Genomic DNA, 57,671 nt, shown 5'->3' with positions numbered 1-57,671 from the left:
TCGGCGCGAACCTTGACCCGAGCCACATGTGGTGGCAAGGGATCGATCCGGTGCAAGCGATCCAAATTCTTGGACGCGCTGGCGCCATTCACCACTTCCACGCGAAGGATACATCGATCGATCCCGTGAATATCAACCACCATGGTGTGACGGATATGCAATCCTATGCGCTGATGCTTGACCGCGCATGGCAGTTCCGTACCGTTGGCTATGGACATGACATGAAGGTATGGGCGGATATCATGAGCGCGCTCCGTCTTGTCGGTTACGACTATGTCGTCAGCATTGAGCATGAGGACGGCCTCATGTCAGTGGACGAAGGCTTCACCAAAGCGGTCCAAAACCTTCAGCAGGTGCTCATTAACGAGCCGCTGGGAGAAATGTGGTGGGTATAAGCTTCGGCTTGTCTGACCGTATATAAACCACAAACACAAAACAGTCCAACACTTGCTAACGTGTTGGACTGTTTTTACGTTGAACGTTCTGCGAGCGGATCTTAACATAGTCAGGCTGCTGAAAAGTGAGACAATTTGCAAAACCGATTAACCTTATGCAATAGACGACACTGTAATTATTGCATAATTACACATAATAAATATCTGTGTTTTCCTTCTCGAACACTATTGATAGTTATATAAATTCAGATCAAAAAAACCTATATAATAATTCGATTTAATTGCATATTAACAACTATCGAACTCAATTCCTCCATCTTCAAAAACCACGTGAAATTGGAGCATTAATTCCGGCCATCCTCATCCACTTCCAGCAACGAAAAAAGCCGCCAGAGTCTTGTCGCACAAGACCCCAGCGGCTTATTATGCTTTCACACGGGATTTCCCGTTTGAATTAGCCCATCCACACTTTTACAACCATCACATAGTTAGCAAACAGGAATACGAGGAGTGCAACGGTCGTAAATCCGATTGCAAAGATGTTCTTCTTCGGACGTGCCATCAAAAGACGCACCCAGCCGATGAAGATGACCAATGTGAACAGCAGCATCATGATATCAAACGGTTCGAACGTACTTGCCGCTTGCGCAGCTTCTTCTGCGAGAAACATGGGGGGGACCTCCTTCTTATCACACGTTACCTATCTTAGTTTATGTTATCCGTAACTGGGCTTTGTTGCAAGTCCGAAATGCGAATCGTAACAACTTTGTCACCATTTATTTTCTTTTCCTTCATTATAACCTGTATCAATATTTCGTATCATAAAAACTTATATAGATGAAGCACACCGTTATTGTCGCTTTATGTAAAATATGATACCATTTCTGAAGAATATTCATACCAGAAATGTCGGATTTGAATGAAGGATGATATTGCAACTAGGAGGAATCACCCCATGACTTATGAGCCTATATGGATGAAGGACCCATCCAAACTGAATAAATTCGAATTGATCAAAATGGAAAAGGACGGCTTGGACGTCATCCGCACCATTATTGATCAGTATGCCAAGGAAGGCTACGACGCCATTCCAGAGGACGACATGAATCGGTTCAAATGGGCTGGTGTTTATGAGCAGAAGCCCCGTGACGGCCATTTCATGATGCGTGTCCGCATCAACACCGGGATCATCACGGCACCGCAAGCACGTGCGCTTGCTTCGATCGCTCGCGATTATGGCCGCAATCTGATCGACGTGACAACACGCCAAGCGATCCAGTATCACTGGCTGCGCGTTGAGAACCTGCCGGACATCTTCAACCGCCTCGAAGAAGTCGGTCTTTACTCCTATGAGGCTTGTGGTGACTGCCCGCGCACAATTGTCGGCAACCCCCTGGCAGGAATCGACAAGGATGAGTTAATCGACACGGTCGACATTGTCGAAGAAGTGAATGAGTTCTTCCTTCTGAACCGCGATTTCTCAAACTTGCCTCGTAAATATAAAATGTCCATCACTGGCAACATTTATAACAATGCGAATGCAGAGATTAATGACCTTGCATTCGTGCCGGCCACTAAAGTAATTGACGGCCAAGAAACGATCGGCTTCCACGCATTTGTTGGCGGCGGCCTTTCAGCTAAACCGCATCTGGCCCAAGAGCTGGATATCTTCATTCACCCGGAAGAAGTATTGAAGGTAGCGATCGGCGTTACCACGATCTTCCGCGATTACGGTTACCGCGAGAAACGTCACCACGCCCGGCTCAAGTTTCTTGTTGCCGATTGGGGCGTAGAGAAATTCAAAGACAAGCTAATTGAGCTGATCGGCGATATGCCTTCCAAGGGCGAGAACAAAACGGTGGGCTGGAATGCTGTGTACTATGATGGCACTTACGAGCAGAAGCAGGATGGTCTCCATTTTATCGGCTTGAATGTACCTGTCGGCCGTACAGAGGCTGCCGAGTTCGAACAACTGGCTGATATCGCTGAGAAATACGGCGACGGTAAGATCCGCACTACGATGTCCCAAAACATCATTCTGAGCGGAATCCCAACCGAGAAGCTCGAGGAAGTGCTGCAATCGCCTGTTCTCGTCCGCCTGTCGCCTCATGCGAAGCCATTCATGAGCCGTACCGTATCGTGCACAGGCAATGAGTTCTGCAACCTCGCCGTTGTCGAGACGAAAGAGCTCGCACGCCATGTTGCCGAATATCTGGATGCTCATGTTGAATTAGATGAAAAAATCCGCATTCACATCATCGGCTGCCCCAACGCTTGCGGACAGAAGCATATTGCTGACATCGGTTTGCAGGGCGCCCTGATCCGTACCCCAGACGGTACGGTCGATGCCTTCGACATCGCAGTCGGCGGCATACTCGGCCCAGGCGCGAAGTTCAACCACACGCTCAAAGGCCGCGTCAAAAGCACCGAAATTGGCAGTGTCCTGGCAAAGCTTGTTCTGTTCTATAAAGAGAATCGCGAAACGGGAGAATCCTTCCATCATTACGTGAATCGGGTCGGCGCTTCGGCTTTCCAAGAAAAGTTGAACGAGCTTCTTGCTGCCAAAACTCAATAGCTCTCATTCGCTTGATCATCTCAAGCAGATACGAACAAAACCTCCACAGGGGCCTTCCGGTACTTGTGGAGGTTTTTTAATACCAACCCCTGCGGCAGAACTGGCGTATGCCCGATAGACTTTATCGAAGTTTGCCCTTCTAACGTGTATTCGCGCGATAATAAACACAAAACCCTCCGGGACAACGCATTACGCGCCGCATCCCGGAGGGCTTTGTTTGGAGAGAGCACGACCATAACTTGCTTAACAAATCTTACAGTTGCTCGCCTTCGCCGTTAATCCGCACGACCCGCGGCTACGCCCTCCGATGCGAGATTCGCATCCTTCGTCCGCTGGCTGTCCCGCTCCAATATCGGCTTCAGGTAACGGCCTGTATAGGATCCATCGACTTTGACTACCTGCTCAGGCGAACCCGTCGCCACGATCGCACCGCCGCCGCTTCCGCCCTCCGGACCCAGGTCGATCAAGTAATCGGCCGTCTTAATGACATCCAGATTATGCTCGATGACCAATACCGTTTCGCCGGAATCAACAAGGCGGTGCAATATGACAAGCAGCCGATCAATATCATCCACGTGCAGTCCTGTCGTAGGCTCATCAAGAATATACATCGTCTTGCCCGTGCTGCGGCGATACAGCTCCGCCGCTAATTTAACCCGCTGTGCTTCACCGCCGGACATCGTGGTCGCCGGTTGACCCAGCGTCATATAGCCCAGACCTACATCCAATAGCGTCTGCAGCTTGCGATGAATACGCGGCACGTTCGTAAAGAAGTCACAGGCATGTTCAATGGTCATCTGCAGCAGGTCTGCGATATTCTTGCCTTTGTATTTAATGTCCAGCGTCTCCCGGTTGTATCGTTTACCCTTACAAATTTCGCAAGGTACATAGACATCCGGAAGGAAATGCATCTCGATCTTAATAATACCGTCCCCGCGGCAAGCTTCACAGCGACCGCCTTTGACGTTAAAGCTGAAGCGTCCCTTCTTATAACCGCGTACTTTAGACTCGGTTGTCGTCGCATACAAATCCCGAATATCATCGAATACACCGGTATACGTGGCCGGATTCGAGCGCGGTGTACGTCCGATCGGAGATTGATCGATTTCAATCACCTTATCAATATGCTCCAGGCCGCGAATTTCTTTATGCTGGCCCGGGCGGACTTTCGCACGGTTCAAGTCTCTTGCCAACGTCTTGTAGAGGATCTCGTTCACAAGCGTGGACTTGCCTGACCCGGAAACACCGGTGACAGCTGTGAATACGCCAAGCGGCACCTTCACATTAATGCCGCGCAGGTTGTTCTCCTTCGCTCCCCGTATCTCCAACCACTTCTCGCCAGTCGGACGGCGTTTCAGAGGAACCGGAATGAACTTGCGGCCGCTTAAATATGCGCCTGTCAGCGACTTCTCGCTTGCCATCACTTCTGTTGGCGTTCCTTGCGCGACAATATTGCCGCCGTGGACACCCGCACCCGGTCCGATATCAATAATGTAATCCGCAGCCAGCATGGTATCCTCGTCGTGCTCGACGACTATGAGCGTATTGCCCAGGTTACGCATATGCTCCAAGGTTCCAATCAGTTTATCGTTATCCCGCTGATGAAGCCCAATGCTCGGCTCATCCAGGATATACAGTACACCCATTAGGCTGGAACCGATTTGAGTCGCCAGACGAATACGCTGTCCTTCACCGCCAGACAGTGTGCCTGCCGCCCGATTGAGCGTCAAATATTCAAGCCCGACGTTGACAAGAAAGCCCAATCGGCTGTTGATTTCTTTCAGAATCAATTGCGCAATGGTGCGCTCTTTCTCACTAAGCTCTAACCCGTCGAAGAACTGCTGCGCATCGCCAATTGAGAGTGAAGTCACATAGGCAATATTCTGCGCACCGATCGTGACAGCCAGGCTTTCCTTGCGTAGACGATTCCCTTTGCAGCCGCCGCAAGGCTTGGCGCTCATATACTGTTCAATATGCTCGCGGATGCCATCAGAGCCTGTTTCCCGATAGCGGCGCTCCAAATTATGCACGATACCTTCAAACGGTACATAAGCTTCCTTGGCGTGGCCAAAATCATTCTCATACCGGAATCGAACACGCTCCCCGCCGGTTCCGTACATCAGCTTCTTCATATGTTCATCCGACAGTTCGCTTACCGGGACATCCATTGGAATGCCATAATGCTGGCTCACGGCTTGAAGGAATTGAGGATAGTAGTTGGATGTGCTTCCCGCCCACGCCTCAAAAGCTCCACCCTCGATAGACTTCCGGTTATCCGGTACGAGCAAGTCGGGATCGACGATCATTTTGGCACCTAAACCGTCGCAATCCGGACAAGCACCGAAGGGGCTGTTGAAGGAAAACATCCGCGGTGCCAGCTCATCGATACTGAAGCCGCACTGCGGGCACGCGAGCTTGGAGCTGAACATCAGCTCTTCCTTATCCATCACGTCAACCAATACTTGGCCGTCGGACAGCTTAAGCGCGGTTTCAATCGAATCGGCAAGGCGGGTATGAATCTCCTCTTTAATAACGATCCGGTCAACCACCACTTCGATATTATGCTTCTTGTTCTTCTCGAGCTCGATCTTCTCACTCAGATCGCGCAGCTCGCCGTTAATCCGGACACGCACGAAGCCCTGCTTCGAGACATCTGCCAGCAGCTTCGTATGCTCCCCCTTTCGGCCCGAGACGATCGGCGCCATGATTTGCAGCCGGGTCCGTTCCGGATATTCCATGATGCGGTCCACAATCTGCTCCACGGTTTGAGCGGTTATCTCAATGCCATGCTCCGGGCAGTGCGGCTTTCCGACCCTGGCAAACAACAGTCGTAGATAATCATAGATCTCCGTCACCGTTCCGACGGTCGAGCGCGGGTTGCGGCTCGTCGTCTTCTGGTCGATCGAAATTGCCGGAGACAAACCGTCGATAGAATCCACATCCGGCTTCTCCATCTGGCCAAGAAACTGACGCGCATAAGCGGATAGCGATTCGACGTATCGCCGCTGCCCTTCCGCATAGATCGTATCGAACGCAAGCGATGATTTACCCGAGCCGCTAAGGCCGGTAAGCACGATGAATTTGTCGCGCGGGATCGTGACGTCGATATTTTTTAAATTGTGGGCTCTAGCCCCTTTAATTACGATAGAATCGCTGGCCACTTACTTTCTCTCCTCCTGTACGTACAACCTTAGGTGCACATCCGTGCGAACCTGGCAGCCGTGTCTTAGGTTCAGTTGAAGTCCGAGCGGCCTAACCGCCCTTCAACGGTGAGATATACAATGCGGCGACGCCGCTAAGGGCGTTCATCGCTGATGTTTCAATATGATTGGCTGTCTCAGCCCACTTCCGCCTTCAGCTCCAGCAGCGCATCGCGCAGCTCAGCCGCACGTTCGAACTGCAGGTTCTTAGCTGCATCTTTCATCTCGGCTTCGAGACGTCCAACAAGCGCTTGACGCTCTTTCTTCGACATTTTGTTGACGCCGACACCGGTCAAGTAATCGCTCTTCTGCTCAGCTACCTTCGTTGCTTCAATAACTTCATGTATTTTCTTGCGAATCGTCTGCGGCGTGATGCCGTGTTTGACATTGTATGAGGTTTGGATCGTTCGGCGGCGTTCCGTCTCCTTGAGTGCTTTCTCCATGGAGTCTGTGATTTTGTCACCATACATGATGACGCGTCCGTCTGAGTTCCTGGCTGCACGTCCGATCGTTTGGATGAGCGAACGCTCCGACCGCAGGAAGCCTTCTTTGTCTGCGTCGAGAATGGCGACGAGTGTCACCTCCGGCAGGTCAAGCCCCTCCCTCAGCAGGTTAATACCGACAAGTACATGGAAGGTACCCATACGTAAATCTCGTAATATAGCAAGCCGCTCCAGCGTCTTAATATCCGAATGGAGGTAACGCACCTTAATGCCGACTTCCTTCATATAATCGGTTAGATCCTCCGACATCTTCTTCGTTAGCGTCGTGACGAGTACGCGCTCGTCTTTGGCGATACGATCGCGGATTTCGACAAGCAGGTCATCGATTTGGCCTTTGGTTGGACGCACTTCGATAATGGGATCGACCAAGCCGGTAGGACGGATGATCTGCTCAACCATCGTCGGACAATGCTCGAGCTCATAAGGACCCGGCGTGGCCGATACGTAGATGATCTGCTTCATCTTCTCCTCGAACTCTTCGAAGCGAAGCGGTCTGTTGTCCATTGCCGACGGCAGCCGGAATCCATGATCGACCAGGACTTCCTTGCGGGCGCGGTCCCCGTTGTACATAGCCCGGATTTGCGGAAGCGTCACATGCGATTCATCGACCACGACGAGCATATCGTCCGGAAAATAATCCATGAGCGTATAAGGCGTCGCCCCCCGCTCGCGGAACGTCAGCGGCCCCGAGTAGTTCTCGATGCCGGAACAGAACCCCATCTCCTGCATCATCTCGATGTCATAACGGGTGCGCTGCTCCAAGCGCTGGGCTTCCAGCAGCTTCCCTTGCTCCCTCATCTCGGCAAGACGCTCTTCGAGCTCTGCTTCGATATTCTTCAATGCCACGCGCATCGTATCCTCATGGGTAACGAAGTGAGATGCCGGGAATATCGCAACATGGTCGCGCTCGCCGACGATCTCGCCGGTCAGAACATCAATCTCGGTAATCCGCTCGATCTCGTCACCGAACAGCTCGATGCGCATGGCCCGCTCGTTGTTCGCAACCGGGAAAATTTCAATAATATCGCCGCGAACGCGGAAGGTTCCGCGAATAAAGTTAATATCGTTGCGCTGATATTGAATGTCGACGAGCTTATGCAGAATCTGATCGCGCGACTTCTCCATGCCTTTGCGCAGACTCAATACAAGCCCGCCATACTCCGTAGGCGAACCGAGACCGTAAATGCAGGATACACTGGCAACGATGATGACGTCGGTACGCTCGAATAAGGAGCTCGTGGCGGAGTGCCGGAGCTTGTCGATCTCGTCATTGATGCTCGAATCCTTCTCGATATACGTATCCGACGATGGAATATACGCTTCCGGCTGAAAGTAATCGTAGTAACTGACGAAGTAAGAAACGGCATTATCCGGAAAAAATTCCTTGAACTCGCTGCACAGCTGCGCAGCCAGTGTCTTGTTATGTGCAATGACCAACGTTGGCCGGTTCAGCTTCGCGATCGTGTTCGCGATGGTGTACGTCTTGCCTGTACCGGTAGCGCCAAGCAGCGTCTGATACCGCTCGCCCGCTTCAACACCCTCCACCAATTTCTGAATGGCTACCGGCTGATCGCCCTGCGGCGTGTATTCCGATTTCAGCTCGAACGGCTTCCTTTGCCGCGTTTCGTGCACGTCCATGCATTCACACCTCGATTCTATGGCTTCTATGAAAAAAGGCCTATTAAAAGGTTACCCATAAATCCCGATAAATTAGACAGCATCCTATTAAAAAAGTGCATAAATTTGTTGCCCGTTTGCCTTGAGGTAAAGGGTTCATTGTGTCTGCACGGTCATTTCGCATATCTCCGAGCTTCTTCCAGTTCTGTAAGCAAGCTCAAAGCCCCGGACAACATAAGAATATGTGTTCCCATTCGTTTATTATACCGATTTTCGTGGTCCGATGCAATCGGTGGATGTTGACAACAAGATAGATAGCGGCCTGTGAACGGTACATTATAAATCATAAGACGGGGCGTGAAAGAGAAAGATGGACATTACAACGATCATTGGTATTATCGCAGGGATTCTGGCATTATTTCTAGGTTTTTTGTGGGAAGGCGGTCACCCGGAAAGTCTTTTTGAAAAAACGGCCTTGCTGATCGTTATCGGGGGCACGTTCGCGGCAGTTGTGGTCAGCTTCCCTTCCTCCAAGCTCAAGCAAATTCCCGATGCGCTCCGGCATGCCTTCCGCAAGACGGATTCCGAGCCGCATGAGATGATCGACAAGCTCGTGGACATGGCTACGATTGCCCGGCGGGAAGGCGTGCTCGCCTTGGAGACCGAAGCCAATGAACTGAAGGACCCTTTCTTACGCAATGGTCTTCTCATGGTGGTAGACGGAACCGACCCGGAGCTCACCAGACAAATTCTGGAGCTTGAGATCGATGCGCTGGAACGCAAACGGGAGCAGCAGGCGAAAATTTTCGAAGCCGCCGGCGGGTATGCGCCTACCATGGGTATCATCGGCACCGTTATGGGTCTGATCCACGTCCTTAGCAATCTATCTGATCCAGGCTCACTCGGCCCTTCGATCGCTGTCGCCTTCACCGCAACCCTATACGGGGTTGCCAGCGCGAATGTCATTTATTTGCCGCTTGCCTCCAAAATCAAAACATCCAGCATGGAGCAGGTGCAAATGCTGGAGCTCAAGCTGGAGGGTATTCTAGCGCTGCAAGCCGGCGAAAACCCGCAATTAATCTGCAAGAAGCTAACCTCCTTCATGCTGCTGGAGCAGGACAATCCCCTAGCGAAGAAGGTGGGAACGAATGCGGCGGAGTAGAAGGCGTTCCGGTCGGAGCGAAGCTCCGGAAAGCCATGATCGTTGGCTGATTACCTATGCGGATCTGATTACGCTGCTGATGATTTTTTTCGTCATTCTGTACGCGATGAGTCAGCTGGATATGAAAAAGTATGAAGTGCTTGCACAATCGCTTACGTTTGAATTCCGCAAGGCGGACTCGATTCTCGAAGAGGGCTCCGGTTTGACTGGAGCGCTCGATAAGGCTCAGCAGCCGAAGCCTGCCGATACGTCCGGGAAGGTCACCGACCCGGATGAGGAACGGCGTAAGGCGGAGAAGGTTCAGATGGAGCGGGAACTGCAGGATCTGCTGCGTGTCATACAAAGCTACATCAAGGATAACCATCTGGAAAGTCTTGTTTTTGTTGCAGATACGCCAAAAGGAATCGCGATTCGGCTCTCCGATCAATTTCTGTTCGATCTAGGCAAAGCCGATTTGAAAACCAATTCCAAGCCTGTGCTCAATAAGCTCGCCAGCTTGTTCAAGCAGCTCGATAATACCATTAGCATCGAAGGCCATACCGATAATTTGCCCATTCAGGAAGGCGGCGAATTCCAGGACAACTGGGGACTATCGGCCGGCCGTTCATTGTCTGTATTGAGGTATTTCGTAGACGGAGCCAAGATCGATCCGACAAAATTTGAAATCGCCGGTTACGGCGATACTCGCCCTGTCGCTCCTAATACGACGGAAGCCAACCGTCAAAAAAACCGCCGCGTGGAAATCACCGTCATGCGGATCGTAGAGTAAAGCCGAATATGCCCCATGGTCAAGTTGACCATGGGGCGTATTCGTTTAAGCGGTATATGTTTTCTGTTGCCGTCCAGCTTACTTATCAAATCGACGTCGTCGTTTCGCGCTGACGCGCCGTTCGCCCTCCACGGAAGAGGTCCAGAAGCGACGCGGCACCTGGAGCGGCATAGAAGTCCGCCTTCTCGTCCGGGGCCAGTATCACGCCGAGCTGATGATGCTCATTCGCATACCGGGCACGCTGTACAAACTTCAATTGGCCTTCCAGATTGAAGACCTCCAGCTTGCAGAAAGCGGAATGGACATGCAGCGCGGCATACAGCTCTTCAATGGTCCGAACCTTCAAGCCATTGACCTTGTGCAAGACTTCGCCCGCTAGAATACCCATCGCCTCCGCAGGCGTGCCCGGAATAACAGCCAGCACGCGAAGTCCCTGCTCATTATGTACATAAAAGGGGCTGTTCGTCGTTTCCCGCAGCCTGCTCATCAGGACGAGCATCTCATGCAGCAGAAGCGCACACAGCGCGGCAACAACGGTGAGCGGCGACCAGAATGCCGCTCCTACGGCAACTGCTCCTACAAGGAGCGCATACAACAGCAGCGCTGACGAAGCCGCCCGCGCCTTTGCCTTAGGCAGCATCGTGCGGGTCATTTCGGTGAAGCCGATCATCATCGGAAACCCGACCATTGTCCAGCCTCCGCTCCCGAGAAAGCTGCTGTCCAGCAGCGTCGTCCAGGGCAGACCGACGTCGACGCCACTTCCGGAAGCTGTACCTGGAACAAGCATAAGCAGCGGTACCGGCCAATAGCCTTGCAGCATATAACCGCCGATCAGCTTGCCCCGCTTGCCCTCAAGGAATAAGGGGTTTGCAAAACGGGCTCCCTGCATACGTACCAGCAGCGCTTCCGCGAGATGCATGAGCGCCACGAGCACGAGCAGGCCCGGAATGTCCAGCCGGCCCAGCGAAGCTGCCGCCGTTCCGATCCAATCCCCTCGCTCCGCCAGCGGTATCCACAACAGCAGCCACTGCAGCACCCCAAGTATCCCCACGCTATAGGCAAAGCATAAATAACGCACAGACGCTGCGGCCAAGACCGCTGCTGTTCCCCACATCCAGAGCACAGCCTCGCCCGTTACAGACACGCCAAGGAACAACCCCGCGCAGGAAATAAAGAATCCGACCACGATACCGGAGAGTACCGTCCTCATGAGCAGCTGGGGCCAAGCATGCAGACGAACATGGAAGAGCTTGCGCATCATTCGAGTTTGGCGCATGTATTGCAGCATAATCAGTAGAATAGCCACGTAATAATACGGTGTCAGCAGCAGCTGCAGCGCCGCCCCTCCAGCTTGCCGGATCACTTCCCAAGCCATGTCCAACGCGTTCACTCCTTCATTATTCCAAGATTCGATATATTCCCTTCCGATCACCAGCCTTACAATCCATTAGACAACGCCGATATTATTCAGTCCCCACTGGACATCTACTTGCTTTGCAATCATCCACTACGGTTCGAATACACGCCCAAGTCCCTGCGCACAGCACGGATATACCAAAAAAAGAAGGCCGACACCGTAAACGTACGGAGCCAACCTTCTACTCATTCGACATTGGAATGAAAAATCCTGCCGCAGAACCCGCCTTAGCCTCTGCACCATCCATCTAACCGGCCGTTTTAGGGCTTTATCTTTTCACGGACAACGCTGACCGCTTTAATGAGCTGCTCATCGCTATCCTGATCGCGTATGCGAACGATAAGCTGTTCCTCGATTTTCTCTGCAGTCGCTTTGTCTACTTTGCCCGTGACCGGAAGCTTTTCCTTGGTCTGGAACGCGCGAACGCTGCTCTCCGTCTTGGCACTGAAATAACCATCTTTCCGATCTACCTCATATCCCAACGCAACCAGCATCACCTGCAAGCTGCGGGTATCCTCGGATATCGTGTCACGCTCAAGCGTCTTCGCCTTCGACAAGCGGGCAACCGTATAATAATCCGGCGGCAGCACTTCAACGTCCGGCTTGAGCCCTTTCTCATGCACCCAATTACCAAGCGGGGTCAACCATTTGGCGATCGTCATCTTGACCAGGCTTCCGTCTCCAGTCACTTTGTCGTAGCTGACCTGAACCGTGCCTTTGCCGAATGTTGTCTCGCCGACCAGTACGGCATGTCCCGCTTCCTTAAGAGCGCCTGCCAGAACTTCCGAAGCGCTCGCGCTTCCTTTATTCATCAGCACAGCAACCGGATATGACTTCCCTTTGCCCTTGGACATCGTTTTTTCTCGCTGTCCCGTCCGGTCTTCAACCTGTACAATCGGCTGCCCTTCTGCAATGAACGGCTGCGCTACGGATACCACAATCGGAAGCACACCTCCCGGATTGTTCCGTACATCGATAACGAGCCCCTTCATCCCCTGCTTCTCCAGCCGCTCAAGCTCTTCAGTGAATCGCTCGCCGGTATTAAGAGAGAATTGGCGGATCTCGATCACGCCGACTCCGTCACTGCGCAAGTTCGCATACACCGTCTCGAAATCAATGTCATCGCGGACAAGCACGAGATGGATCGGGTCGGATACGCCGGCACGTTTAATACTCAGCTTGACCTTCGTCCCCTTGGGCCCGCGTATTTTGGCTACAGCGTCATTAAGGGTGACGCCGTCCAGCTTTTCACCGTTTACCGACAGCAGCACGTCTTTGGCAAGCACGCCCGCTTTTTCTGCCGGAGATCCTTTGATAGGCGAGATAACCGTAATGCTGCCGTTCTGCAGCGTTACCTCGGCACCGATGCCCGTGAACGAGCCTTCGATGGATTCCGAGAAGTGCTTCGCCGTTTCCTTCTCCATATAGACGGAATACGGATCACCCAAGGCAAGCATCATGCCGTTGATCGCCCCGTCTACGACTTTGGAACGGTCCACTTCACGGAAATATTTCGTTTCAATCAACTGAACGATCGCGTTCAGCTTACTTATTTCCCGTGAGCTCAATCCAGCCTTCTCTTTCGTATCCGATGCTACAGCTCCGCTTGTAGTGCCTCCGCTCTCCAGCGCGATCCAGCGGTCGGTCACCATTAGCGTCACTAATACCGAGGCCACGATCGTCAGTGAAATGAAGGCTGCGACAGTACGTCCCTTAAACTGCATGATTATCACCTGCTTTCTATATCAGCACATCCACAACATTCCTAGTATATGACAAGCCGCACCCGATTATTTGTCACGGGTACGGCATCTTGTTTTTTTTGGCAGAAACGACTACTACTTGTCCTGCCCCTATTTAAGATATTGGCTTGGATTGACAGGTTCCTCGTTCTTGCGAACTTCAAAATGAAGGTGAGGACCGGTGGATTGGCCGGTGCTGCCGACTTCAGCAATTTTTTGACCGCGCTTGACGGTCTCGCCTTTCTCGACCTTAATGCCATTATTGCGAATATGGCCGTATATCGTCCACAGACCGTTACCATGATCGATGATGACACAGTTCCCGTACCCGTTCCACCACTGCGCAACCAGAACGGTACCGCCTTCCGCTGCATAAATCGGTGTTCCCGACGGTGCCGCCATGTCGATACCCGCGTGCAGCTTCTTCTTGCCCGAGATCGGATGCGTTCTATAGCCGAACGGCGAGGATAGACGATAGCTATCATGCAGCGGAACTGCGAACTTGCCGCCGGTGTAGTAGGAGGTGACGGCCTTCTTCTTCTTTTTCTTCGCCGCTTCTATCCGCTTCTTCTCTTCCAGAACGGATACTTTCTTCGCTAGGCTCATGAGAAGCTTCTCCTGCTCCTCACTGATTTCCTCCAGCTCCTCGGCCTGCTCGTTAAAGCTAAGCACCATCACTTCCTTCTCTTTCTCCTTCGAGAAGAGAAGCGATTGGTAATTATTGAGCTTGCCGTACATGACCTTCACTTCCGCAAGCGCCTTCTCCACTTCCTGCTTCTTCTGTGCGATGAGCGCACGGTCCTGCTTGTGGCTCGCAAGAATGTCGCGGTCTTGTCCCAGAATGGACTGCAGGGAATCGAACCGGTCGAGGAAATCGCTGAAGCTCGTGGCATTCAACAGCACATCCATATAGGATACGGAGCCGTTGGTATACATGAGGCGAATCCGCGACTGCAGCAGCTCGTCCCGCGAAGCGATCCGCTCTTCCGCTTCCTGCAGCTCTTCGCCGGTCAATAGCAGCTTATCCTTCGTAGCATCGAGCTGAGCTTGAACACCCATCAGCTGCGTGCCTACTTCATCGATTTGCTTCATAATCTCCGCAACGGACTGCGCCGTCACAGTCTTCTGCTGAATGACAGCCTCTCTATCCTTATCCGCTTGATTGCGGTTATGAGCCGCCGCGGCGATCTCTTTCCTGACCTGATCCAGCTCTTTATTAATCTTGTCTACCTGCGATGCAGCTTCCCCGCCGAACGGTTGAAAGATATATACTGCGAGCACGGTTACGGCTAGGATGGCGAGCCATTTTTTCACGTTTCCACCACCTACACTTTCAAGTACTTGCGCACCGACAAGGTGCTGCCCCAAATGCCAATCAACGTGCCGAGTCCAATAATCAGCACTGAGACGAAAAAGCCAATTTCCTTCAACGTGACCAGCTTGATCATCAGCAAGCCAAGTTCAAATTGCGATACATAAATGAGCCTCGAATACCCATAGAGCAGAATTGCCGTCGTAATAACGGATCCAATGATGCCGATTAGAGCGCCTTCAATAAAGAAAGGCCAGCGTATAAAATGATTGGTCGCGCCCACCAGCTTCATGATGCCGATTTCGCGCCGTCGAGCCAGAATGGTGATCTTGATGGTCGTTGAAATAAGAAACATGGCCGTTATTGCAAGACCGGCTACGATGACGAGCCCGATATTGCGCACAGCATTCGTCAGCTTGAACAGCGTCTCGACCTTGCCCTTGCCGTACTTCACGCTTGTGATCGGGTTGGTTTGATCGGCCTTGTTGATCAGCTCGATCTTCTTGGCCGCGAAGGCGATCGTCTGCGGCTCGTACACCTCCACAGTGAAGGAATCCGGCAGCGGATTCTTGTCTTTCTCGTACCCTTGCAGCAAATCCTCGCCGCTCTCACCCAAATTTTTGCGGAGCAGCTCAAGCCCCTCATCCTTCGATACGAACTTCACCTGCTTGACTTCCTTGATGTTGCCGATTTCGTTGCGGAGCTGATCGATCTTCGTTTGATCGGTGTCCAGCTGCAGAAACACCCGTATCTCCACCTGGCTCTCGATCTGATCGGCAAGATTGTTCACGTTCAGCGCCAGCAGCAGAAACCCCCCGAGAATGAAGAGTGAGATCACGATCGAGCTTATGGACGCGAATGACATCCAGCCGTTGCGCAGGACGTTCCTCACGCCTTCGCGCAAATGGCGCAGAATCGTTCTAAGCTTCATAACCGTACTCCCCTCTTGCTTCATCGCGGGCGATGGTGCCGGATTCAATGGCGATGACGCGTTTGCGGAGCGTGTTGACGATTTCCCGGTTATGGGTTGCCATTACAATCGTCGTTCCCCGGAAGTTAATCTCCTCAAGCAGATTCATAATGCCCCATGATGTTTCGGGATCAAGGTTGCCGGTAGGTTCATCTGCAACGATGACGGCCGGGCTGTTGACGATCGCCCGTGCGATCGCGATACGCTGCTGCTCGCCTCCGGACAATTGGGCCGGCAAGCTATTGAATCGATCCTTCAGGCCGACAAGGTCGAGAACCTCCATTGTTCGCTTCTTGATGATGCGGCGGGGAGCTTCAATGACCTCCATCGCGAACGCCACATTCTCGTAAGCCGTCATCTTGGGCAGCAGCCGGAAGTCTTGAAAGATAACGCCGATGTTACGTCGGACATAAGGAATTTTGCGCGGCTTGAGCTTGCCGATATTAAATCCGTTGACCGAAATTTGACCCTTGGTCGGAACTTCTTCACGGTAGATCAGCTTCATGAAAGTGGACTTGCCGGCACCCGACGGTCCAACAAGATATACAAATTCGTTGCGTTCTATTAGAACGGAGACGCCGCTCAAGGCATGAGTGCCGTCCGCGTACGTTTTCCAGACGTCTTGCATTTCAATCACATTATCACATCCTGTAGATAGTCAGCTTTTATGTATTCGACAGGCATTCGATAAATCCTCTACCTAAGACCCGAAATCTGTCATTTTTCATAATTTTCATCTTGCTACATTCCGTCACTTTCGACGAGATTCAGCCTTATTTTCGACATGTTCCCCAAACCACGCTTGTCGAATAAGAACCAAATGATTTCAGGGGCAAATATCCCTCTTCATACGCATATACATGAAGGAATCGCTCTTAGATAAGGTGGTCGAGAATCATGAAACGATTTCATATGGCATGGATCATTCTAATCGCCGCCCTGCTCGCATTCTCTGTTGGCTGGGGACTGTTATGGGTCTATGCACATAGGGATACCGTTCCAGACGGCACAATCGCCGCAGGAGATGGTGGAGGCAAACATGCGGCTGCGGGTGGAGAATATAGGCTAACAAGCAGCACCTCCATCCCCCTTGGCGGCGTCACCGTTGATGCGGCGCTTCAAGAACTGAATCAAAGATCCGATTCTCTCAGAGGCCTTTCCCTCACCCTGGAGGCTAACGGCACCAAGGTTCAGAATAAGACCTGGACGCTCGAACAGCTCGGCTTGCGAATAGACATGAAGAATGCCCGCGATATGATCGCAGGGTTGAAGGTAGGCCGCTTATGGGACAAGGCCAACTACCGCTTGCGCTTTCCTAAGCAGCTTACCGTCAGTATCACTTGGGATTATCGCATTTTTGAAAAGACGGTACGCAGCGAGTGGGGATATCTGGATGCCAGCGAGCCGGTCAACGCGGTCCGGAAGATTACTTCGGAAGACAAAGTCATCTATCAACCGCATCAGGATGCCTACCGGCTGGATACGAAAGCACTGTTCGCCAACGTCGTACAAGCGGTGAAGGCCGAGCTTGACGATGGCTGGGGAATGAATGCCAAGCCGCTCTCGCTGCCGATTGCCATATCCGTCGTCCGCCCGAACGTAACCCTTGAACGGTTAAAGGCGGAAGGCATTGAACGGATGATCATTTCCTTCACAACCGACTTCAAGGCAAGTGGAGCAGGCCGTGTTCACAATGTAACCGTGACGGCCAATACGCTTCAAGACTGGGTGCTGGCACCAGGCGAGGTGTTCGATTACCGTAAAGTCATTGAAGCGACGAGAGTGAAATACGGGTTCCGGGAAGCGCCCGTCATTCTGAACGGGGAGCTCGTACCCGGGATCGGCGGCGGGATCTGCCAAGTATCCAGTACCTTGTACAATGCTGCGCTGCTGATCGGGCTCGACATGACCGAACGGCGCAATCATTCCCTGCCGGTATCCTACTTGCCCAAAGGGCAGGATGCTACTTTCGCGGAAGGGGCTATCAATTTTAAGTTCAAAAACACGACCGGCAAGCATTTGATCATCCGCACCGAGGTCAAGGACCGCAAGCTGACCGTCAAGCTGTTCGGCACCTTGCCCAAAGACGTCCGCTATGCCATCGATTCCAAAACGGTGAAGGTCATCAACCCGCCGGTGAAATTAGTCGCTTCTGCAGCGGTTCAGCCGGGAGGGCGCCTGTTAATGGACGCCGGTAAAGCCGGCTATGTCGTCGAGACTTACCGGACGATGTACCGGGACGGCAAGGTTGCATCACGCAAGCGGATTTCGCGAGATACCTACAAAGCTCAGCCCGTTGTATATGGCGTTGCTCCCGAGAATAGCGGACCTGGTGCAGGTCTGGAAGGTCCCCAAACACAGAAGCAGCTGATCGAGGACGGTGTGAATGAATAGCCCCTGATGCTGCACCCATAAGAAAAAATAAAGAGCCTGCTGCGACCATCCTTCACCGGATGATCACAGCAGGCTCTTCTACTTGGACTATAGTTACAGACTGCTGCGCTTGGCGTACTCTTCCGTCCAAGCTGCCGTCTTCTCGAGCTCCTGTTCCGCACGGGCGATTGCATCGGCCACCTGCGAACGGGCTGTTCCGCCATATACGTTGCGCGCATTAACAACCTGCTCCGGCTGCAGCACCTCGTAGATCCGGTCATCGAACAGCTGTGAGAACTGCTTGAACTCGTCCAGCGACAGGTCAAGCAAATACTTCCCTTGCTGGATGCAGTACAATACGGTCTTGCCGATTACCTCATGCGCTTGTCGGAACGGCAATCCTTTGCCAACGAGGAAGTCGGCGATGTCCGTCGCGTTCGAGAAATCTTGATTGACCGCTTGGCGCATCCGGTCTTTGTTGACCTTCATCGTCGCGATCATCGGCGCAAACAGTTGAAGCGCCCCCTGCAGCGTACGAACGGTATCGAACATACCTTCCTTGTCTTCCTGCATGTCCTTGTTGTACGCGAGCGGCAGTGATTTCAGCACAGTCAACAGGCCGATCAGATTGCCGTATACGCGACCCGTCTTGCCGCGGACCAGCTCAGGCACGTCGGGGTTCTTCTTCTGCGGCATAATGCTGCTGCCCGTACAGAAAGCGTCATCGAGCTCGACAAAATGGAATTCCGTGCTCGACCACAGAATAAGCTCCTCACTCAGACGGGACAGATGCGCCATAATAATGGACGCATGGGACAGAAACTCCAGAATGAAGTCGCGGTCGCTTACCGCATCCAGGCTGTTCTCATAAACGCGGTCGAAATTCAATTGGCTCGCTACAAAATGGCGATCGATCGGGAACGTTGTTCCGGCCAAGGCACCCGCTCCAAGCGGCAGCATATTAATGCGTTTGTAGCTGTCCTGCAGCCGCTCCATATCACGTCCGAACATCGAGACATACGCCATCAAATGATGCGCGAACAGAATCGGCTGCGCCCGCTGCAGGTGCGTGTAGCCCGGCAGAATCGTATCGAGGTTTGCTTTCGCCTGCTCGACGAGTGCGGTTTGCAGCTTCGACAGCAGATCGACGAATTCGACTACCCGTTTGCGAAGGTATAGATGCATGTCCGTCGCCACTTGATCGTTGCGGCTCCGACCCGTATGCAGCTTGCCGCCCACCGGCCCGATTTCGTCGATTAGCGTCTTCTCGATATTCATATGAATATCTTCGTCGGAGACCGAGAATTCGATCTCACCCCGCCTGATTTTCTGCAGAACTTTCAGCAAACCTTCTTTGATCGTATCCACATCGTCCGCAGGCAGAATGCCCTGCTTGCCAAGCATCGTCACATGCGCCAAGCTGCCTTGAATATCTTCCTCGGCCAGCTCTTTATCGAACATGATCGATGCGGTATATTCTTCAACCAGTTGGTCGGTTTTCTTCGTAAATCGGCCGCCCCAAAGTTTACTCACTGTACGTTTCCCGCTCCTTTATAGCCAAAATATACCCCGCGCATCCTACGCGTTCCGGGCCGAACTGCTTGTCTTCACAGGCGGTGGGCCCCGGCGGATAAAGCCGGGGCCCACCTGCCTTTATGATTTCTTGCTTTGCTCCACGCCGGACGATACTTTAAGGCGCAGGGCGTTCAAGCGGATAAAGCCAGTCGCATCGCCTTGATCGTAAGCCTTGGAAGGATCGGCTTCCATCGTCGCGATATCCGGGTTGTACAGGCTTACCGGGCTTTTAACGCCGGCACCGATGATGTTGCCTTTGTACAGCTTCAGACGGACGACGCCAGTTACGTTGTTCTGGCTCTCCTTCACAAGCGCCTGCAGCGCAAGACGTTCTGGTGCGAACCAGAAGCCATTATAAACGAGTGTCGCGTATTTGGAAATGAGCGAGTCACGCAGATGCATCACGTCACGGTCCATCGTGAGCGACTCCATTTTGCGGTGTGCCGTGAACAGCATCGATCCGCCCGGTGTCTCATAGACGCCGCGGCTCTTCATGCCGACGAAACGGTTCTCCACCATATCGACACGGCCGATGCCGTGCTTGCCGCCAAGCTCATTGAGCTTCTCCATGACTTCAAGCGGACTTAGCTTCTCTCCGTTGATCGCCACGCAATCGCCGGCTTCGAATGCCAATTCGACGTATTCCGCCTGATCCGGCGCATCTTCAGGAGATACGCTGAGGACGTACATTCCCTTGTTCTCGTCCGCGCTTGGATCGAACCAAGGGTCTTCCAGCATGCCGCTCTCGAAGCTGATGTGCAGCAGGTTCCGGTCCATCGAATACGGCTTGGCCGCTGATGCTTGAACCGGAATGTTGTGCTTCTCCGCATAGGCGATCATCTCCGCGCGGCCTGGGAACTGCTCGCGGAACTCCTCGCTGCGCCATGGGGCGATGACGGCAATATCCGGTGCCAGCGCAGCAGCTGTCAGCTCGAAGCGCACTTGGTCATTGCCTTTGCCGGTTGCGCCATGTGCAATTGCCGTAGCGCCCTCGGCGCGTGCAATGTCAACCATACGCTTCGCGATGAGCGGACGGGCAATCGACGTACCGAGCAAATACTGCCCTTCATACAGCGCTCCCGCTTGGAACATCGGATAGATGAAGTCCTTCGCGAATTCATCCCGCAGATCATCAATGTACACCTTCGAAGCGCCAGTGGCCAGCGCCTTGGCTTCCAGGCCGTCAAGCTCATCCTTCTGCCCGATATCCGCCGTGAATGCAATGATTTCTGCGTCATAAGTTTCTTTCAGCCATTTCAAAATAACGGACGTATCCAGACCGCCCGAGTAGGCCAGTACGATTTTTTCCTTCGCCATGGTTTCTCAATCGCTCCTCATCTATGATCGTCGGCCCTCGTATGGACCGGCTACTTACATAATTGCTGCCATAATCGCTTTCTGAGCATGCAGACGGTTCTCCGCCTGATCGAAAATGATCGAGTGCTTCCCGTCGATAACACCTTCACTCACTTCTTCGCCGCGGTGTGCAGGCAGGCAGTGCATGAACAAGTAGTCGCTCTTCGCATATTTCGCCAGCTCTTCGTTCACCTGATAGTTCGCGAAAGCGATCTCGCGCTCCTTCTGCTCCTGCTCGAAGCCCATGCTTGCCCATACATCGGTATATACGACGTCGGCGTCTGCAATGGCTTCCTTCGGATCGTGGTGTACCGATATCGTCGAGCCAGTTGCCGCAGCAATGTCAATCGTCTGACGGACAATGTCCTCATCGGGCGCATAGCCTTCAGGCGTTGCCACGGACATATGTACACCCAGCTTAGCCGCACCCATGATGAGAGAATGCACCATGTTATTGCCATCGCCAATATAAGCAACCTTGAGCCCTTCCAGGCGTCCCTTATGCTCCAGAATCGTCTGATAATCGCATAGCGCCTGACACGGGTGGTTCGTATCCGTCAAGCCGTTAATAACCGGCACCGTCGCTCCGCGAGCCAGCTCGATCACTTTGCGGTGTGCATAGGTGCGAATCATAATTCCGTCCAGATAACGGGACAGCGTCTGCGCCGTATCCCATATGGTCTCCCCGCGTCCGATCTGCAGGTCGTTGCTGCTTAAGAAAAGTCCCTGTCCGCCTAGCTGGTACATGCCCACCTCGAAGGAAACACGGGTACGTGTCGACGATTTCTCGAAAATCATGCCAAGCGTTTTCCCTTTGAGCGGGTGATAGATCTCACCGGCCTTCTGTTTGCCCTTCAAATCGATCGCCAGATCAATCAGGTAACGAACCTCTTCCGGCGAAAAATCAGCCAGCGCGATGAAGTCGCGGCTTTTCAGGTTTAACGCCAGTTCTTCCTTTACTGATGGCTGCATACTATGTCACGCTCCTTTCAATCTAGTTCTGAACAGCTGATGTCCGCTCTGCAAACATGCCAGCCAAAATACCGACCGCTTGATCGATTTCCTCCCGTGTGACAAGGAGATTGGGAAGCAGGCGAATTACATTCGGCCCCGCCGTGATGATAAGCAGGCCGCGTTGTTGTCCTTCACTAACGAAGCCGCCAACCGGCTCCGTGCATTCGATGCCCACAATAAGACCTTTGCCGCGTATCTCGACCACCAGTGGATGATGAGCAAGCTTCTCACGCAGCTGTCCGGCCAGATATTCACCCATCTCCGCCGCACGATCCGCCAGCTTGTCGCCGACAATGGTCTCGATCGTCGCCTTCACGACGGCCGTCGCGATCGGCGTGCCGCCGAATGTGGATCCGTGGCTTCCGGCGCTGAACGCCTCGGCAAGATATCCCTTGCCCAGCATGGCGCCTACCGGGAAGCCGCTCCCGATCCCTTTGGCTAACGTGAAGATGTCCGGCTCGATACCGTAATGTTCGAAGGCGAACAGCTTGCCGGTACGGCCCATCCCCGTTTGAATCTCATCGACAATAAGCAGGATTCCATTATCCTTACACAGCTTTGCAAGATGCTGAACGAACGCCGGCTCTACAGGGTGGACGCCGCCCTCCGCCTGTACCATCTCGATCATGATCGCTGCCGTTTTGTCGTTGACCGCGGCATCAAGCGCCTGCACATCATGCAAAGGTACATGGCGGAACCCTTCCGGCAGCGGAGTGAAGCCTTCCTTGACTTTATCCTGCCCCGTAGCCGTTAGAGTTGCCAGCGTACGCCCGTGGAACGATTGGTTGAACGTAATGACTTCGTAACGCCCCGTTCCGGCCACCTTCTGCTGATAGCGGCGTGCCAGCTTGATAGCCGCTTCGTTCGCCTCCGCCCCTGAATTGCAGAAGAACACGGCATCTGCGCAGCTGTTGTCGGTCAATAGCTTAGCTGCGGCTTCCTGGCTGGGAATATGATATAAATTCGATACGTGCCACAGCTCGTCAAGCTGCTTGACCAGCGCTTCCTTGATCCGCTCCGGCGCATGTCCCAGATTCGTTACTGCAATTCCGCTCACGAAGTCCAAATATTTATTGCCCTTGTCGTCCCACAGCCAGCTGCCTTGCCCTTTGACTGGCGTGATCGGATATCTCGCATAAGTCGGAAAAAGTGAGCTTCCGCCTTTGTTCGCCTCACTCATCTTCGGTTCACCTCTCTCATTATAGCTGAACAATATACACTATTTAGTGGATCAATTAATCCCGGACAATCCTCGTACCAATACCGCCGTCGCCGATGGCCTTGCTCAATACATTCGGCTCATCTCCACTTACGATAACGACTTCGCGAACATCCCCTTGAATGCATTGAATGGCCGCGCGGACCTTCGGAATCATGCCCCCGTAGATTTCACCGCTCGCAATCATGGCTTCAATCTCGGCAACGCTGATGGAAGACAGTACGCGTTTCTCGCCGTCCACCGTTTTCATGATCCCGGGCACGTCGGTCACCACGATCATCCGCTCTACCCCAAGATGGGATGCGACCGCGCCTGCTGCCGTGTCCGCATTAATGTTATAGCGCTGGCCCGCTTCGTCGATACCGATCGGGGCAATGACGGGAATGTAGCCCATCGCCATGACGCCTTCGATAACAGCTGCATTGACCTCCGTCACATCGCCGACAAAGCCGACTTCACTTGCATTCGCTACCGGCTTCGCCGTAATCAGACGGCCATCAACGCCTGAGAGACCGAGTGACTTCGCACCGTTCTGCAGCATTCGCCTGACGATTTCTTTGTTGATACGCCCCGCGAGGACCATCTCTACAACGTCCAGCACCTCGTCGCTGGTCTTGCGCAGGCCGTTTACAAATTCGCTTTCGATGCCGAGCTTCGCAAGCGTCTCGGAGATTGCCGGGCCTCCGCCATGCACGATGACCGGCTTGACGCCGTTTTCCTGAAGACCGCGCAAATCGGCAAAGAACGAATCCGGCAGTGCGGCTAGCGTGCTGCCGCCGCATTTCATCACAAACCGTTGATCCATGTATCGTCTGTTCCTTTCAAAGTCCATTATGGCTTAACCTAAGAAGAGCGCACTAATATCCGCTGCCCCCAGCTAATAGCCCATAACATCCTTGTATTAGCATGCAAATTCATAATACGGCATGGTGAACCATTCGCCGCCCGTCCGCCTATGTCCGATAAGCTGCGTTGATCCGCACATAATCATACGTAAGATCGCAGCCCCATGCGGTTGCGGTCCCATCCCCGCCGTGAAGATCGACATGAATGACGACCGTATCGCCCTTCAAATATTCCAGCGCGGCGTCCTCATCGAATCCGACCGGCCGCGATTGCTCTAAAGTTACGATGTCGCCAAGCCGAATATCTACGGTCTCCGGGTTAACAGGCTGGCCTGCCCGGCCGACGGCCGCAATGATCCGGCCCCAGTTCGCGTCCGCTCCGAATACCGCGGATTTCACGAGCGACGAGCCAATAACCGTCTTCGCAATGGCTTGCGCCGAATCATCGGATACCGCTCCGCGCACTTGAACTTCAACCAGCTTCGTTGCACCCTCGCCATCGCGGGCGATGGCCTTAGCCAGCACTTCGCATACATACCGGAGAGCGTCCGCGAAAGCAGCCCAATCGGGATGTGCCTGCGTCAGCTCGCTGTTGCCCGCAAGTCCGCTTGCCATAGCAACAAGCATGTCATTCGTGCTCGTATCGCCGTCTACTGTAATCATATTAAACGTCAGGTCGGTTACCTGACGGAGCAGCTGCTGCAGCGCCTCGCCGCCGATAGCCGCATCGGTTGTAACGAATCCGAGCATCGTCGCCATATTCGGGTGAATCATACCTGAACCCTTGGATGCCCCGGCAATATGAACTTCCTTGCCGTCAATGATGACGGACACGCAAACTTCCTTCTTCGTTAAGTCCGTCGTCAGAATTGCCTGGCAGAAGTCATCTCCTGCTTCATAGGTTGCCGCCAGTCTCGCAGGAAGCTCCTCGATGCCTCCCAATACCCGGTCCATCTTCAGCAATTCTCCGATCACGCCTGTGGAAGCAACCGCAACTTGCTCGGCCGGAACCCCGATCGCATCCGCGAATTTCCCGCGCATCTCATACGCGTCGGCTTCGCCCTGCTTGCCTGTACATGCATTAGCATTGCCGCTGTTCACGATGACAGCGCGCAGCAGACCGCCTGCTTGAATGCTTTCTTTCGTTACTTTAATCGGTGCTGCCTGGAATACATTCATCGTATAAACGCCTGCAGCAGTCGCCGGCACTTCGCATACAATCGCACCGAGATCATGGCGCGTCGTCTTTTTCAAACCGCAATGCAAGCCCCCCGCTTTAAAACCCTTCGGGGTTGTAATCGAGCCTTCAGGCATAACCGTATAAGATGATTTCACGCCTTGTCCCATTATCGCATCGTTTCTCCTTCATTAATTGAGCTATACGCTGTCCAGCAGCGGCTTAAGGATACGCTGGAACGAATTGAAGCCCCAGCGTCTCGTCCCATCCCATCATGAGATTCAAGTTTTGTATCGCCTGCCCCGCCGCACCCTTGACCAGGTTGTCAATGACGGACACGATCGTCACTCGGCCCGTACGTTCATCGACGGAAAAGCCGATATCGCAGTAGTTCGAGCCCCATACTTCCTTCGTAGCCGGCCACGAGCCCGCTTGGCGAATACGGACGAAGCGGCGTCCTTCGTAATAGTTATTGTATAAAGAAATGAAGTCCTCCAGCGAACGTTCGCCTTGAATCGAGGCATACATCGTGCTCATGATCCCGCGTGTCATAGGGACCAAATGCGTCGTGAATGTCGTAATGACCGGGCGGCCCGCGACATCCGACAACACTTGCTCGATCTCGGGAATATGCTGATGCTTATTCACCTTATAGGCTTTGAAGTTTTCATTCAGCTCCGAGTAGTGCGTTCCGAGACTTGCTCCGCGCCCTGCACCGGATACTCCCGATTTGGCATCGATAATTATGGTTGCCGGATCAATGTATCCCGCCTGAACGGCCGGAACCAATCCCAGCAGCGTTGCCGTAGGGAAGCAGCCTGGATTGGAGATGAAATCCTTACCCAGCACGCGGTCTCCATACACTTCGGACAGCCCATACTCCGCCTGATCGATGTAATGCTGGTCGGCAGCCTCTTTCTTATACCACTTCTCATATGAATCACGCGACTTCAACCGGAAGTCACCGGAAATATCAATTACCTTCAGCCCTGCTTCGAGCAGCGAGGGAACCAGCTTCGCAGCAACGCCTGCCGGCGTTGCCAGAAATACGAGATCCGCCTTGCTCTTAATCAACGCAGGATCTACGTCATCCAGCATATCCGTTCGAATTTCGCTCAGATGCGGGAAACCCTCTGCAATCGGAGCGCCAGCGCTCGACGACGAGGTGACCGAGGTCACTACCGCCTGCGGGTGGCTGGCCAGCAGCCGAATAAGCTCTACGCCGCCGTATCCTGTGGACCCGATGATTGCTACCTTCACGTTCTCACTCATACCCGTCTCTCTCCCATCCATGAACTATCTAACTATCCATTCTACACGAACCGGGAAGCAGAGAAAATAGCTAGTGTTATGTATTATTATACATTTCAATTTATATTAATTCAACGAAAAAATATCCCTATCCGCACGTCCGGTTTCCCTCGTTTAAGGCAGGCTGAAACCTTCTCCAAGCACCTCCGCCGTATCGCTAATGATGACAAAAGCATGCGGATCTGCGGATCGCACAAGCTGCTTCAGCTTGGATACTTCACCACGTCCGACGACAACCATGAGAATGGTCCGCTGCTGCTTCGTGTAGCCGCCCCGCCCATCCAGCATCGTCAATCCACGATCCAAATCGGATAAGATGACCTCCGTGATATCATCCGGACGATCCGAGACGATAAACGCCACTTTCGAAAGTGCCAAGCCCGTCTGGACAAAATCAATCGTCTTGCTCGTGGCGAACAAGCCAATAAGCGCATAAAGCGCATTCTCAGGGGCGATAAGGATGCCTGCAGCAGCAATAACGAGACCATCAAAGCAGGCGACCGCAAGCCCGAGCCGAATGCCCGTGTAACGATGCAGCAGCTGCGCAGCAAGATCCAGCCCCCCTGTAGATCCGCGTCCGCGAAACACAAGGCCCAGACCTACCCCCACGCCGATCCCGCCGTAAATCGCAGCAAGCAGCGCATTCGTTGTTGGCGGTGACCAGTGGGAGGTCAGCAAGACGAAAAACGGCAGGACGAACGAGCCGAGTGCCGTCTTGAGCGCAAACCGTTTACCCAGCAGCCACCACCCCACAAGGAAAAGCGGCACATTCAGTGCCCACTGTGTATATGCCGGGGGAATATCCGTCATTCGTTTCACCAGGATGGATAGACCCGATACCCCGCCGGAAGCAATACCGAGCGGAACAAGGAATATATTGAAGCTGACCGCAATAATGAACGAACCGATCAGCAGGAGCAGTATGCTGGTCACCGTTTCGAATTTAGGATTTGCCATGATATGATCCGGCCGTTTCCGTTTCCGCACTGGCTGCAAATCACCCCCTGACATTCCCCGCCTCGTCTCCTCCTGTGATGCTGAATTCTCGCTCTCGCTGAACCGTTCCCCTGTTAGACGGGACAGCTTCTCTCGCACTGCTGCTTCATCTCCTGCGTACTGCTGCCGAAGCTGCCTTTTTTGCATCGTTTTCGAACCTCCCGATCTATTCCGACTCGATTCATCCACCAATCTCCCCTAACGGGGATAAGAAAATGCTCATGCTTTCCATAGCGGCGGAGTTCGTTACTCCCCTTAGCCTAAACGACATTCACCTTTTCAAACCCTATGCATGCTATAAAATAAAAAAAGTTCCCACACCATATCAGTGTAGGAACTCTTTCCCTCGCCTATGCATGAATAGCGGAAACGATGTCATGCACCCTTCACGATCGGTACACCGTCGTCCTTACCGCCTAGTCTTGTTTGATTTGGCCGCGCAGATAACCGTCGATAAAGGCATCCAGATCGCCGTCCATCACCGCGCCGACATTGCCCGTTTCCACCGCTGTGCGGTGATCCTTGACCATGCTGTACGGGTGAAACACATACGAACGGATCTGACTGCCCCAAGCGATATCTGACTGCTCGCCGCGAATTTCCGCAAGCTGCTTCTGCTGCTCTTCGATCTTGCGCTCATACAGCTTGGATCGGAGCATCGTCATCGCACTCTCGCGGTTCTGGATTTGCGAACGCTGCGTCTGGCAGGACACGACAATGCCTGACGGGATGTGCGTAATCCGGATTGCGGATTCCGTCTTATTGATATGCTGGCCGCCCGCGCCGCTTGCCCGGTACGTATCGACCTTCAGGTCCTCTGAACGGATCTCAATCTCGATATCATCGGCAATCTCCGGCATAGTGTCGCAGGAAGCGAACGAGGTATGCCGGCGCCCAGAAGCGTCGAAAGGCGAAATCCGCACAAGACGGTGAACCCCTTTCTCCGCCTTGAGGTAGCCGTAGGCGTTATACCCCTTCACCAGTAGCGTAACGCTCTTGATGCCCGCCTCGTCCCCTGGGAGATAGTCGAGCAGCTCGACCTTAAAGCCCTTCTTCTCCGCCCAGCGCGTATACATCCGATACAGCATCTGCGCCCAGTCCTGCGACTCCGTGCCGCCCGCGCCAGGATGCAGCTCGAGAATGGCATTCAGCTTATCGTAAGGCTGATTCAACAGCAATTGCAGCTCGAATTCATTGACTTTGCGGACCAGCTCCTGCACGCCGGCTGCGATATCGGCTTCCAGCGATTCGTCGCCTTCTTCTTCTGCAAGCTCCAGCATCGTCTGCAGGTCGTCCTGCTCTACATTCAAGCGCTCGTACAGCTCAACGACCGACTTGACCGCGTTGAGCTCGGCAATTACGCCTTGCGCACGGTCATTGTCGTCCCAGAAATCAGGAGCGGTCATCTTCACTTCAAAGTTCTCAATCAGTTCCTGCTTGAGATCTAAGTCAAAGAGACCCCCTGAGCTCTTGGAGCCGCTTTGCCATCTCACGCAGGTCTTGCTTCACCGTTATGTCTATCATGGCAATGCTTCACCTCAACATTCATCTTTACCTTACTGTATGCCAGCGGGCAATTATTGCTCCGCGCCGTGGCACTGTTTAAATTTCTTGCCGCTGCCGCATGGGCATGGATCGTTGCGGCCGATACGGTCATCACGCTTCACGGGACGCTTCGTTTGCGGTTCGCCGCTTCCGCCGCCGGACTCTGTCTGACCCTTGGCCACTTCCTGACGCTCCAGGTTGCTCTCCACTTGGGCTTTCATAATATATTTGGTTACTTCTTCTTGGATGTTATCGATCATTTCCTTGAACATCTCGAAGCCTTCGAATTGGTATTCGCGCAGCGGATCCGTACCGCCGTAGGCACGAAGGTGAATCCCTTGACGAAGCTGATCCATGGCATCGATGTGATCCATCCATTTGCTGTCAACCGCACGGAGTACGACGACCTTCTCAAATTCACGCATCGTTTCTGCGCCGATTTCTTCTTCTCGCTGATCATACAGCGTCAGCAGACGGTCGTTCAGATACTCAACGATCTCATCCTTCTCTTTGCCCCATAGGTCGTCCCTTGTAAGCGAGCCTTCCTGAAGGAAAGTACCTTGGGCATAATCGATGATCTCTTGATATTCCCAGTTCTCCGGCACTTCGCTATCCGGGCAATGCGCCTCAACAGTACGTTCGATAACTGGCTTGATCATATCCACAACAACCTCGCGAATGTTCTCCGAGAACAATACCTCACGACGCTGCTTATAAATGATTTCGCGCTGCTGGTTCATCACGTCATCATACTGAAGGACGATCTTTCTCAGATCGAAGTTGTTGCCTTCTACCCGCTTCTGCGCAGATTCGACCGCTCTGGAGATCAGCCTGCTCTCGATCGGCTGATCTTCTTCGAAGCCCAGACGCTCCATCATGCCCATAATATTCTCGGAACCGAACCTTCTCATCAGCTCATCATCGAGCGACAAATAAAACTGTGACGATCCCGGGTCACCTTGACGGCCCGCACGACCACGCAGCTGATTATCGATCCGGCGGCTTTCATGCCGTTCCGTCCCCATAATATGAAGACCGCCAACCTCGGGAACGCCATCGCCGAGCAAAATATCCGTTCCGCGACCCGCCATATTGGTAGCAATCGTTACCGCTCCCGGCTGTCCGGCGCGAGAGACGATCTCCGCCTCTTCGGCATGAAACTTAGCGTTGAGTACCTTATGTGTAACGCCGCGCTTCTTCAGCATGTCGGAGAGCTTCTCGGAGTTCTCGATGGATACCGTACCGACAAGAACCGGCTGGTTCTTCTTGTGGCGCTCCACGATCTCTTCCACAACCGCTGTAAACTTGCCATTCTGCGTCTTGTACACGACATCCGCGGTATCTTGACGTATGTTCGGACGGTTTGTCGGTACTTGAATGACATCGAGTCCGTAAATTTTCTTGAATTCTTCTTCCTCCGTCTTCGCCGTACCGGTCATACCGGACAGCTTGCGGTACATACGGAAGTAGTTCTGGAACGTAATGGTCGCGAGCGTCATGCTCTCGTTCTGAACTTTAATTTGTTCCTTCGCTTCAATAGCTTGGTGTAGTCCATCGCTATAACGGCGACCTGCCATGAGACGGCCCGTAAATTCATCAACGATGACGACTTCATCTTCTTGTACGACATAATCGACATCGCGCTTCATAATGACATGCGCCTTCAAGGCTTGTTGAATATGGTGGTTCAACGTTACGTTCGCATGGTCGAATAGATTCTCAACGGCAAACGCGCGCTCCGTCTTCTCCACGCCGGCTTCGGTCAGCGTAACGCTGCGCAGCTTCACGTCGACCGTGTAATCCTCTTCATGCTTCAAACGGCCGATAAAGCGGTCAGCGGCAAAATACATTTCCGTCGATTTCGCAGCTTGTCCGGAAATAATCAGCGGCGTCCGCGCTTCGTCTACCAGAATAGAGTCCACTTCATCGATGATGGCATAATAAAGCGGACGTTGAACCATCTGTTCCTTATACAGGACCATGTTGTCGCGCAAATAATCGAACCCGAACTCATTGTTCGTGCCATATGTGATGTCGCAGGCATATGCCTCCTGCTTCTGACCGTGCGTTAATCCGTTCATATTGCAGCCGACGGTCAGCCCGAGGAAGTTGTACAGCACTCCCATCTGCTGGCTGTCGCGCATAGCCAAATAATCATTGACCGTCACGACATGAACGCCTTTTCCTAGAAGGGCATTTAAATATACGGATAGAGTAGCAACAAGCGTCTTACCTTCGCCTGTTTTCATCTCCGCAATTTTACCCTCGTGGAGCACCATGCCGCCAATTAATTGAACGTCATAGTGGCGCTTGTCCATTACCCGCTTGGAAGCTTCGCGGACGACAGCAAACGCTTCTGGAAGCAGAGTAATCAGATCCTCGTCTTTCTCGATGCGGGACTTGAATTCTTCCGTCTTAGCCCGAAGTCCCTCGTCCGAAAGCTGCGAGATTTGTGGTTCCATCGCATTAATTTGCTCTACGGTGCGCAGCAGACGCTTAATCTCCCGTTCGTTAGCGTCTCCGAATATCTTTTTCACAAGTCCGAGCATGGTCTTCCCCTTTCGCTGCAAAAGCCTGTTTGCATAAATTGTAACAGTTTGCGGCACTTATCGCAATGTGGACAGGCCCATTATGGGCATATGGAAAGGGCAGCACTTCTTGGAAGAAATGCCGCCCTGGTATATTCATCGTTATCGTTATTCTTGTTCAATTAGCCCGTATTTGCCGTCACTGCGTCGATATACCACATTGACTTCCCGTGTGTTGGAATTGGCAAATACGAAGAAGGAGTGGCCCACCATGTTCATCTGGAGTATCGCTTCCTCAACATCCATTGGTTTCATCGTGAAGCGCTTCGTCCGCACAAGCTCCATCTCGTCTTCTTCATCAAGCACCCGTACCGGGGCGCTATCATCCTTGAAGAGGGTTCGGATCCCGCTCTCTTGACGCACTTTGCGGTTGACTCTCGTCTTGTGTTTGCGGATCTGACGCTCCAGTTTGTCCACCACAAGGTCGACGGAAGCGTACATGTCCTCGCTCTTCTCTTCCGCTCTTAGCATTAAGCCGGGCAGCGGAATGGTAACCTCTACAGCATGTTTACCTTTGGTTACAGACATCGTTACATTAAACTCGGAGGTGATCGGCGCTTCAAAATACTTTTCCAGGCGGGTGAGCTTCTTTTCGACAAAATCACGCATTGCGTCTGTCACCTGAATGTGTTGACCTCGAATGTTGTATTTCATGGGGCACTCCTCCTTTACATGTTCTTATTATACCATAGGCGATAGAGGGGACACAAAGCTATTTTCTGTTTTTTTAGAATATTTTGATAATTTGACACCATTGATGTTAAAGGCTGTTAATGGACCTTTGCCATGGGCTCTCATCTTGAAGTCTATGCCGTATTCGATCTTTCTAATCCTTCTATATGCTCACGATATCGGACTCTCAATGGCCACTGACTATGATGACATAAAAAAAAGCCCTGGGATCCCAGGGCTACTGTCTGCTACTTTACTTTGGTTAAGCGCGTACCATCTATAGGTTCGGCTTAACAGCCGGATAATTACAGTTTGATTACGTTAGCTGCTTGTGGTCCGCGAGCACCTTCAACGATGTCGAATTCAACCGATTGGCCTTCTTCAAGCGTCTTGAAACCTTCGGATTGGATTGCGGAGAAATGAACAAATACGTCGCCGCCTTGCTCAGTCTCGATAAATCCATAACCCTTCTCAGCGTTGAACCATTTCACTTTACCTTGCATTCAGAACATTCCCTTCATTCTTAAATTGCTGGAAATCACATTAAGTGAACCACATTTCGAATATACCATCGCCGTCACATAATTGTCAATGATATTTTGTAAGCGAATACATAACGATAAATCCAACATCTATACGGTTACTGAGAAGAATTTTTGTGCCCAGCAATTTGCTTTTTGTTTAATTTGTTGACTTCCATCGGTCCGGCTCGTAAATACGACAGAGCATGAAGGGATATCCTGCTCGTATACGGATGTGTCGATTCCAATGGAAACCCGATTTCCGATCGTACATCGGCCAATCACAGAAGAGTTAGGCAGTAATGCAACTCCTTGTCCTATGATTGGATAATGACCGTTTTGAGCGCCAATCGTCGTTCCTTGGGCTGCAACAAAATAGTTTTCGTACTCCGCTTTTCCCAGAACCGTGCCGACCGTATGAAACAACAGAAACACTTCTGGAAGCCTGGTATCATACATGCAGCTAAAACCATGGAGCGCTTTATTCAGATAAAATAATTTGTCTGCCACCGCCCTGTCTTGCGTGCGATTCCAAACGCTGCTTGAAAGCATCCATATAAATACTGCATACTGGTCGGAATAAAGATGATTAAAATACGGCTCACCATCTTGACGATATGCACGGAGAGTCACGTCGCGAAAACAACGCTCCGTACGCTCGAGTGCCTCATTGAAAATTGTTCGCTCCATCGCTGGCCCGATGTTTCGACCGTCAGGAAAAAATGCGTTTACTTGTTTGCCCACATACGCGTTGAGTTCGGCTGTTGACAGCGATGTTCTCACGAAAGTGCCTCCTCTCTCAATATCTTCATGCTACAGCCCATCAGATCGACAGCTCGACTACTTTCGTATCTATATGATTAGTCTTCAATAGCCTGACAATCTCGTCCTTATAATTAGGATTCATCAATATGACGTTTGCCGCTTTTAAATTACCGAGTTCCTTAACATCCACAATCGGATGCCCGGTTCCGGGTAAATATCCGCCTTGTTTGCTCGGATTCACATCGACAACACAACTGATTTTTTGACGATGGGGGTCGAATAAATTTACAAAGGTTACACCTTTCGCTCCTGCCCCCCATATTGCCAACACACCATCATCCATATATGAAGCGATTTGCTCTTCCCAACGAGCCAGCAGCATCGGTTCATAGTCCGTATAGCGTTGAGTAACGGCTAACATGGAATCCCTATCCTGATGTTCCCCGGCCGCTTCATGGTCAAGAACTGCTTCTAGCCATAAATACTGTCCATTAAATACATGTCGTACAGCTTCAACTTTAAATCCAGCCTTCTTAAATGCAGTGGTAAGCGAAGATTTCGAGAAGTAGGAGCAATGTTCGTAGAAAAAGTCCCACACCACATTATTATTAAGGATCCACTCTACACAAGGCGTCTCAAAATAAACCTTAGCTTTGGGCGAATGGACCAGTGCATTCCGGATTGTGACAAGCATTTCCACGGGGTCAGGGATGTGCTCAATAACATGTCGGCAGACGATAACGTCCGCTTGGATATATTCAAAAGCCGGCCCATAAAACTCTCGTTTGAAGTTCAGCCTCCCATCGTAGGCTTCTTCAGGTCCCTCATAGCTTGGATCAAACCCGTATCCTGTCAGTTGATCGCTAAGCTCGAATATTTGCTTGAGAAAATCCGCTTTTCCACACCCAACCTCAATGACCGTACCACTTTTCAACTCACCGTCATGCACAATGGATCGGGACAGCTCTTTCGTATATTCATGGAAATACTCAGAGTGATTTTGACTGTTATTATAAGACTCGCCATAGCTTAATTTATCGGGCTCAAAACTGGCATTATGAATAAATCCGCAAGAACTGCAATGACGGAGCTCAAGCTGCCCCCTGGTCATCGCCAAGGCATCCTCTCTCGAGTTGAATACCCTATTTTGATGGACCGGTACATTATTTCTTGATAGGAATAGACTCGTTTCTCTACTTTGGCAGACGGGACATGCTGCATATTCGACCATTACATTTCACCTCTCAAGAACTCATTCCACCAACGAATCGTTTTGGATAACCCTTGTTCTAAGTTATGCTTTGGCTGCCAACGAAGCGACCTCAACCGTTCAATGTCAGCCAGAACAAGGGGCTCCTCCTTACTCGCACTTCCCGCAGCTCCAAGCTGGATCAAGTGCGGTTGATTCATAAGTGCCGCAATCTGTCCGACTAAGTCCTTTACTGGTACCGCTAGACCCGATGCAATGTTAACCGGACCGTTGATGTCGCTATCAAGAACAGCAACCATTGCTTCTGCAGCATCTTCAACATACAAGTAGTCTCTTTTTTGAGTTCCTTCCGAGCAGTTTGCCATTGAACCGCTATGAAGCGAGCGAATGACGGATGGCACCAGCCTGCTGGACGATTCATATGGACCATAAAGAAAAAACAAACGGCACCACGCCATGCTTAAATCCGTAAATTTCGCAAAGCGGGAAGTCAATAAATAGGCATCATTCTTGCATGCCGCATAAGGAGAATGAAACGATAAGGGGGTTTCATTCTCCTTTAACTTATCCTCCTGCCAGACATACTCGGCACAAGTTCCAGCAGCGACAAACCGCTTCCCTCCATAAGCTTGAAACAGTCGGGTGAGCGCTGCCGTCGCTTCCACCCAACGAAAATTCTCATATGAATTCCAATATACGCCTGGCGTTGCCTCCCAAGCCAGATGCAAACAGTGACTGGGTCTTACAGCTTCCATGAGATCCGACACTTGATTAACGTTGAACAAATCAGCCTGATGCCAGTTCAAATCCGTGTCTGGGGCTGCCTTCGGGAGGCGACTTACTGCGTGTACTTCATAGCCGTGTTCATGCAGAGCTTGAAGTACATGCCTGCCTAGAAATCCGCTTGCGCCCGTAACCATAACGCGATTCATAGGTTGAACTCCGGATAGCTTTGATCCTTGTCGGAAATTACTTCGCATGCAAGCGGCCATTCAATTCCGAATTGCGGATCATTCCATCTAATCCCCCGGGAGGCTTCCGGATAATAATAATTTCCCATCTGATAGAAAACTTCCGTCTCATCCTGCAATGTCTGAAAGCCATGTGCGAAGCCTTCCGGAATATATAGCATTCTTCGATTGAACTCGTTCAGCTCGAATGCGTTCCATTGTAAATATGTTGCCGAGGACGGACGAAGGTCTATCACAACATCATAAATGGCGCCACGTACACATTGAACCAGCTTTACTTCCTCATAGGGAGCCAATTGATAGTGCATCCCCCGAACGGTTCCGCTTTTTCGGTTATTGGATAGGTTGCATTGGACCAAGTCAGTATGAAGTCCGTACGCTTCAAATTCCTTCTTGCAAAATGTTCTTGCAAAAAAACCCCGATCGTCATCTATCGGCTGAAGATCAATGGTATACACGCCTTGCAGCGCGGCTTCCGCAAAGATCATTCGATCACTTCCACTTCGGGAACGGGAATGATCCAGCAGCCGCCCCACTCGCGAATATATTCGGTTTGCGCCATAATCTCCTGCTTCAAGTTCCAAGGTAGAATCAGGACGTAGTCCGGGCGGGTTTCTTTTAAACGATCAGGTTCACAGATCGGTATACGGGAGCCTGGCAGAAAGAGACCTTGTTTATGCGGACTTCGGTCCACCGTATAGTCCAAATAGTCCCTATCGATTCCGCAATAATTCAGCAGCGTGTTACCTTTGGCCGGCGCACCGTAACCGACTACACTCTTACCCGACTCCTTTAACGAAATCAAGAACCGAAGTAATTGACGCTTTACTTTTACTGCCTTCTCTTTGAAATCGGCATAGGTTTGAATTCTTGTCATGCCGAAAGTCTCTTCCTGGCTAAGCAGTTCGATAACCGATGATGAGACAGCTCCGCCCATTCGGCTTCGATGAGCGGCATAGATGCGAAGCGAGCCGCCATGGGTTTCAAGCTGCTCCACATCGAACACGATTAAATCATGCTTGGCAAACAATCGTTCTACTGCCGTTAATGAAAAATAGGAATAATGCTCATGATAGATCGTATCGAACTGGATTTCTTGAATTAATCGCATCAAATGAGGAAATTCCATCGTGATGACACCGCTGTCGGCAAGTAGTAATTTCATGCCCGCTACGAAGTCATTTAAATCCGGAACATGAGCAAGTACGTTGTTACCGATTAGCAAATCGGCACGTTTACCCTGTTCGAGCAGAGAGGCGGCCGCTTCTTGGCCGAAAAATTCCACAGAAGTAGGAATGCCTCTCTCATTCGCGCGCTCTGCAACGTTTGCCGCTGGCTCGATGCCCAGTACAGGAATGCCCTTTTCCTTAAAATACTGAAGCAGATAGCCATCATTACTGGCAATCTCGATAACTTGCCGATCCGGTGTCAACGCACAGCGTTCCGTAATCATATCTGCATATCGCTTGCAATGGGCGAGCCAGCTGTCCGAATAGCTGCTAAAGTAAGCATAGTCGCTGAAGATGTGCTGCGGCGACTCAAAATCTTCGGCTTGAACCAGAAAGCATTCCTCGCATACAAATGTACGAAGCGGATACATCGGCTCCATCTGATGCAGCCTCGCCTGGCTGACGTAAGAATTCGCCAGCGGCGAAATTCCCAAATCGATGAATATATGCGATAACGTATGCCCGCAAAGGCGACAATTTCTTGTTAGCATCTTTTACAGCTCCTTGAGTTGTTGGTACCGCTGAATCTGATCCAACGTAACCTGCTTCATATCCCCATTGCCAGCGTACTGCTGGTACCATTCAAGCGTCCACTGGACCGTATCCTGAATGGATAATCGGGTGTTCCAATTCAACCGCTGCGCGGCCTGCGTGCTGTCGAGCATTAACCAGTTCGCTTCATAAGGCTGGTTACTTCGTTCGTACTGAACCGTTGTTTCACCCGGCCATGCGGTGGCGGCGATATCGATCATCTGCTCCACCGTAACTAACGATTGGTGATCCGGGCCAAAATTCCAGCCCCCTTCGAACGAATCACTTTCCCACATCTTTTCAGCCAATGTTATGTATCCATTCAAACAATCGAGTACATGCTGCCATGGACGAACGGCTGCGGGATAACGGACGACTAATGGTCGGCGCGCCAAAGCGGCACGGATGAAGTCGGGAAGGATCCGATCCGCCGCCCAGTCACCGCCCCCGATCACGTTACCCGCTCTAGCCGATGCAAGCCTGATGCCGGCCTCCCGATAGAAGGAGCTGCGGTAAGCACTCGTAATCAACTCCGCGCAGCCTTTGCTGGAACTGTAGGGATCCAATCCGCCCATCGAATCCTCTTCGACAAAATCTTTACGGGAGCTGCCCGAATTATCGTAGCATTTGTCGCTGGTAATATTGATAACCGTTTTAACGGAGTTTGTTGATCGGATCGCCTCCAATAAGCAGACGGTTCCCATAATATTGGTTTGAAAGGTTTCGATCGGGTGTGAGTAGGAGTACCTTACTAACGGCTGAGCGGCCATGTGAAAGACTATATCCGGTTGAATGTCGCTCATCACCGCCTGAAGACGGTCGGCGTCAACAACATTGCCGAATAGGGAGGTCATACCATCCGCTACCCGGCCTTGTTCGAACAAATTTGGTCCGTCTTCCGGTGCGAGCGAATAGCCGTATACGTCAGCGCCTAATGCTTGCAGCCACAAAGATAACCAACTTCCTTTGAATCCGGTATGCCCCGTAATAAATACCTTCTTATTTCCCCAAAACAAAGTGTTTGTCATATCCATACCTTCCACGGAGGCTTGCCTGACTGCCACAGTTCCTCCAGCTTCACTTTGTCGCGCAAAGTGTCCATCGGCTGCCAGAACTCTGTATGACGAAACGCTGAAAGCTGGCCTATACTTGCCAGTTCTTCAAGCGGTTCTGCTTCCCATGACGTTTCGTCTCCGCTGATGTACGGAAACACTCCAGAGTCAAGTACAAAAAAGCCGCCATTAATCCAATTCCCGTCTCCTTGTGGCTTTTCTTTGAACCCAACAATCCGATCCTCTTGCAGATCGATTGCTCCGAATCGCCCCGGTGGCTGAACCGCCGTTACCGTCGCCAGCCGCCCCTTTTCCTTATGGAATTGTATCAGTTCGCCGATATTAACGCTGCTTAAGCCGTCACCATATGTAAAGCAGAACGATTCGTCGCCAACGTATGGCTGAATGCGTTTCAATCGTCCACCCGTCATCGTTGATTCCCCTGTATCAACAAGCGTTACCCTCCATGGTTCGGCACTATTCTGGTGGACCTGCATTTCATTGGTCCGCATATCGAACGTGATATCCGATGTATGAAGATAATAATTGGCGAAGTACTCCTTGATCATGTATCCTTTATAACCCAGACAAATAATGAAATCCTGAATGCCATAATACGAATAGGTTTTCATTATGTGCCATAAAATCGGTTTCCCTCCGATTTGAATCATCGGTTTCGGAATTAAACTGGTTTCTTCGCTAATTCTCGTACCGAAACCTCCGGCTAAAATAACGGCTTTCATCTATGATCACACCTTATATTGTCTCTACCATCCCGTAACTTTGCGGAACAGCTCTGCCGCACCATTGACATCCGTAACCCCGAACTCTGTGGCATCGACAATCAAGCCTCCGCCATTATCGATAAAGCCCTTTTTGTACTTGAAGCGATGCTCGCCTTTGGTTACTGGAATAATCTCGCTTTCCAGATAGGTTTCGTAAAACCATTGCTGGAGATGCTCGTCGTCACTTAGCGCGTTATATAAATTGTACAAAATTTCGGTGAGCTGACCTTCCGAATTCGCTAAGGCTTGCACGCTTTTTTCAATCATTCTCTTTCGATTCAGTTCAAGATACTGATCATTTGGAAACAGTGTGTCCTTAGCCCTCATGAATGCTTCTCCGATCACAGCTTCCACGGTCTTTACATCCGGAATCTGCTTATGAACGTTCAAACCGGTTTTACGATTCAGCCTGAGGTAATCGTTCGTGATTTTTTCCGACTTCTTATCTTTACCAAATGCATACGACATACCGGTGCTGTTCCCTGAGTTACCTCCAATAGACATAGGAATGTTTATTGAAATGTATCTTTTTTGTAAATAAGCAAGCGTGAATCCCGAATACGCGTCCGGAGATATGCTTTTGTATACACTTCCGGTCTTCTCTACGAGCTCGGAAAGCAAATCGCTATGAACAACTGAGTTGCAATATAACATCGGCAGCACGTTATAAGTGACCTCATACTGTGCTACTGCGCGGATCACCTCTTTGCCTTCCATATATTGATGGCCAACTCGCCCTGTAGCAACATTAGGGATGGCAAAGTAGTTTTGATAGCCTTCAAGCTGAACGTCAGGCCAGCCGTATGCCAGCAGGTTCCAAGTCAGCAGTTTGGTCTGGAATGCATCCAACAGCACGTCCAACGTATCCAGTGCATGTAATAATAATCCGTCATCAGATCCTAGAACAATGACGTACTCGCCTTCTATTTGTGACACCGCAAAGTTAAAATTATCAGTCATCGCCAACTCTTGCTCCGGCTTCACGATCCTGATTTTCGAATCATCCAGCCGCTTGATCAGCTGCTCCGTCATATTATCACTGCTGTTATCGCAAACAACGATTTCATAATCACTAAATGATTGATTCAAGCACGTTTTCAACGTGAATTCAAGCGTATTGGGACTGTTTCTCGTCGGTATGACGATGCTGAATCTTTTCTTTTTCTTCTTGATGTCCGCACCAACGGTTTTCACCATCTCTTGCCGGTAACGGCCTAAATGTTCTTCCGTAAACTTTCTCTCATTCTCTTTAAATGCTTTACCTTCTTGAAAAGCACCCATTCTGATTAAATGTTCAGAGAGGTTTCTGTTGAAAACAGGGCTGGTTAAATAAACGGACTTCGTTTGCAGTACTTTCGCGTACAACTCCTCGGCACTTGCGTTATTGCCAGTTTCAAAATAGTAATGCGCCTGTTCAACTAGTTGATCTTCGTTATATTCTAGCGTTAAGATTTCTTGCTGCCATACATCGTACAACTTAGCATGAAATAAGAGTTTAAGACGTAGAACATCATATTTGTTATAGCTTCGGAGGAATAACAATTCCGCCTTATCAATATCCCTTAGAGAAGGGTCGTCCAGAATATAGGAAATGCACGATTCCGTTTTATCAGTCAAAAAAGCAGCGTATGCATAAGTTTTCAAGGTAAAAGATGTTTTATAATTGTCGTATGCACGACGTGCGTGTTCATAAAATAAATCAATGCTCGTCTCGGCAAAGGTGAAGGAATAGAGGGATTCCAACAGATAATTCGGGCTATCCTCAAGAATGTCTCTCCACACTTTCCTCTTGTCTTCTAATATGAGATCTTTTCGATGCTTCTGTGCCTTGTCGTTTAATATATCAAGGATCAGGCGTCCTCTGGCTTCCCAGCTATTCCCCTCCAGAACATCGTTAATCTGTTCCTTGCTTAGCTTAGCCTTGAGTCCTTCTCGCATGAGACGGTTAAATTCATCAAAGCTTCCTGATATTTGAATACACTTATTTCCTGTCGCTAGCTCTGGCATATTAGTTGCAATAACCGGCAATCCGCAGCTAACATACTCATAGCCTTTAATCGGATCACAGCTGACATTAATGTCCGCCTCATCCCGGGATGGAATGATTCCTACATCCATATGTGTAAGATAATATTTAAGTTCGGCATGACTCTTCGGCCCCAAAATATAGAGGTTCTCCTCTTTCTCAACAAGCATTCCCTCTAATACCGAACCAATAACGACGAATGACAAATCTCTATTTTCTCTTACGAGCCGATAAAATAGATCTTCGTCAAACCGCTTATAGACCACTCCCATATAGCAGACTCTCGGCCCAGGAATCGCCGCTAAATCGTCCGGGATCGGCGCTTCATCTTCGATCTGAAAATCGCTGCGATTCACAGCGTTTTTTGATAGGAAGATATTGCTGCGGTTGATACCACGAGTTAAAAATAGCGCCATACTCGTGGCTGTAATGAAATCAGCCCTTTCAAGAAGGCGAATCTCATATTCGTAATCCTGCTTCTTGTTCCAAAATGAATACTCTAGATCAGTGTGGTCATCTACACATTCGTAAATGACTTTAAAATCTCCATTGAGCCGGTTCAATGTATGAATACTATCCGGTAAATAACAAATTACGACAACATCCTCAATTGCACTATCTATCAGATGTTGAATTAAACTTGAATATGAATCCATTACAGGCTGATCATCTTCGTAAATGGTAACCGTACTATATATATGAGCCAAACCAGAGCTATTAGCATTGCTTATACTCAGTTGGACGATATCATCAACAGCTAGATCCCGACTATCTACAGCTATTTTTTGTCTTCCGGGCTCAACAAATTCGACAAGATGTCCTGCCTGAGCCAGCGCCTTTGCTATATGATGCGGCCTTTGCAGCATATTCCTCCAATTACAAGAGGATAAAATGATAAACCGCTTCACTTCTTGTTCTTCGGGGGTTTCCAATTCAGACCTTATTTGCTGGATTGTCTCTTTCAAACCCTCAAGATAGTCCATATCCCCTGCATATTTCTCCGCAAGTTTATAAAAACGATAGGCGGAATCATAATCCCCCTGGGCTTGTTTCAAATAAGCCATGTTATAATAGGCATCGGCATTGGCAGGATCTAGATCGAGAGCCTGTATCAGCACATCACCTGCATCCACTAAATTCCCCTGAGAAATACAAATGATTGCTTTCATATTGGCAATCTCACTATCATCCTTGACGATTGCTTCATATTCATTGATTAATAAACTCGCTTGATCGAGTTCTCCCTCTTGAATCCATTGCTTAATTTCATCTTTTATTTGTCTTTTATGCTGCTCAAACTCGTTTGTCCCCGTCACGTTATGCCAACCCCTCGAGAATATTTTCGAGTTCTTTTTATTAAAAGAGCCTACTCTCTTAATCGACATAATCAGCCGAAAAATGAATATGTGAGCATAATTTCGACACCACACTATGAACTTTGACGGAATTTGTCGATCTATAGACGATAGCATTGATTTATTAATACCACACGCACTTTATTCCGATATAGAATATATAAGAAATACAAATTCATGTTGTCACTTTTAAAATTCAAGACGCTGTTAACACGCAGCATTATTCAAGTTTCATTTAGTCGATTTATGGGCTCTATCTACTACATAAGAGAAATACTGTTTACTTACTACAAGGTTTGGGGGCTTATTAATGTTGTTATCTCTTTGCATGATCGTAAAGAATGAACAAGACGTATTGGCACGTTGTTTGGATAGCGTGAAAGCCATTGTTGATGAAATTATAATTATTGATACAGGTTCAACTGACCATACAAAAGAAATAGCCTATACATACACAGAGCATGTATATGACTATGTGTGGACGAATGACTTCGCAGCCGCTCGTAACGAAGGCATACGGAGAGCGACTTCTCGCTGGATTCTGGTCATGGATGCCGATGAGTACTTTCCACCTGTCGAAGCAGAGAGGCTTAGGGCGTTTTTGGAGAATGAAGCCCCCAGAAAAGATACTGTATTCGCGATTAGCGTCGTTAACTTCGTCGGAGCCAGCCAAGAACAGAGTACATTAACTACGGGTGAAATCCCGCGTCTATTCCCTAACTATTATAATATTTATTATACGCGTCCCATTCATGAGCAATTGCACGCAATAGATGGAACGAATCTAATGTTTCGTTTGGCCCCCAGTTCACTCTTTCATACCGGTTATCTCCAAGAAACCATCGAAGCCAAGGACAAACTGAACCGTAATGCGAATATATTTACCGAGCTTAAGAAGAAAACCGGATTTAGTGCATACGATTATTATACGATCGGGAATGAGAACGGAGTAAAGGGCGATACGGCAAACGCGATCTATTACTATGAACGAAGCTTAAAAAAAGCTGCCAGCCAAAAAAGCGTAGCTTGGTATCCTCGCTGTGTCGTATCTTTATTGCAATGCTATTTTAAACAAAACCGGCTTCACGATGCTTGGACTCTTATTGAAACTAACCTAGTGAACTGGAGCCAATACCCAGAGTATCACTGCATGAAGGGGTTGATCTACTTTCATCTCGGTTTCTTCGAGCAAGCCAAAGTATCCTACTTGGATGCTTTTCAATCAGCCGAGAAGCTAGCAGAAACTACCCATGTATTCTGGCTGGACAGTGCCAACTACGCATCCTCCATTCCGCTTAGGCTCCTTGCCGATATTGCAGATCTGGAATTCGATACGGAGAAGTCCATCTATTACCTGACCAAGCTTCTCATGCAGAATCCTTACGATTACCGGGCGATCTCTCAACTTATCGACTACAGCTCAATCACACAATCGCCGGATGCCATTGTGCCGTTATTAAATAATATCTATGAACAACATAACCGTAAACACGAGATCTTTATGCTGAAAGTGAGTTTATCTGTCGGCTCGGAAGAGCTGGCCGTACATTATTACGAGCAGCTGAAGGATGTAACCGTCGACCTTGAAATACAGGACCGGCTGGGCTTTGCCCTGATTACACATAATCAGGTGATGTTTGAGGAACAGCTTCTGACGATGGAGGAGGACTGGGTCCCGAGCGAGGAATCGCTTATCTACCTGGCAATCGGTGCGCTGGTCTGGAAGGCCGATTACTGTGACAGACTAAAGGTTCCCAAAGAGCATGAGCTACACAAGACATACGAGGCTTATCGCAAGTTCGTGGGCGGGGAAGCTCCTGAGAAAACAGGCGCCATCTATCCGTTATTAACGAGATGCTATTTGTACAAGTTCTACGAGATGTACGACCAGCTGGTCAATACGTACAGCGACGGCGAGTTAATCAACTCGCTAGCCAACTTCTTCTATTCCAAAAAGCAGTATGAAGTCGCCTTGAATTATTACTCCATCCTGCTGCGCAGCGAAGAGCTGAATGCCATGAGCTGCGAGAATCTGGCTATCTACCATCTTAATCACCAGTATATCGATGACGGACTCGACTTCCTTGAGATGACAATCGCTAAGCGTCCTGCCCAGATGCATCTGTACGTACTGTACCTCCAGCATTGTCCTAGGGGTGAGAAGAAACGGAAGTTTCTCAAGGATTTCACATTCAAATTTCCGCAGTATCGTAAAATCCCCGCACTTGCTCAACTTGTCAGCCAGAGCGAAAAATCATGAAAATCAAAAAAAGAAGGAGTTTCCCTGCCGATGGGAACTCCTTCTTTATCGTTTTTTATCGTAAAAATAGCTATTCTCCATCTCGGATTCATATGCCCGCTTCTGCTGCCTCGATGCATACATCTTATGAAGGGCTTCAGATGCTTCCGTTTTTAGTTCTGCCATCCGTCGCGTCAATAGCTCGTCATACGCCGCCAATTTCCGAATAACGACTTTATCGGCTTCCTCGACGATGGATGCATCCTGCAAATCAGCCAGCACCCTGTCACGCTGCTCGATCAGCTGAACCAGACGTTCATACGGAACGCGGGAGATCTCCTCTGCCAAAGAGACTGTTTCGTCGTAGAGTTGGTGTAGGGAAGGAATACTCAACGGTCTGTACTTAATTCCCGACAGCTACAGCTGTCTTGGATATTTGTCTCCAAGCATCACGCAGCTCCTGCAGTTGAACGAGCGCTTCATCGGCAAAAGAGCGCTGCTTCTTAACATTCGCTTGAATGAGCTGGAACAGAACATACTCATAGATGCGCGCCAACTCCGCTGAGATTGGATAATTAAAGTCTAGGGCCGCTACAAGCTCGTGAATAATCGCTTCTGCTTTGCAGAAGTATTCATTCGCATACTCATAACGAACCTCTTCGATCCCATCAATGCCTTGCTTGGTAAATCGAATTGCTCCATCATATAGCATAAGAACCAATTGGATCGGCGTCGCCGTCTGTGCGGACAACTGTTGATACTTCTGATGTGGTGTTTGTAACATGCCGTATCCCTCCTAAATTAAGAGTACATGGAGAAGGCTGACGATTGCGAGCTGTATCGGTTCATCGCCGTTTCCATCGCCGTAAACTTGGCATAGTATTGGTTTTCTTTCCGCTGCAAGAGATCATTCATGGCATTAATCCGTTTCTCAATTCCCTGCAATTCCTCACCGAGCATCGAGCTGGCCATGAAGGTCCCTTTCTTGTCGGTGCTGAAAGAGGATGTGCCCGCCTTATCGCTGATCATCTGCAGGGAAGTCATCACCGTTGCGCTCATCTTGTTGAATATTCCAGTATCGGTGCTCGTCGGCTCCGGTTTGCCCGCGCCGTTCTGCGTGAACAGCTTGACGACCGAATCCAGGTCGTTCTCGATCGCCGCACGCAGCTTGTCCTCGTTCTCGATGACCAGCTTACCGCGGTCTGTCCACTTACCCGTGCCGATCCCCAGCTGCGTAATATTAATCTTCTTGCCGCCTCCGAGATCGATATCCGTTATCACCGCGGTGCGTAAATCATTGACCATGGAAGAAAGAATCGAATCCCTGCCCAGGAGTCCGCTCCTTGCCTTCTCCTCCCACAGCTCCACCTGCTTGTCACTCATATCCGTTTTCTCTTCTGTTGTGAGCGGCAAATAGGAACGATAGCGTTTCTCTTCCAGCTTGCCGTTCACCTGATCGAGAATAGCATTATAATCCGTGATGAACGACTTGATGGTGTTCATGATTTTATCCGTATCGACGGAAGTGGTAATGACGGAAGCCTCAGTAGATTTAGCTTTTAGCTGAAGGTTTACGCCGTTAACGGATACATTGTTGGAGTCGGATGTCATTGCCAACCCGTTTACGGTGTACATGGCCTTATTACCTGCGATACTCTCCACAACTGAGATACGTGGAGGGGGGATGCTATCAGCTGGTTTAATCTCAAAGTCCCCGCCGAGTTCAATAGTACCTGCCCCGGTCTTATTGTTCGTAATAGAAAGTATACCGCCTGAGTACATTGCCGTGACATTAAGACCTTTGTTTGCATTAATCTTATTAACGATATCCGCTATCTTGTCGGTGCTTTCATAGCTTACTTCTATATCGTTTATTGTGAATTTTCCGGTGTCATATAACCCCTGTTCACCCATTGTTTGTGTACCGTCAAGTTGAAAGACTCCTCTTGCTGCAGAAGCCAATTTCTCAACCGTTACGGACATCGATCCTGTTGCCGTACTGTTCGCCGATGTAATCGATACGGCCGCCGTATTGCCGGACACTTCCGCTTTCTTTGCGGTCATCTCCGGTATCTTATTGTACTTGTCGAGCTTGTTATTCCGAAAGTCGACCAGGGACGTGCTGACATCCCGATACGCCTCTTGCTTCCATGTAATAGAAGTTTGATTCTTCACGAGCTTGTCCAGCTTCGCCCGTTCCGCCTTCATCATCGTCTTGACCATCGTGTCGATATCAAGCCCAGAATTAAACCCCGAAATTCGAAGCATACTGCTCATGTTCGTTCCTCCTACCTATACTTTTTGATCGATCAGTATACCCGCGATCTCCATTAAGCTGGCAGCCACATCCAGCGTCTTCTCAGGCGGAACTTCGCGGATCATCTCCCCCGTATCCTTGTTCATGACTTTAATCATGATCGTGTTCGTCTCCTTATGCACGGAGAGCTGAATCGTCGTATTCGGTCCATCCACGGCTTTAATGGCTTGATCCAGCATTTTGATCTTCTGCTCTTCGCCGACCGAAAGCTTGACGCCCCTCAGTTCCGCAAGCCGCATCGCTTCCATTGTATTAATGATTGACATATCTCTTCCGCTTACTCTGACGGCCTTCTCGATCTCGCCTGCGCCAGAATCCGCAATGGGCATTCTATTGCCGCCGACTGAAGAAAGATTCATTGACATCCCGTGTACCCCCCAAACAAATGATTCATTACTCTATATATCGGAATACATGGATCGTTACTTAATATCAATCCCTTAAATTTGCAGATTCCGCAATCTTTCCTTTGCTTTGCCATAGCCATGCAGCGAAGCTTCGTTATAGCAGGCGGCTGCCTCCTTCGTTCTTCCGGAAATTTCGTAATAAACACCCAAATTATATTGCGCCATATAGGAGCCCATCCCGGCTGAGCTGTCGTACTGATCCGTCTCACCGATTGCGAGACACCGCCTATAGGCGGCTTCAATTTCCGGCAGCAAAGCTGCATATGCATCGGGATTACTCAGAATGAGATCCAGGTAGAAAATGCCGCAGGCAAAATGATAGTCGGGAAAGCGTTCAAGCCAATCGTGCCGCGCCCCGATAATCCGCAAGGCTTCCTCAAACCGTTTAGTTTCTTTGAGTGCATAGAGATACTGGACTGTAACGTTCGGAGCATAGCGCTCCAGACCATGCAAACAGGTATAAGCCCGCTCATAGTAGATGCAGGCTGTATCGAATTGGCCGATCCCTTGATATTCCTTGCCTAACTGATAGTTCGTATAGCTGTCGTCCGGTGACTGCTCCACCTCAGAAAGCAGCAGAGGAATATTGCGCCCCGATTTATCCGTATTCCTATATCCATCATGATGAACCGTGATCGGCACATTGACGCGCTTCAAGTCAGTATCGGCCTGCTCGTGGATGCGTCCCTTGAATCTTACGTCGGAAGTCAGAAGCCTTGTGATGAAGCCTCGAGATATCCCCTTCTCGCCCTGTTCCTCCGTTTCACTCAAAATCTGAATGCGGCCAAGGGCATCCCCTTCAAGCATGAACCGCTTCAATACCTGCATATCGATCTCGGTGATCCATTCATCCGCATCCAGAATCAAATTCCAGTCCGCCGTCGATTGATCCAACGCATAGTTTCGGGCATCGCCAAAATGATTGTTCCATTCATAGTCAAACACTCGTGCGCCGAAGCCTTCAGCCAATGCCTTCGTTCCATCATTGGAGCCTGTATCCACAACAATAATCTCATCCACATACGGAGCTGCGCTCTGCAGACATCGGGGGAGTTTAATCTCTTCATTTCGCACAATCATAACCAGCGCCAGTTTGTTATGTTTCACTTTTATTCACCTAACCTTTATTAATTAACAAAAAAGAGGCCTTAGACAATAATCTAAGGCCCCTTGTAAAGCTGTCGTTGATCTGCAAATTAACGAAGCAGCGACAGTACGCCTTGCGGCGCCGAGTTGGCTTGTGCCAGCATCGATTGCGAAGCTTGCAGCAAGATATTGTTTTTCGTAAGATTAACCATTTCTTTCGCCATATCCGTGTCACGGATACGGGATTCGGAAGCGGTCAGGTTCTCAGTGGTCGTTCCGAGGTTGTTCGAAGTGTATTCCAGACGGTTTTGTACCGCACCCAGTTTACCACGCTCTGTAGCGACAGCCTCAATCGCTGAATTGACAGCCGTAAGAGTGATGTTCGAAACAAGAACTGTTGTGTTAAAGCTAGTCGTAGTGATCGAGCCAATGCTGATCATCGTGCCTTTATCGTCCGTTGCGATACCTGCGCCAGCAGTGATCGATTTACCGTTGAACGTAGTTTTCGTCAAGATGTTATCGATTTGTGAAGACAGCGCTTGAATTTCGCTTGAAATGTTCGTTTTGTCGGTCGTTTGGTACGTTTCGTTCAGGCTTTGAACCGTCAGTTCTTTCACACGAACCAACATAGCCGAAACTTCGTTCAACGCGCCCTCAGCTGTTTGTACGAAGGAGATACCGTCTTGCGTGTTACGTTGAGCTTGCTCAAGACCACGGATTTGTCCACGCATATTCTCGGAGATCGAAAGTCCTGCAGCGTCGTCGGCAGCGCGGTTAATGCGCAGACCCGAGGAGAGTTTCTCCATGCCTTTGCTTGCAGCTACGTTGTTCAGACCCATGTTGCGGTGAGTGTTAACCGCGCTAAGGTTGTGGTTGATAATCATGATTTGTTTCCTCCCTGAATGTAAGTTCTGTCCCGCATCCTTGCGGTAAAGCTAATGAAAGGTCGGCCGCCCTTGATTAGCTCTATAAACTATATCGGTATCCAGGGAGGAAACTTTAGAGATTTCGCATTATTTTTTTTAAAAATAAACGATTAACAGCATGTAACCTTTACGCCGTTAACGTTCAATAGGAAGAAACCGGCTTTGGGTGCCAAAACGGCGCTAACCGTTGCGCCTTGGATCCTGGAATTGCTTCTTCAGCTCGGTTAAGGATAGTGCCGGCATCCGCGCTTCCTTATTCGTATCCGCAATGGCTATGAACAATTCCTTGCGAAGAATGCCTACCTCTTTGGGCGCTGAAATGCCCAGCTTGACTCCGTCTGCCGTTACTTCTAGGACAGTCAATTCGATCTCGCTGCCGATCATGATCGCCTCACCCTTCTTACGGCTCAGAACAAGCATTATAACGCCCCCTTCTGTCGATCCGGTGAGACTTTCATTAAGGGATGCTTGGTTTTGTAATCCGAATCCTGCAGAATCACCTGAAGGGCGGTACGCGTCACTGCATTCCAGACGATCGGTGCGATCAAGTTCACGGTCGCTTTTTCCAGCTCGTCCTTGACGGTCACGATATTCAACACGCGAACCTCCTCGATGGAGGGAAAGCCGAGATCCTGCAGGGCATCCTCACGCAGCTCGAACTCATACTCCGGATAAAAGTCGAACGGCGATACCGCTACGAACGCCAATCCACCCTCGTCCACCGATTGAATGTAATAGAAAGGGCTGTCCTCGATGGGAATGACCGTATACTTCTCATACTGCTTGAATCCCGGTAACCCTTGCGGGAAACGAATGATTTCCTGCTCGTCAAATTCCAGCTCCCCGAAACGCGTCGTCTGAATCACCATCTTCATTCTCATGCACCTCGATTTCCGTATATCGTCATGTGAAAGGGCCTTTTTGCGAATGCAAAAGCTATAGCCCGCCGAAACGCCGCTATAGCTCTTCATACAAACGTATAGGATTTAAGCCATTAAATCAACTATTGGCGGCGGTGTGACAGTCACGGACGGATAACGCTCCATATAATGGCGGACCCTGCCCGGTTCATAATCGATACGGGGCTTCTGGTTCGATTCGACGTCGATCTGAATGCCCCCCGGCATAATCTCGATGTCTGGCCTCTGTACCGAGAATTCGATCTTCGTATTGAATCGCGATGCTGGGCCGAAGACCGGCAGGGCCGGACGCTCGCGGCCCATCTCAGCGAAGGCCATATCTGGGATCGGGTTATCACCGCCGGCGGCCAAATCTCCGATACGCCTCCATTTTTCATTGGTTGTCATTATATGCTGCTGCACGAACTGGGCGCTCTGCGAATAGATCCGCTTCGTGAACCCCTCCGGTCGTCCTCCGTTGATCGCATCCCAAGTCGCCGAGCTGTCGATCTGGAGAATCGGCCGGTGATTGACGACCTCCATCTTAGGTTGCTCTGTCTGTATCCTGACTTCTGCACGGCGCTGCTCGATGGTACGAACTCCAGCTATGGTCTCGATACCGATTTTAGCTGTCTGACTGCTGATCTGGATCTGTGGCAGCCGCATATTAGTTCAGGAAGTTAACGAGCGAAGGGGTAATGATTTTGGCTCCGACCGATAGCGACGCCTGATAAATATTCTGGCTGATCGTGGAATCAATGTACAGCTTCTCGATATCCGCGTCCTCCGTCTTCGCTTGCAGGGTGGTAAGACCCACGTTCATTTCGTCTAACCGATTCTGCATCAGCTCAGCGCGGTTCGTCTTCGCCCCATTCTCGGCGCGGGCCGTACTGATCTTATCCATCCGGGACTTTACTTTGGCTATCTCGGCGTTTACACCTGTGTAGCTCGCCGACCCAAGAGCGGCGGACAAGCGGTCGAAGACCGCAAATACATTATCCGTCGTACCTGCCGCATCTGTCGCTCCGAATACTTTCTCGGCGGAAAGATTGACATCCATGGTAATGCCTTGACCGATCTCATAGACGACAGTCCGGTTATCAGTCGTTACCGCCTTCGCGTCGGCACCTGCAGGGTAAGGCTGCTGGTCATATAATTGCCCATTGAATACATATTTGCCGTTAAAACTGCTGTTTGCGATATCGGTCATTTGCTTTTTCAGTTCAAGGATCTCTTTATTAATGCTCTCCAATGATTCCGGCGTATTCGTTCCCGTCGATCCCTGAACAGCCAAATCATTCACGCGCTGTAGCACTTGAGTGGCCTGATCAAGCTGAGAGTCGTAAAACTCGAGCCAGGACACCGTCGCAGACACATTATTCTGATACTGTGAATTAGCAGCCAAATCCGACCTGTAACGCAAACCATAAGTCATACCTACCGGATCATCGGACGGTTTGTTGATTTTACGTCCTGTAGACGTCTGATCCTGCTGCATCGCCATTTTCCGCATATTCGTATTCAAGTTCTGAATAAGCTGGGCACTTGTCATTCCTTGCGTTACGCGCATCACCATATTATAAGCCTCCTAGATTCTTAACGCCCGACTGTTCCCGTGCCGTTTATGAGTTTTTCCAGCAGCTCGTCAACTGTTGTCATAAAGCGGGCGGCGGCATTGTAAGCATTTTGGAACATAATCATGTCCGACATTTCCTCATCCAACGATACTCCGCTCACCGACTGCCGGCTGTTGCCAACCTGGGTAACCAATGTGTTCGCATTGTAATACTGGCGATTCGCTTCCTGCGCCTGAATGCCGATTTCACCAACCATAGCATTGTAGAACGATCCAAGTGTGGTTTCCGTGACCGCACCGCCAGCAGCAGTCTCGTCGAAGCTGAAATTGGTATCCTTCAGCTGGGACATGAGAAGAGCAAGTGTATTGTTGCCCTGCACGACCGAGATACCCGTTCCATTGGGCGCGGTTCTCATCGAGGAAGCAACTTTATTGCTGTCGCTCACGATTGCCGGGTTTAATCGAATACTAGCTGCCGTAATGCCTGTAGCCCCTGAATTCGTATCAAACGTGAAGAAATCTAAACCCATTGTGGCTGGTGTCTCCATCGTATAGCCCAGCTTATGCAGACCGTTAATCCCCTTCACCGTGACAACCTGATCCACCGTCAATTCCGTGCCGTTATACATGGATCCCGCTGGCAAAGTGACCTGCAAGTTGCCTTCCGCCATCGTCCTCGCTATCGTGTCCAGCTGATTCATATAGGAATTGACGTTCACGTCGCGTGCCACGAATGTGCCAAACAGTTCGCCATTGTTTAAATCCCCGGATGCATAAGCTCCAGTCAGGGCAGCGGCTGTTAGCTCTGTGACTTCCGTTCCTTCGACCAGATTCGTACCACCCATCATAAGCGAGTATCCGTCCTCAGTCTCCGTCACCGTTACATTGAGAAGCTTGGACAGCTGATCGGTATATAAATCGCGCTGATCACGCAAATCGTTGGCGTTGTCACCCAAGCCTTCCAACTTTTTGATCTGCATGTTCAGGTCGGCGATGGACTGCAGCATCGTATTCGCTTGCTGTGCTTTCGTGTCGATCGTATTGGTTAAATCATTGCTCAGATTTTGCAGCTGGGTGCTAGTTTGATTGAACGCATCGACGAGCGAAAGCGCGGTCTGCTTGACGATTTCCCGATTTGTTGCACTGGCTGGATCTTTGCTTAAGTCGGACCAAGATGACCAGAACTTCTCCAATACCGTGCGAATCCCCGTGTCAGACGGCTCGTTTACAACGGTTTCCAGCTTACTCAACGTTTCAGCACGTATTTGCCAATTTCCCAGATACTTATTCTCGCCGCGGAACTGCTCGTCCAAGAACGCAGAACGGATGCGGTTGATGGCCGAAGCCTCCACACCGGTTCCGAGCTGACCAGCCGCCGTGGAACGGTTCATGCCAAAGGCTTCTATGGGCCTAGCAGTCGTAAGAGTTACCCGCTGGCGGGAAAAACCCTCTGTATTTGCATTAGTGATATTGTGTCCGAGCGTATTCAGCCCAACCCGTTGTGCATATAAGCTCCGCTTGGCTGTTTCAATGCCGTGAAACGTCGAAGTCATCGGCGTTCAACCCCTATCAACTTTTTTTATCAAACTTGCCCTGAACCTGCTTCCCATAGCCTGCCTGCTGCGGGTGCTGATACGTATATTCCTCATTCGGATAGTCCACAAGCAAATCAAGCGAGTAGTCCAAAAAGGATAAAGATTGCTGGATCAGCTGTTGATTCAACTCATTCTTTGTCTGCAGCGTGGAAAGCAGTGCATTGAGATCCGTGTGAAACCGCATTAAACTCTTTTTTTCTTCAACGACATAAACAACCTGAATCAGGTCGACCAGCTTGTATCTATAGCGCGTCCCCAATTTTGCGAAATAGCTATACGTCATTTGATATCGAAGCTTCTCAAGCTCCTCAGCCTTCTTCACGAGGGCGCGTTCCTGCTTCATAATTATGTTAAGTTGCTTTAGATCATTATTAACCAGCACCGGGGTCTTCTGTTCGGCAGTTGTAATCAGCTGTCGATAAACTTCCTCCTGCTGCTGCAGAATCTCGATAATAGGTTGAACGGACAACGTCGTTTCACCGCCTGCTTCAGTCTGTATATTTCTTCAAGAACGGCAGCAGCTTCTCAGCGATTCTGCCTGCTTCTACATGGTAGGTTCCTGTCTGTACCTGCCGCTTCAGGTTGTCAATCTGCTCCTGCCTGTCAGTTGATTGTATGTTCTGCGACTGGAGCATCTCCATAGCTTCCGACGAGATTTGTAGATTGTCACGCTGTTTCTTCCGGCCAGCTTCTGTCACTCTTTGCTCGTTTTGCTTCTGGTATGGGTTCACCGCGCCAATTCGCTGTGGTTCGTTAATTTTCATCGCTAATCCCTCCAACCTGATGACGACAATAAAAAGCCGATAAACTCTATAAGAGTATTATCGGCATAATGAAATGAAAATTTATAGAAAATGTGATAGAACCGTCAATTTCGGTCTCTAAGCCTATCCATAATGCGATAAGAAGCCGTCGAGGAAGTAGGTGTATCGTCCGATTCTTTGGAAAGCTTTCCTTTGTTCTTGTTCACATCCTGCAATAAACGCGCCCGGCAGTTCGCGCACATATTGTTCTCACGAATGGGTGTTCCGCATACTTCGCACGGATAGCCTAAATTCGGGACACCGATCAACGAAATCCGGCCTTCGCGAATAAATTTGGTTATTTGCGGGACAGAGACCTCCGTCGCTTCAGATAACTCATGAATGGTAGCACCTTTGTTTTTACGTAAATATTCCGCGCATATCGTATAATTCATATCCATTTCCTTGATACAAGCCGGACAGATTTCACGAAAATTTTTGGCAAATAGTTTTCCGCACTTAGGACAGTTATCAAGATTCAACGCCCTTGCCCCCCTTCAGGCAGCATGTAGATGTTCATATTCTACCAGTTATATCGACAAAATTCATCTTTTTTTTACTAGTCTGGACAGTGAATCGCTAAGAGCGAGCAAGCGTAAGGACATAGACCTCTGTATGGATCTCTGGAAAGCTTCGCTGCATCGAATCGAGAATAGCCCTTGAGCAGGCATCCACGGTGCTGCCGGTCGTGTAGATGTCGTCGACGAGCAGAAGACGGAGCACTGGGTTCGATAAGGAAGATTCGTTGGTTCTTCCGTCTACTAGACGGACAAGGGTCGCGAATCCCGCTTCCTCGGCTGCAAATAGATTACGGGTATCCCTTAAACGTGCGCCGCGCGTCTTATAGCTCTGCTTGTCACTATGGCGGGTACGCCTCAAGGCTTGGACAAGCGGCAGCTGATTGCGAACCGCCACGGCCGAGGCCAGCTGCTCCGCTTGATTGAATCCGCGTTCAACAAGCCTTGCCTCACTTAGAGGCACGGGGATGACGGCGTCGAAGTGGAATGCACTTAGCCGCTGCTTCAGATCCCGATGCATGCTGCAATAAGCAGCCTGCATCATCTCGCCCAGTAACAAACCCAGCCCCTCGTGGCCCCGATATTTATATAGAGCAAGCCAGCCGCGGATAACCTCGTCGTAGCTAACCGCGCTGCGGTTGCATACAAAAGCGGAATCGGTTCTGCGCGCACAATCCCCGCATGGGCCCGGACGGCCGCAAACCTGGCAAACAATACGCGTTATCCAAGGAATGGCGATCCGGCAGTCCGGGCACAAGCTGCGAAACTCCGAGGAATCGTGCAGCCCGCTTCTGACGGGTCTGTGGTTTTCGCTATATGTGCGATTGCAGGTTAAGCACGCCGAAGGTAATGGCGACAGCATGGAGATGGAAGTGCGTATGGCTGACGGAATGAACTGACGCATATAGCGCAGGAGTGGATTCACGGATTAAGCCTCCTTTTCTTGTCAGACGGCTCATGAATAGCACCTGCATCCTGGATCAGATAGCCTTTCCGTCTAGCCAGCCTATTCATGCTGACGATTTGCCGAATGGCCAGCTGCTGTGCACGGTTGCGGGCCGGAGCGAAGAAATACACTTTTCCCGCGGGATCATCCTTCGATCTTCCAGCACGTCCAGCCATCTGAACGAGCGATGCGTCATCGAACAGCTTCCCGTCTGCATCCATAATAAACACATCGCTCCTGGGTACCGTAACACCCCGCTCCAGAATCGTCGTCGTCACCAAAAGGCGGATGTGACACTCGCGGAATTGACGCACCTTATCTCCGCGAGCTTCATCCTTGGAAGACGTGCCGTCGATAACGATGGTTGGAAATGCGTGGCGAAGCTGCTTGACGAACGGCTCGATATGACGGATCTGCTGCACGAAGATGAACAGCTGAGCCCCTCGATCGACGGAGGCATGGATCGCCTTCTCCAGCCGCCTTGGCAGTCTGCTCATCTGAACCAGCTGTCTGACGGGCGGCAGCGGAATATAAACCGGCACAGGGAGCGGATGCCGGTGAAACCGGACCGGCACCCGTACATGCGGAAGGCGCCCGCGTCTAGCGGCAAGCTGGAGCTCAGCCGGAGGAGTAGCCGACAACAGCACGGTAACGCCCTCAGGCTTGCATACTTTAGCAGCCGCATAATGAAGCAGGGGATCTCCATGATAAGGAAATGCATCGAGCTCATCGATCACAACGAGTTCGAATGCATGCTGGAAGCGAAACAGCTGATGCGTCGTGGCCAGCGTAATTCCGCCGTTCTCCCACCGCTGCGGACTGCCGCCGTACAACGTAACGATCGTCTCCTGTGGAAAAGCTCGGCGCAGCCGCGGATCCAGCTCAAGCACGACGTCGCGCCGCGGCGTAGCGATGAGCGCATGTCCGCCCCGCTGCAAGCACGCTTCAACGAGCGGGAAGATCATCTCCGTCTTCCCCGCACCAGTCACCGCCCATAAGAGAAATGATCTTGGCGGAACCGCCGAATAGTCTGAAGTGAAGGGAGAAGCTGTACTCACGATGCGTGATGAGTCAAGCTCATGTTTCGAATGCATATGTTTGGGGGCGGCAATGCTGCCACAAAGTCGGCGCATCAGTTGGTTGACCCAGGAGCTCTTCCACCTCTTGAAAAACGGTCGTTCGTCCGCTCTTACCTCACCCGCTTCGATATAGCGAAGCGCTTCCGCAGCTGCGGCCGCCTGTGCGGGGCTGAGCTTCCACGGCGCCAGCCTTGCTTCCATTGCCGGCACGCCGAGGTTTCGCGGCGTGCTGGGGGCGCGGTCGCCCTGCGCCGGAGCTTGCCCCGGCGCTTGCGCAGCCGCAGGCGTGCCGAGGATGAGCAGCCCGCACTCGCGGCTGCGGCCCATGGCGAGGCACGCCTCGCAATAGGCGCACATGCGCCCGCACGCCGCGCATCGCGTGCGGCGCATGTGCGCCTCGCCGCTGCCGCAGCGCAGGCAGCGGAGCCGCCCTTCGGGCGGCCGGGCGCCGGGCGAAGCCCGCCGGCGCAGCAGGCTGCGCGGCGCCCGCTGCGGTGCGAGC

At 50.8% G+C, this 57,671-nt stretch carries 50 protein-coding genes (1 of these 50 running past the window's edge); 6 read left to right on the top strand and 44 right to left on the bottom strand.

Annotated features, from left to right (window positions below; genetic code table 11):
• Positions 1–395 carry the 3' end of a sugar phosphate isomerase/epimerase family protein gene (locus tag NNL21_RS33285; protein WP_204819999.1) on the top strand. Its footprint begins 574 nt before the window's first position, so the window shows 395 of its 969 coding nt (coding positions 575–969); its start codon lies off the left edge, out of view; the stop codon is at positions 393–395.
• A 454-nt stretch (positions 396–849) separates the two neighbouring features.
• On the opposite strand, the gene NNL21_RS33280 is transcribed toward NNL21_RS33285, so the two are convergent.
• Complete coding sequence (locus NNL21_RS33280; RefSeq protein WP_204820000.1) at positions 850–1,065, bottom strand: hypothetical protein; 216 nt, start codon at positions 1,063–1,065, stop codon at positions 850–852.
• A 285-nt stretch (positions 1,066–1,350) separates the two neighbouring features.
• Between NNL21_RS33280 and NNL21_RS33275 the strand changes: the two genes are divergently transcribed.
• A complete protein-coding gene (locus NNL21_RS33275) occupies positions 1,351–2,970 on the top strand; it encodes a nitrite/sulfite reductase (protein ID WP_204820001.1) in 1,620 nt (539 codons plus the stop codon).
• Between the two features lie 275 nt (positions 2,971–3,245).
• On the opposite strand, the gene uvrA is transcribed toward NNL21_RS33275, so the two are convergent.
• Together uvrA and uvrB are read right to left on the bottom strand one after the other, a co-directional pair.
• Positions 3,246–6,131, bottom strand: coding sequence for an excinuclease ABC subunit UvrA (gene uvrA / locus NNL21_RS33270; protein ID WP_204820002.1), 2,886 nt, complete (start codon positions 6,129–6,131; stop codon positions 3,246–3,248).
• A gap of 176 nt (positions 6,132–6,307) precedes the next feature.
• Positions 6,308–8,311, bottom strand: coding sequence for an excinuclease ABC subunit UvrB (uvrB, locus tag NNL21_RS33265; protein WP_204820003.1), 2,004 nt, complete (start codon positions 8,309–8,311; stop codon positions 6,308–6,310).
• A 349-nt stretch (positions 8,312–8,660) separates the two neighbouring features.
• Between uvrB and NNL21_RS33260 the strand changes: the two genes are divergently transcribed.
• Together NNL21_RS33260 and NNL21_RS33255 are read left to right on the top strand one after the other, a co-directional pair.
• Positions 8,661–9,452: a flagellar motor protein gene (locus NNL21_RS33260; RefSeq protein WP_204820004.1), complete on the top strand. Its 792-nt coding sequence runs from the start codon at positions 8,661–8,663 to the stop codon at positions 9,450–9,452.
• The gene (locus NNL21_RS33255) at positions 9,439–10,221 is read left to right on the top strand and encodes an OmpA/MotB family protein (protein WP_204820005.1); all 783 of its coding nucleotides are present in this window, start codon (positions 9,439–9,441) and stop codon (positions 10,219–10,221) included. Before NNL21_RS33260 ends, NNL21_RS33255 begins: the two co-directional genes overlap by 14 nt.
• A gap of 85 nt (positions 10,222–10,306) precedes the next feature.
• Here the strand turns inward: NNL21_RS33255 and NNL21_RS33250 are convergent, their stop codons facing one another.
• The 5 genes from NNL21_RS33250 to ftsE all read right to left on the bottom strand — a co-directional run bounded on the left by NNL21_RS33250 (position 10,307) and on the right by ftsE (position 16,299).
• Positions 10,307–11,596 (bottom strand): PDZ domain-containing protein, encoded by a 1,290-nt coding sequence (locus NNL21_RS33250; RefSeq protein ID WP_256555660.1) that lies wholly within the window; start codon positions 11,594–11,596, stop codon positions 10,307–10,309.
• Between the two features lie 302 nt (positions 11,597–11,898).
• Entirely contained in the window at positions 11,899–13,362 is a 1,464-nt protein-coding gene (locus tag NNL21_RS33245) for a S41 family peptidase (protein ID WP_204820007.1), read from the bottom strand.
• 129 nt (positions 13,363–13,491) lie between these two features.
• Positions 13,492–14,694 (bottom strand): murein hydrolase activator EnvC family protein, encoded by a 1,203-nt coding sequence (locus NNL21_RS33240; RefSeq protein WP_204820008.1) that lies wholly within the window; start codon positions 14,692–14,694, stop codon positions 13,492–13,494.
• Positions 14,695–14,705: 11 nt separating this feature from the next.
• Positions 14,706–15,623 carry a permease-like cell division protein FtsX gene (gene ftsX / locus NNL21_RS33235; protein ID WP_204820009.1) on the bottom strand — a complete coding sequence of 306 codons (918 nt, stop codon included), beginning with the start codon at positions 15,621–15,623 and terminating at the stop codon, positions 14,706–14,708.
• Positions 15,613–16,299 (bottom strand): cell division ATP-binding protein FtsE, encoded by a 687-nt coding sequence (gene ftsE / locus NNL21_RS33230; RefSeq protein WP_204820010.1) that lies wholly within the window; start codon positions 16,297–16,299, stop codon positions 15,613–15,615. Before ftsE ends, ftsX begins: the two co-directional genes overlap by 11 nt.
• A gap of 260 nt (positions 16,300–16,559) precedes the next feature.
• On the opposite strand from ftsE, the gene NNL21_RS33225 reads away from it, so the two are divergent.
• Entirely contained in the window at positions 16,560–18,056 is a 1,497-nt protein-coding gene (locus tag NNL21_RS33225) for a VanW family protein (RefSeq protein WP_204820011.1), read from the top strand.
• A gap of 93 nt (positions 18,057–18,149) precedes the next feature.
• Here the strand turns inward: NNL21_RS33225 and argH are convergent, their stop codons facing one another.
• The 20 genes from argH to NNL21_RS33125 all read right to left on the bottom strand — a co-directional run bounded on the left by argH (position 18,150) and on the right by NNL21_RS33125 (position 42,739).
• Positions 18,150–19,568: an argininosuccinate lyase gene (gene argH, locus NNL21_RS33220; protein ID WP_204820012.1), complete on the bottom strand. Its 1,419-nt coding sequence runs from the start codon at positions 19,566–19,568 to the stop codon at positions 18,150–18,152.
• A gap of 120 nt (positions 19,569–19,688) precedes the next feature.
• The gene (locus tag NNL21_RS33215; protein WP_204820013.1) at positions 19,689–20,927 is read right to left on the bottom strand and encodes an argininosuccinate synthase; all 1,239 of its coding nucleotides are present in this window, start codon (positions 20,925–20,927) and stop codon (positions 19,689–19,691) included.
• A gap of 54 nt (positions 20,928–20,981) precedes the next feature.
• Positions 20,982–21,938 (bottom strand): ornithine carbamoyltransferase, encoded by a 957-nt coding sequence (gene argF, locus NNL21_RS33210; RefSeq protein ID WP_204820014.1) that lies wholly within the window; start codon positions 21,936–21,938, stop codon positions 20,982–20,984.
• A gap of 22 nt (positions 21,939–21,960) precedes the next feature.
• Entirely contained in the window at positions 21,961–23,160 is a 1,200-nt protein-coding gene (gene argD / locus NNL21_RS33205) for an acetylornithine transaminase (protein ID WP_204820015.1), read from the bottom strand.
• Between the two features lie 55 nt (positions 23,161–23,215).
• The gene (argB, locus tag NNL21_RS33200; RefSeq protein WP_204820016.1) at positions 23,216–24,004 is read right to left on the bottom strand and encodes an acetylglutamate kinase; all 789 of its coding nucleotides are present in this window, start codon (positions 24,002–24,004) and stop codon (positions 23,216–23,218) included.
• A 148-nt stretch (positions 24,005–24,152) separates the two neighbouring features.
• Positions 24,153–25,391, bottom strand: a complete 1,239-nt coding sequence (gene argJ / locus NNL21_RS33195) for a bifunctional ornithine acetyltransferase/N-acetylglutamate synthase (RefSeq protein ID WP_204820017.1) — start codon at positions 25,389–25,391, stop codon at positions 24,153–24,155.
• A 52-nt stretch (positions 25,392–25,443) separates the two neighbouring features.
• On the bottom strand, positions 25,444–26,493 hold the full coding sequence (gene argC / locus NNL21_RS33190; RefSeq protein ID WP_256555656.1) for an N-acetyl-gamma-glutamyl-phosphate reductase: 1,050 nt from the start codon (positions 26,491–26,493) through the stop codon (positions 25,444–25,446).
• 153 nt (positions 26,494–26,646) lie between these two features.
• Positions 26,647–27,543, bottom strand: coding sequence for a YitT family protein (locus NNL21_RS33185; protein WP_204820206.1), 897 nt, complete (start codon positions 27,541–27,543; stop codon positions 26,647–26,649).
• A 401-nt stretch (positions 27,544–27,944) separates the two neighbouring features.
• Positions 27,945–29,052, bottom strand: a protein-coding gene (gene prfB, locus NNL21_RS33180) for a peptide chain release factor 2 (RefSeq protein ID WP_204820018.1) whose coding sequence is annotated in 2 segments (ribosomal slippage) — positions 27,945–28,979 and positions 28,981–29,052 — 1,107 coding nt in all. Because the reading frame shifts where the segments join, the coding sequence is not laid out codon by codon here.
• A gap of 53 nt (positions 29,053–29,105) precedes the next feature.
• Positions 29,106–31,622: a preprotein translocase subunit SecA gene (gene secA / locus NNL21_RS33175; protein WP_204820019.1), complete on the bottom strand. Its 2,517-nt coding sequence runs from the start codon at positions 31,620–31,622 to the stop codon at positions 29,106–29,108.
• A gap of 147 nt (positions 31,623–31,769) precedes the next feature.
• Positions 31,770–32,315 carry a ribosome hibernation-promoting factor, HPF/YfiA family gene (hpf, locus tag NNL21_RS33170; protein WP_204820020.1) on the bottom strand — a complete coding sequence of 182 codons (546 nt, stop codon included), beginning with the start codon at positions 32,313–32,315 and terminating at the stop codon, positions 31,770–31,772.
• 323 nt (positions 32,316–32,638) lie between these two features.
• On the bottom strand, positions 32,639–32,836 hold the full coding sequence (locus tag NNL21_RS33165; protein ID WP_042170033.1) for a cold-shock protein: 198 nt from the start codon (positions 32,834–32,836) through the stop codon (positions 32,639–32,641).
• Positions 32,837–32,965: 129 nt separating this feature from the next.
• Positions 32,966–33,637 carry an LbetaH domain-containing protein gene (locus NNL21_RS33160; protein ID WP_204820021.1) on the bottom strand — a complete coding sequence of 224 codons (672 nt, stop codon included), beginning with the start codon at positions 33,635–33,637 and terminating at the stop codon, positions 32,966–32,968.
• Positions 33,638–33,677: 40 nt separating this feature from the next.
• Positions 33,678–34,730, bottom strand: a complete 1,053-nt coding sequence (locus tag NNL21_RS33155; RefSeq protein ID WP_204820022.1) for a class I SAM-dependent methyltransferase — start codon at positions 34,728–34,730, stop codon at positions 33,678–33,680.
• A 119-nt stretch (positions 34,731–34,849) separates the two neighbouring features.
• Complete coding sequence (locus tag NNL21_RS33150) at positions 34,850–35,761, bottom strand: NAD-dependent epimerase/dehydratase family protein (protein WP_204820023.1); 912 nt, start codon at positions 35,759–35,761, stop codon at positions 34,850–34,852.
• Entirely contained in the window at positions 35,758–36,288 is a 531-nt protein-coding gene (gene rfbC / locus NNL21_RS33145; protein WP_204820024.1) for a dTDP-4-dehydrorhamnose 3,5-epimerase, read from the bottom strand. The genes NNL21_RS33150 and rfbC overlap by 4 nt, the downstream gene beginning before the upstream one ends.
• Complete coding sequence (locus tag NNL21_RS33140) at positions 36,285–37,520, bottom strand: class I SAM-dependent methyltransferase (protein WP_204820025.1); 1,236 nt, start codon at positions 37,518–37,520, stop codon at positions 36,285–36,287. The genes rfbC and NNL21_RS33140 overlap by 4 nt, the downstream gene beginning before the upstream one ends.
• Positions 37,521–37,523: 3 nt before the next feature.
• Entirely contained in the window at positions 37,524–38,588 is a 1,065-nt protein-coding gene (gene rfbG, locus NNL21_RS33135) for a CDP-glucose 4,6-dehydratase (RefSeq protein WP_204820026.1), read from the bottom strand.
• Positions 38,585–39,355, bottom strand: a complete 771-nt coding sequence (gene rfbF / locus NNL21_RS33130; RefSeq protein ID WP_204820027.1) for a glucose-1-phosphate cytidylyltransferase — start codon at positions 39,353–39,355, stop codon at positions 38,585–38,587. Before rfbF ends, rfbG begins: the two co-directional genes overlap by 4 nt.
• Positions 39,356–39,379: 24 nt before the next feature.
• Entirely contained in the window at positions 39,380–42,739 is a 3,360-nt protein-coding gene (locus NNL21_RS33125) for a glycosyltransferase (RefSeq protein WP_204820028.1), read from the bottom strand.
• A 349-nt stretch (positions 42,740–43,088) separates the two neighbouring features.
• On the opposite strand from NNL21_RS33125, the gene NNL21_RS33120 reads away from it, so the two are divergent.
• Positions 43,089–45,038, top strand: coding sequence for a tetratricopeptide repeat-containing glycosyltransferase family 2 protein (locus NNL21_RS33120; RefSeq protein WP_204820029.1), 1,950 nt, complete (start codon positions 43,089–43,091; stop codon positions 45,036–45,038).
• 45 nt (positions 45,039–45,083) lie between these two features.
• Here the strand turns inward: NNL21_RS33120 and NNL21_RS33115 are convergent, their stop codons facing one another.
• The 16 genes from NNL21_RS33115 to NNL21_RS33040 form a co-directional block, all read right to left on the bottom strand.
• Positions 45,084–45,365 (bottom strand): hypothetical protein, encoded by a 282-nt coding sequence (locus NNL21_RS33115; RefSeq protein ID WP_204820030.1) that lies wholly within the window; start codon positions 45,363–45,365, stop codon positions 45,084–45,086.
• A gap of 55 nt (positions 45,366–45,420) precedes the next feature.
• Positions 45,421–45,801 carry a flagellar export chaperone FliS gene (fliS, locus tag NNL21_RS33110; protein WP_204820031.1) on the bottom strand — a complete coding sequence of 127 codons (381 nt, stop codon included), beginning with the start codon at positions 45,799–45,801 and terminating at the stop codon, positions 45,421–45,423.
• 17 nt (positions 45,802–45,818) lie between these two features.
• The gene (gene fliD / locus NNL21_RS33105) at positions 45,819–47,294 is read right to left on the bottom strand and encodes a flagellar filament capping protein FliD (RefSeq protein ID WP_204820032.1); all 1,476 of its coding nucleotides are present in this window, start codon (positions 47,292–47,294) and stop codon (positions 45,819–45,821) included.
• A gap of 15 nt (positions 47,295–47,309) precedes the next feature.
• Entirely contained in the window at positions 47,310–47,699 is a 390-nt protein-coding gene (locus NNL21_RS33100; RefSeq protein WP_256555654.1) for a flagellar protein FlaG, read from the bottom strand.
• 75 nt (positions 47,700–47,774) lie between these two features.
• On the bottom strand, positions 47,775–48,848 hold the full coding sequence (locus NNL21_RS33095) for a tetratricopeptide repeat-containing glycosyltransferase family 2 protein (protein WP_204820033.1): 1,074 nt from the start codon (positions 48,846–48,848) through the stop codon (positions 47,775–47,777).
• Positions 48,849–48,937: 89 nt separating this feature from the next.
• Complete coding sequence (locus NNL21_RS33090; protein WP_204820034.1) at positions 48,938–49,711, bottom strand: flagellin N-terminal helical domain-containing protein; 774 nt, start codon at positions 49,709–49,711, stop codon at positions 48,938–48,940.
• Positions 49,712–49,933: 222 nt separating this feature from the next.
• The gene (csrA, locus tag NNL21_RS33085) at positions 49,934–50,173 is read right to left on the bottom strand and encodes a carbon storage regulator CsrA (protein ID WP_204820035.1); all 240 of its coding nucleotides are present in this window, start codon (positions 50,171–50,173) and stop codon (positions 49,934–49,936) included.
• Positions 50,173–50,628 (bottom strand): flagellar assembly protein FliW, encoded by a 456-nt coding sequence (fliW, locus tag NNL21_RS33080; RefSeq protein ID WP_204820036.1) that lies wholly within the window; start codon positions 50,626–50,628, stop codon positions 50,173–50,175. Before fliW ends, csrA begins: the two co-directional genes overlap by 1 nt.
• A 111-nt stretch (positions 50,629–50,739) precedes the next feature.
• Positions 50,740–51,318, bottom strand: coding sequence for a DUF6470 family protein (locus tag NNL21_RS33075; protein ID WP_256555653.1), 579 nt, complete (start codon positions 51,316–51,318; stop codon positions 50,740–50,742).
• A 1-nt stretch (position 51,319) separates the two neighbouring features.
• Complete coding sequence (gene flgL, locus NNL21_RS33070) at positions 51,320–52,228, bottom strand: flagellar hook-associated protein FlgL (protein ID WP_309145368.1); 909 nt, start codon at positions 52,226–52,228, stop codon at positions 51,320–51,322.
• Between the two features lie 20 nt (positions 52,229–52,248).
• Positions 52,249–53,781 (bottom strand): flagellar hook-associated protein FlgK, encoded by a 1,533-nt coding sequence (gene flgK, locus NNL21_RS33065; RefSeq protein WP_204820038.1) that lies wholly within the window; start codon positions 53,779–53,781, stop codon positions 52,249–52,251.
• A gap of 16 nt (positions 53,782–53,797) precedes the next feature.
• Positions 53,798–54,292 carry a flagellar protein FlgN gene (locus NNL21_RS33060; protein ID WP_204820039.1) on the bottom strand — a complete coding sequence of 165 codons (495 nt, stop codon included), beginning with the start codon at positions 54,290–54,292 and terminating at the stop codon, positions 53,798–53,800.
• 19 nt (positions 54,293–54,311) lie between these two features.
• A complete protein-coding gene (gene flgM / locus NNL21_RS33055; protein WP_204820040.1) occupies positions 54,312–54,587 on the bottom strand; it encodes a flagellar biosynthesis anti-sigma factor FlgM in 276 nt (91 codons plus the stop codon).
• Positions 54,588–54,691: 104 nt separating this feature from the next.
• Complete coding sequence (locus NNL21_RS33050; RefSeq protein WP_204820041.1) at positions 54,692–55,108, bottom strand: TIGR03826 family flagellar region protein; 417 nt, start codon at positions 55,106–55,108, stop codon at positions 54,692–54,694.
• A gap of 97 nt (positions 55,109–55,205) precedes the next feature.
• Positions 55,206–56,069 (bottom strand): ComFC family protein, encoded by an 864-nt coding sequence (locus NNL21_RS33045; protein WP_204820042.1) that lies wholly within the window; start codon positions 56,067–56,069, stop codon positions 55,206–55,208.
• Positions 56,066–57,671, bottom strand: a 1,606-nt coding sequence (locus tag NNL21_RS33040; protein ID WP_256555652.1) for a helicase-related protein, incomplete at its 5' end; no start/stop codon positions are given. The genes NNL21_RS33040 and NNL21_RS33045, both read right to left, overlap by 4 nt.

This window comes from Paenibacillus mendelii, assembly GCF_024498075.1.
Taxonomy (GTDB): Bacteria; Bacillota; Bacilli; order Paenibacillales; family Paenibacillaceae; genus Paenibacillus_Z; species Paenibacillus_Z mendelii.
This window is presented reverse-complemented; position numbering and strand designations above follow the sequence as displayed.

Coding starts and splice junctions, on each gene's coding strand:
- NNL21_RS33120 (WP_204820029.1), top strand. CDS start 43,089: ATGTTGTTATCTCTTTGCATGATCGTAAAGAATGAACAAGACGTATTG.
- csrA (WP_204820035.1), bottom strand. CDS start 50,173: ATGCTTGTTCTGAGCCGTAAGAAGGGTGAGGCGATCATGATCGGCAGC.
- NNL21_RS33225 (WP_204820011.1), top strand. CDS start 16,560: ATGAAACGATTTCATATGGCATGGATCATTCTAATCGCCGCCCTGCTC.
- flgK (WP_204820038.1), bottom strand. CDS start 53,781: ATGACTTCGACGTTTCACGGCATTGAAACAGCCAAGCGGAGCTTATAT.
- hpf (WP_204820020.1), bottom strand. CDS start 32,315: ATGAAATACAACATTCGAGGTCAACACATTCAGGTGACAGACGCAATG.
- fliW (WP_204820036.1), bottom strand. CDS start 50,628: ATGAAGATGGTGATTCAGACGACGCGTTTCGGGGAGCTGGAATTTGAC.
- NNL21_RS33255 (WP_204820005.1), top strand. CDS start 9,439: ATGCGGCGGAGTAGAAGGCGTTCCGGTCGGAGCGAAGCTCCGGAAAGC.
- argD (WP_204820015.1), bottom strand. CDS start 23,160: ATGAGTGAGGCGAACAAAGGCGGAAGCTCACTTTTTCCGACTTATGCG.
- NNL21_RS33100 (WP_256555654.1), bottom strand. CDS start 47,699: ATGTCAATGAATCTTTCTTCAGTCGGCGGCAATAGAATGCCCATTGCG.
- NNL21_RS33260 (WP_204820004.1), top strand. CDS start 8,661: ATGGACATTACAACGATCATTGGTATTATCGCAGGGATTCTGGCATTA.
- uvrB (WP_204820003.1), bottom strand. CDS start 8,311: ATGGACGTGCACGAAACGCGGCAAAGGAAGCCGTTCGAGCTGAAATCG.
- NNL21_RS33075 (WP_256555653.1), bottom strand. CDS start 51,318: ATGCGGCTGCCACAGATCCAGATCAGCAGTCAGACAGCTAAAATCGGT.
- flgL (WP_309145368.1), bottom strand. CDS start 52,228: ATGGTGATGCGCGTAACGCAAGGAATGACAAGTGCCCAGCTTATTCAG.
- NNL21_RS33155 (WP_204820022.1), bottom strand. CDS start 34,730: ATGACCAGGGGGCAGCTTGAGCTCCGTCATTGCAGTTCTTGCGGATTT.
- fliD (WP_204820032.1), bottom strand. CDS start 47,294: ATGAGCAGTATGCTTCGAATTTCGGGGTTTAATTCTGGGCTTGATATC.
- NNL21_RS33185 (WP_204820206.1), bottom strand. CDS start 27,543: ATGTCAGGGGGTGATTTGCAGCCAGTGCGGAAACGGAAACGGCCGGAT.
- rfbG (WP_204820026.1), bottom strand. CDS start 38,588: ATGACAAACACTTTGTTTTGGGGAAATAAGAAGGTATTTATTACGGGG.
- secA (WP_204820019.1), bottom strand. CDS start 31,622: ATGCTCGGACTTGTGAAAAAGATATTCGGAGACGCTAACGAACGGGAG.
- rfbF (WP_204820027.1), bottom strand. CDS start 39,355: ATGAAAGCCGTTATTTTAGCCGGAGGTTTCGGTACGAGAATTAGCGAA.
- argF (WP_204820014.1), bottom strand. CDS start 21,938: ATGCAGCCATCAGTAAAGGAAGAACTGGCGTTAAACCTGAAAAGCCGC.
- ftsX (WP_204820009.1), bottom strand. CDS start 15,623: ATGAAGCTTAGAACGATTCTGCGCCATTTGCGCGAAGGCGTGAGGAAC.
- NNL21_RS33090 (WP_204820034.1), bottom strand. CDS start 49,711: ATGATTATCAACCACAACCTTAGCGCGGTTAACACTCACCGCAACATG.
- NNL21_RS33140 (WP_204820025.1), bottom strand. CDS start 37,520: ATGCTAACAAGAAATTGTCGCCTTTGCGGGCATACGTTATCGCATATA.
- NNL21_RS33165 (WP_042170033.1), bottom strand. CDS start 32,836: ATGCAAGGTAAAGTGAAATGGTTCAACGCTGAGAAGGGTTATGGATTT.
- NNL21_RS33150 (WP_204820023.1), bottom strand. CDS start 35,761: ATGAATCGCGTTATGGTTACGGGCGCAAGCGGATTTCTAGGCAGGCAT.
- NNL21_RS33250 (WP_256555660.1), bottom strand. CDS start 11,596: ATGGCTTGGGAAGTGATCCGGCAAGCTGGAGGGGCGGCGCTGCAGCTG.
- rfbC (WP_204820024.1), bottom strand. CDS start 36,288: ATGATCTTTGCGGAAGCCGCGCTGCAAGGCGTGTATACCATTGATCTT.
- fliS (WP_204820031.1), bottom strand. CDS start 45,801: ATGTTACAAACACCACATCAGAAGTATCAACAGTTGTCCGCACAGACG.
- NNL21_RS33275 (WP_204820001.1), top strand. CDS start 1,351: ATGACTTATGAGCCTATATGGATGAAGGACCCATCCAAACTGAATAAA.
- NNL21_RS33245 (WP_204820007.1), bottom strand. CDS start 13,362: ATGCAGTTTAAGGGACGTACTGTCGCAGCCTTCATTTCACTGACGATC.
- argJ (WP_204820017.1), bottom strand. CDS start 25,391: ATGGGACAAGGCGTGAAATCATCTTATACGGTTATGCCTGAAGGCTCG.
- NNL21_RS33280 (WP_204820000.1), bottom strand. CDS start 1,065: ATGTTTCTCGCAGAAGAAGCTGCGCAAGCGGCAAGTACGTTCGAACCG.
- NNL21_RS33215 (WP_204820013.1), bottom strand. CDS start 20,927: ATGGCGAAGGAAAAAATCGTACTGGCCTACTCGGGCGGTCTGGATACG.
- flgM (WP_204820040.1), bottom strand. CDS start 54,587: ATGAAAATTAACGAACCACAGCGAATTGGCGCGGTGAACCCATACCAG.
- argC (WP_256555656.1), bottom strand. CDS start 26,493: ATGAGTGAGAACGTGAAGGTAGCAATCATCGGGTCCACAGGATACGGC.
- argB (WP_204820016.1), bottom strand. CDS start 24,004: ATGGATCAACGGTTTGTGATGAAATGCGGCGGCAGCACGCTAGCCGCA.